General features: G+C 55.8%; 34 protein-coding genes and 2 tRNA genes (2 of these 36 running past the window's edge). 19 read left to right on the top strand and 17 right to left on the bottom strand.

The genetic code is table 11. The annotated features are described in order from the left end of the window. Positions 1 to 484 carry the final stretch of a choice-of-anchor I family protein gene (locus tag CFI10_RS16945; protein ID WP_206836757.1) on the top strand. 3398 nt of this gene lie to the left of the window's left edge, so the window shows 484 of its 3882 coding nt (coding positions 3399–3882); its start codon lies beyond the left edge, outside the window; the stop codon is at positions 482 to 484. Between the two features lie 101 nt (positions 485 to 585). Here the strand turns inward: CFI10_RS16945 and CFI10_RS16940 are convergent, their stop codons facing one another. Together CFI10_RS16940 and CFI10_RS16935 are read right to left on the bottom strand one after the other, a co-directional pair. Beyond that, a complete protein-coding gene (locus CFI10_RS16940) occupies positions 586 to 1635 on the bottom strand; it encodes a DUF4214 domain-containing protein (RefSeq protein WP_206836754.1) in 1050 nt (349 codons plus the stop codon). Next, a complete protein-coding gene (locus CFI10_RS16935; protein ID WP_206836751.1) occupies positions 1632 to 2849 on the bottom strand; it encodes a glycosyltransferase in 1218 nt (405 codons plus the stop codon). The genes CFI10_RS16940 and CFI10_RS16935 overlap by 4 nt, the downstream gene beginning before the upstream one ends. A gap of 672 nt (positions 2850 to 3521) precedes the next feature. Here CFI10_RS16935 and CFI10_RS16930 point away from each other — a divergent pair. The 15 genes from CFI10_RS16930 (at position 3522) to pnp (ending at position 39147) form a co-directional block, all read left to right on the top strand. Next, the gene (locus CFI10_RS16930) at positions 3522 to 27095 is read left to right on the top strand and encodes a hypothetical protein (protein WP_206836748.1); all 23574 of its coding nucleotides are present in this window, start codon (positions 3522 to 3524) and stop codon (positions 27093 to 27095) included. Between the two features lie 198 nt (positions 27096 to 27293). After that, entirely contained in the window at positions 27294 to 28100 is an 807-nt protein-coding gene (locus CFI10_RS16925) for a SapC family protein (protein WP_206836745.1), read from the top strand. A 47-nt stretch (positions 28101 to 28147) separates the two neighbouring features. After that, positions 28148 to 28705, top strand: coding sequence for a hypothetical protein (locus CFI10_RS16920; RefSeq protein ID WP_206836742.1), 558 nt, complete (start codon positions 28148 to 28150; stop codon positions 28703 to 28705). A 114-nt stretch (positions 28706 to 28819) separates the two neighbouring features. After that, positions 28820 to 29035 (top strand): DUF6447 family protein, encoded by a 216-nt coding sequence (locus CFI10_RS16915; protein WP_206836739.1) that lies wholly within the window; start codon positions 28820 to 28822, stop codon positions 29033 to 29035. A 62-nt stretch (positions 29036 to 29097) separates the two neighbouring features. Next, positions 29098 to 29865, top strand: coding sequence for a triose-phosphate isomerase (tpiA, locus tag CFI10_RS16910; protein WP_206836736.1), 768 nt, complete (start codon positions 29098 to 29100; stop codon positions 29863 to 29865). Positions 29866 to 29878: 13 nt separating this feature from the next. Then, positions 29879 to 30244, top strand: a complete 366-nt coding sequence (secG, locus tag CFI10_RS16905; protein WP_206842250.1) for a preprotein translocase subunit SecG — start codon at positions 29879 to 29881, stop codon at positions 30242 to 30244. A 15-nt stretch (positions 30245 to 30259) separates the two neighbouring features. Beyond that, a tRNA-Leu gene (locus CFI10_RS16900) sits at positions 30260 to 30345 on the top strand. A 46-nt stretch (positions 30346 to 30391) separates the two neighbouring features. Then, positions 30392 to 30468 (top strand) — tRNA-Met (locus CFI10_RS16895). 133 nt (positions 30469 to 30601) lie between these two features. Further along, a complete protein-coding gene (gene rimP, locus CFI10_RS16890) occupies positions 30602 to 31057 on the top strand; it encodes a ribosome maturation factor RimP (protein ID WP_206836735.1) in 456 nt (151 codons plus the stop codon). 31 nt (positions 31058 to 31088) lie between these two features. Next, positions 31089 to 32579: a transcription termination factor NusA gene (nusA, locus tag CFI10_RS16885; protein ID WP_206836732.1), complete on the top strand. Its 1491-nt coding sequence runs from the start codon at positions 31089 to 31091 to the stop codon at positions 32577 to 32579. A 27-nt stretch (positions 32580 to 32606) separates the two neighbouring features. Next, positions 32607 to 35111 carry a translation initiation factor IF-2 gene (gene infB, locus CFI10_RS16880; RefSeq protein ID WP_206836729.1) on the top strand — a complete coding sequence of 835 codons (2505 nt, stop codon included), beginning with the start codon at positions 32607 to 32609 and terminating at the stop codon, positions 35109 to 35111. 10 nt (positions 35112 to 35121) lie between these two features. Continuing rightward, positions 35122 to 35526, top strand: a complete 405-nt coding sequence (gene rbfA, locus CFI10_RS16875; RefSeq protein WP_206836725.1) for a 30S ribosome-binding factor RbfA — start codon at positions 35122 to 35124, stop codon at positions 35524 to 35526. A 3-nt stretch (positions 35527 to 35529) separates the two neighbouring features. Further along, on the top strand, positions 35530 to 36480 hold the full coding sequence (gene truB / locus CFI10_RS16870) for a tRNA pseudouridine(55) synthase TruB (RefSeq protein ID WP_206836722.1): 951 nt from the start codon (positions 35530 to 35532) through the stop codon (positions 36478 to 36480). Positions 36481 to 36590: 110 nt separating this feature from the next. Then, complete coding sequence (gene rpsO, locus CFI10_RS16865; RefSeq protein WP_091827653.1) at positions 36591 to 36860, top strand: 30S ribosomal protein S15; 270 nt, start codon at positions 36591 to 36593, stop codon at positions 36858 to 36860. Positions 36861 to 37041: 181 nt separating this feature from the next. Next, the gene (pnp, locus tag CFI10_RS16860; protein ID WP_206836719.1) at positions 37042 to 39147 is read left to right on the top strand and encodes a polyribonucleotide nucleotidyltransferase; all 2106 of its coding nucleotides are present in this window, start codon (positions 37042 to 37044) and stop codon (positions 39145 to 39147) included. A gap of 62 nt (positions 39148 to 39209) precedes the next feature. Here pnp and CFI10_RS16855 read toward each other — a convergent pair whose 3' ends face one another. From CFI10_RS16855 to rsuA, 3 genes are read right to left on the bottom strand one after another with little or no spacing between them, the layout of a single operon-like run. Next, positions 39210 to 39881: a YciC family protein gene (locus CFI10_RS16855; protein WP_206836716.1), complete on the bottom strand. Its 672-nt coding sequence runs from the start codon at positions 39879 to 39881 to the stop codon at positions 39210 to 39212. Continuing rightward, positions 39878 to 40936, bottom strand: a complete 1059-nt coding sequence (locus CFI10_RS16850; RefSeq protein WP_206836713.1) for a class I SAM-dependent methyltransferase — start codon at positions 40934 to 40936, stop codon at positions 39878 to 39880. Before CFI10_RS16850 ends, CFI10_RS16855 begins: the two co-directional genes overlap by 4 nt. A 1-nt stretch (position 40937) precedes the next feature. Continuing rightward, entirely contained in the window at positions 40938 to 41627 is a 690-nt protein-coding gene (gene rsuA, locus CFI10_RS16845; protein WP_206836710.1) for a 16S rRNA pseudouridine(516) synthase RsuA, read from the bottom strand. Between the two features lie 125 nt (positions 41628 to 41752). Here rsuA and CFI10_RS16840 point away from each other — a divergent pair, with 125 nt between their 5' ends. Further along, positions 41753 to 42589, top strand: a complete 837-nt coding sequence (locus CFI10_RS16840) for a 6-carboxytetrahydropterin synthase (RefSeq protein WP_206836708.1) — start codon at positions 41753 to 41755, stop codon at positions 42587 to 42589. 84 nt (positions 42590 to 42673) lie between these two features. Here the strand turns inward: CFI10_RS16840 and CFI10_RS16835 are convergent, their stop codons facing one another. From CFI10_RS16835 to dksA, 10 genes are all read right to left on the bottom strand, one after another. Continuing rightward, on the bottom strand, positions 42674 to 43855 hold the full coding sequence (locus CFI10_RS16835; protein WP_206836705.1) for an acetyl-CoA C-acetyltransferase: 1182 nt from the start codon (positions 43853 to 43855) through the stop codon (positions 42674 to 42676). Positions 43856 to 44082: 227 nt separating this feature from the next. Beyond that, positions 44083 to 44928: a pantoate--beta-alanine ligase gene (panC, locus tag CFI10_RS16830; RefSeq protein WP_206836702.1), complete on the bottom strand. Its 846-nt coding sequence runs from the start codon at positions 44926 to 44928 to the stop codon at positions 44083 to 44085. A gap of 1 nt (position 44929) precedes the next feature. Further along, a complete protein-coding gene (panB, locus tag CFI10_RS16825) occupies positions 44930 to 45724 on the bottom strand; it encodes a 3-methyl-2-oxobutanoate hydroxymethyltransferase (protein WP_206836699.1) in 795 nt (264 codons plus the stop codon). A gap of 36 nt (positions 45725 to 45760) precedes the next feature. Beyond that, positions 45761 to 46255 (bottom strand): 2-amino-4-hydroxy-6-hydroxymethyldihydropteridine diphosphokinase, encoded by a 495-nt coding sequence (gene folK, locus CFI10_RS16820; protein ID WP_206836695.1) that lies wholly within the window; start codon positions 46253 to 46255, stop codon positions 45761 to 45763. Then, positions 46248 to 47714 carry a polynucleotide adenylyltransferase PcnB gene (pcnB, locus tag CFI10_RS16815; RefSeq protein ID WP_206836692.1) on the bottom strand — a complete coding sequence of 489 codons (1467 nt, stop codon included), beginning with the start codon at positions 47712 to 47714 and terminating at the stop codon, positions 46248 to 46250. The genes folK and pcnB overlap by 8 nt, the downstream gene beginning before the upstream one ends. A gap of 504 nt (positions 47715 to 48218) precedes the next feature. Then, positions 48219 to 49613 carry a sigma-54-dependent transcriptional regulator gene (locus tag CFI10_RS16810; protein ID WP_206836689.1) on the bottom strand — a complete coding sequence of 465 codons (1395 nt, stop codon included), beginning with the start codon at positions 49611 to 49613 and terminating at the stop codon, positions 48219 to 48221. After that, on the bottom strand, positions 49610 to 52552 hold the full coding sequence (locus CFI10_RS16805) for a sensor histidine kinase (RefSeq protein ID WP_206836687.1): 2943 nt from the start codon (positions 52550 to 52552) through the stop codon (positions 49610 to 49612). Before CFI10_RS16805 ends, CFI10_RS16810 begins: the two co-directional genes overlap by 4 nt. Next, positions 52542 to 52715 carry a hypothetical protein gene (locus CFI10_RS16800; RefSeq protein ID WP_175527696.1) on the bottom strand — a complete coding sequence of 58 codons (174 nt, stop codon included), beginning with the start codon at positions 52713 to 52715 and terminating at the stop codon, positions 52542 to 52544. Before CFI10_RS16800 ends, CFI10_RS16805 begins: the two co-directional genes overlap by 11 nt. A 2-nt stretch (positions 52716 to 52717) precedes the next feature. Then, the gene (gluQRS, locus tag CFI10_RS16795) at positions 52718 to 53602 is read right to left on the bottom strand and encodes a tRNA glutamyl-Q(34) synthetase GluQRS (RefSeq protein WP_206836684.1); all 885 of its coding nucleotides are present in this window, start codon (positions 53600 to 53602) and stop codon (positions 52718 to 52720) included. Positions 53603 to 53657: 55 nt separating this feature from the next. Then, positions 53658 to 54089: an RNA polymerase-binding protein DksA gene (gene dksA / locus CFI10_RS16790; RefSeq protein WP_091827639.1), complete on the bottom strand. Its 432-nt coding sequence runs from the start codon at positions 54087 to 54089 to the stop codon at positions 53658 to 53660. 240 nt (positions 54090 to 54329) lie between these two features. Between dksA and CFI10_RS16785 the strand changes: the two genes are divergently transcribed. Beyond that, a complete protein-coding gene (locus CFI10_RS16785) occupies positions 54330 to 55496 on the top strand; it encodes a pyridoxal phosphate-dependent aminotransferase (RefSeq protein ID WP_206836682.1) in 1167 nt (388 codons plus the stop codon). Here the strand turns inward: CFI10_RS16785 and CFI10_RS16780 are convergent. Both CFI10_RS16780 and CFI10_RS16775 read right to left on the bottom strand, forming a co-directional pair. After that, complete coding sequence (locus tag CFI10_RS16780; protein WP_091827637.1) at positions 55483 to 55803, bottom strand: Rieske (2Fe-2S) protein; 321 nt, start codon at positions 55801 to 55803, stop codon at positions 55483 to 55485. The two genes, CFI10_RS16785 and CFI10_RS16780, sit on opposite strands and share 14 nt — an antisense overlap. A gap of 24 nt (positions 55804 to 55827) precedes the next feature. Beyond that, the gene (locus CFI10_RS16775; protein ID WP_206836680.1) at positions 55828 to 57357 is read right to left on the bottom strand and encodes a bifunctional aminoglycoside phosphotransferase/ATP-binding protein; all 1530 of its coding nucleotides are present in this window, start codon (positions 57355 to 57357) and stop codon (positions 55828 to 55830) included. Between the two features lie 46 nt (positions 57358 to 57403). Here CFI10_RS16775 and mrcB point away from each other — a divergent pair, with 46 nt between their 5' ends. Further along, positions 57404 to 57671: the beginning of a penicillin-binding protein 1B gene (gene mrcB / locus CFI10_RS16770; RefSeq protein WP_206836677.1), read on the top strand. 2066 nt of this gene lie beyond the right edge of the window; the window shows 268 of its 2334 coding nt (coding positions 1–268); its start codon is at positions 57404 to 57406; its stop codon lies off the right edge, out of view.

Raw genomic sequence — 57671 nt, 5'->3', positions numbered from 1 at the left:
TGACTCCGCCACCGGCAAACCGCAGCTGGCAGTGGCGTTTGAAGGGTCCGGTACTGCTGCGTTGATTGATCTTGATCAGCTGGGCAGCGCCGACCACCGCCTGGTATTCGGTACCGATACCGAGGTTGCGCTTGTGGAAAGTGTCTATCGCGGATTGCTGGGGCGCGAAAGTGAAGCGGCCGGTGCGGGCTACTGGGTTGAACAGATGGAGCAGGGCATGAGCGAACAGCATATGATCGCCAGTGTGATGGCCAGTGCTGAGTTCAACGCCCGTGGGCTTGGCAGCGATGCTCAATTCATTGAGGCGCTGTACACCGATCTGTTGGGGCGCGAGTATGATCAAGGCGGACTGGACTACTGGGGCAGTTTGTTGAATGGCAACGCACAGCGCCAGGATGTGGTGCTGGGCTTCTTCGTGAGTGAAGAGCATCAGCTCAACCTGCTCGGTATTATGGCAGAGGGGGTTGATTACCTGGTCGGGTAACGGTTCTGCTCCATCAGGCAGGTGGCGACCCTGGGGGCGTCACCTGCCATCTCGCTATGCAGTGGCACACAGCGGTGCCTGAGTGGTCTGTTTCAGCGCTATCAGAAGGGTTCGAACGTAATGCCATTGGCGATCAGTTCGATCACATTGGCCTGGTTTTCGGGCGACTCGGAAAACCCCACCATGACGACGTTCCAGGTAAAAACAGGGTTGTTGTTGATCTGGTCGATCCACCAGGCGTAGCCCTCCGGCTCAGGGTCGCGGCCCAGTACGTTATTATATAACTCGGTAATAAACTGGCCGTTGTCGGGCCGTCCATAGAGTGAAAAAAACTCCGGCGAAGCGATAAACAAAGAAGCGGCATCCTGAATCGTCATTCCGTTTTCAAGATGGGCAATCCAAAACCCCATACCACCTAAGTCGGGCTCACGATCAAATGCTGCCTGATACAACCGGTAGGCCTGTCCCGGGATACCTTCAAAGTCAAACGCGATCGCCAGATCATTGAAGTAGAGGCGTTCTATGTTTTCAACATAATCCATACCGTCGCGTCCGAGTACGCTGTCCTCGATGATCAGCCCCGCTTCACTGCCGACCACCGGGTTGTCGGTATAGCGCCCAAACGCCGTGCCGTCCTGGGTGATGCGGTAGTCTGACAGGTTGCCTTGATAGCGGGCAATATCGAACCCTGCACCACCATCAAGATAGTCCTGGCCATCACCTCCCTGCAGAATGTCGTCACCGGCATAACCGAGCAGGATGTCATCTTGAGCGCTGCCGATAAAGGTGTCATCTGCACTCAGTAATGTCATCCATTCAGTCAGCAAAATGTCCTGAATGGTCCGGTTGACGTCATCAAACAGAATGCGGTCATACCCGGTCAGGTTGTTGATGTAATCCAACTCAATAAAGTGATCAACCGTTCCGGCCAGAGAGAACCAGTCCTGGTTGTCGTTGGCTGTAAACTCACCGTAAAAAACATAGTAAAAATCGCGTCCGCCCTTGTTGGTCACAACGACGCGATTAGGACTGATATCCCAGGCTTTGGCCTCAAAATAGGCAGGGCGCTCATCGCTGTCACCAAACAGCAGGTAACCGTCTGCGGTGTTGAGGCGTCGCTCGTCTGTGCTGAAATTGGTCGTTATATTCATGCAGTGGGGCTCGCGATCAGTTGATTCAGGGCCACTAACAGGCGTTGTGTGCTGGCATCCATGCTATGCCGTTGCCGCCCAACAACATGTGCCTGTTCACACAGGGTTGTATACCAGGCAGCGTCATCGAAATGGCGGGCAATTAAATCACATATTTTGTTCAGCGTGTTTTGGTCAGGCAGTTTATTATAGGGCGCCTGATGCAGGGTGCTGGGCAGGCGTAACAGGTGCCCCGAGCCACCCAATAGATCAGGCAGGCCACCATTGTCAGTTGCAATAACAGGGATACCGTTCAAGAGGGCTTCGCCGACAACGCGTGCACCGCTCTCATACCAGAGGCTGGGCGTCAGCAGCAGCCGTGCTCGGCCATAGACTGGGCGCATATCACGTGTGCTCGGGGTGACAATCACGTTACTCAGCTGGCTGCGGGGCTCATTGAGTTGTGCGGTCAGTGCCTGCACAATTTGGTTCCAGTTACCTCTGGATTCGACGACTTCAAACTGAATATCGGGCCTTGATTTTTCGAGCGCCATTGCCAGGGCAGCAACCAAAAATGCGCCTTTCTCGGGGCTTGGGTTGATGAACAGAACCCGTTCCCGACTGTGGGACTTGGCTACAAACTGCTCAGGGGGAATAAAAGTTCCGACAGCTGTACACGTTAATCCCGAACGTTCTGAATACAGGTCAGCCGTAGCTTGAGTGTCAGTAATAATCAGGTCTACATCGCGGCACCAGCGTGTGCCATGGTAGTTGCCATTGACCAGGTAGGCTGCCGTGGCGATATTGCGTGATCGTGCTTCGTCAGGGATTAGAAAATCGATAGGGTGGCCGCCAAAATACCAGACAATATCGGGTTGAAAGGTATCCAGTGCCGACGTATACAGATGATGCCATTGTGCCATCTCATGGAAGGTGGTGTCCTTGCGTTGAGTGCCGCCCGTGACCAGCAGCTGGTGCTGCAAAGGGCCATCAACCAGCTTGACTGTCTTGCCCCGGTTTTTTTTCACCTCCGCCCACGCGCTTCCCAGACCGGCTACACCTTGCGGCGCATCAAACTGCGTGGTGCCCAGGATTTGAATCTCATAGCCACGGGCCTGCAGGCACAACAGCATCTGACGCGCGCTCATGGCTGCTCCGCTTGTCGTATCAAGCAGGCACGCGTGATTGGCCCATAGCAGGCGGGGTTTTTCAGCAGGCGTTTGAGGTTCGCTCATTGATCAAGTCCTTTGACACCAGGTCCGATTGAACAGTGTTTTGGGTCGTGGTATTGCCGTCAAACAAGAGTGTATCCAATGTTCTGAGGTGAGCCAAAGGGAGATTCAGTGTGTGCGACTGGAATTTCAGTCAGCACCACATTCACACAACGTTCATCAAAACCTGTTGTGATCTGGGGCAACGTTTGTTTGATACGTTGGTAGCTAAGCTGCTTGAAACGACTGTTTTTTTACTTGATTAGACCTCAAAAATTATTCAAGATGGGGTCACCTGTCGGATTAGGTAGTACCGAATAATAAAAACATTGAGGGCCCGAGCCCTGTGATCATTGTCACTTGAAGGAGCAAGTAGTTGACAGCGACACCCCTGGTGCCAGCTGCTCTTGAGTTTTTCAAGAGCCCTGGCTGTCTTGGTTTTTCAAAAAAAGAGCGGCTAACTCATCCGCTCAAGCTGCTGTGTTCGTCTTATGGGCGAATGCGGTCTTCTGCTGCTTGCGCCCTATACCCCCGGAATGAGCCCTTACATTCCGCAATCTCTAACAACACTTCCGTTATTTTCGACTGCACTGCTGCCGGCCTTTTGCGTCAGACTCGGTGTGGTTGCATTGATCATTCGTGGCCGACCCCATTGGCCAACTGGATTTCTAAATTATTCTTGAAGAGGCTTTTAAGATGGACCTGACTGCGACCGAGAAACTGGTTCACCAAATGTACATTGCTTACTACCAGCGCCCTGCAGACCCTGAAGGGTTGCATTACTGGGTAGAGCAATTGGAAAAATACAATGACTGGACAGTCGTCTCGGCTGCGTTCGGTGCCCCTGAAAACCTCGAGAATCAAGCCCTCTACGGTGATAAGTCCCGTCAGGAGGTCATTGCTGAAATCTATTACTCGGCCTTTAACCGTGCAGCAGTGCAGGAAGAGATCGACTTCTGGGCCAGTAGTGAACACAGCCTGACCAATCTGGCGTTTGCGATTGTGAACGGTGCACAGAATGATGACCTTGCGACCATCAATGCAAAACTCGCATTTTCCTCGGAGCTGGTCGATATCGTCGATCCGCAGGGCAATGGCGTGCCGGCTGAATATGCCATGCCTTTTGCTTTCGATGGTGTTGGATTGCTGAAGCAGGTCGACAAAGGCGATAACGTTGATACTCAGTTTGTTCTTGATGCAATTGCAACGGATGAAGTGCCTCTTCCTACTCCTGAAGTGTTTACTGTTCGTGAAAACTTCGATCAGTCCACCACTGACGCCATCACGACTGAGATTGATCCGATCATTACGCGGGTGACTTACTGGGGTGAAAGTGGCCAATCAGAAGGGGAGTCAGCCGGGGTCCCGGTTGCAGACCTGATTGCGTTGGTTGAATCCTACCTCGGCTTGACGGTTGTGCCGGAATCCGCCGTAGACAGCACAAACGACATTGTTGATATCACGCTGCAGCCTGTTGAGGGTGCCGCAGACACCGAAGGCGAAGAGGCAGGGGCTGAGCCGACGGGTGATGAAGTTGTAAGCTACGAGTTCGTTGTCACCTTCGCTGACGGTACTCAAAATACCAATATCGTTGACCTGCGGGCGCAGGAGTTTGAGTTTATTTCAGAGCTGCTGTTCGATGAAAACGGCGATTCACGCCTGTTTGAGGTTGAACTGAAAAGCTGGCCCCAGATTATCCTGCGTGACCAGTCAGGTGAGCCGGTATTGGATGCCAATGGAAATCCGGTTCTGATCGACCTCAAGTCCTACACCGCTGATGGCATTACCAGTGTCAGTAAAGTGCCGCTGGTACTGACAACCGTACAGAATAACGGCGGTACTGACCAGGAGGGTGTTACCTCTGCAGCGGTTGATAACCGTATTCTCGTTGACCGCCTGGAATTGCTGCATGATGCGACCATAGATGGTGGTGAAGGCAGCCGTAATACCCTCGAAATTGACGCGAAGGGCGCCTATGCCCGTCCGAATCTGGTTGAAAACGTACAGCAGGTTCAGATCCAGAACCTGCCGAATATCTATGGCGCAGACAATGCGAATGACCCGGTTCGCACCGATGCCGGCAGCGACACCCCCAGTGTGATTGATCTGACCCGTGTACTGGATATCGAGCAGCTGGTCATTACAGAGGGCTATGACAACGGCACCGATCTGGGTGACCTGTTCGTCCTGGGCGTCCGCAACGGCGCCGCTCTCAGCCTGGAGGGCAGCTTTACCGAGGCAGTGACGGTGCACTACGGTGAGGGTATATCTCCCGAAGGTCTGAATCTGCAACTGAACCTGGGCGATACCCACAACGAAAACTTTGATCTCAAGGTTTCCCACAACAGCGCAACGCTGAATGTGGAAGCACTCGGCGCCGAAAACTGGATCCACGATGCTGATCTGGGCGGCCAGCTGCGTTTTCTTAACGTCACGGGCGAAGGCTCGCTGACCATCGAGGGCAATATCGCCCAGTCCTTCATCGATACCCGTCCGGCCACCATCGATGCAACCCAGGCCGGTGGCGGTGTGGATTTGACCTTCGACGGCCAGCCTGTCGTGGTCTTTAACGGCAGTCAGGCGGGCGATGAATTCGCCGCCACCAATGCCGACCGCGTTACGATTGCCGGCGGCAATGGCGCTAACCATTTTGTCACCGACGGCTCAGCCAATGTCGTGATCACCAGCGGTGAAGGCCACGATGTGATCTCCTCCACCGGAGGTGAAGAGGTGAGCATCGAGGCGGGTGCTGGCGATAATCAGATCGATACCACTGGCTCTGCGGAAGTTGAGATCACCGCGCTGGACGGCGATAACGAAGTTGTTGCAAACGGTGTAACCGATCTGTCCCTGACACTTGGCAATGGCGATAACAGTGTCAATGCCGACAACGCTCAGGCCGTTAACATGCAGCTGGGCGATGGCTCCAACAGCGTTAGTGTACTGGGCGCACAGACTCTGGATATCACGCTTGGCGACGGTGGCAACACCCTGACTGCCAGTGGTGCGACCATCAATCTGGTCAGCGGTGCCGGTAACGATAATGTCACGCTGGCTGCGGCTGAAACCGAAGCGCTGCTGAATGTCAATCTGGGCAGTGGCAGTGACCGCCTGACCCTGGGCAACGAAAGTGCTGGTATTGTGGCACTGGACGAGTCCGCCATCAGTGGTGAAAACATCCGCCTGACGGTTGCCAACGATACTGACCTGTCGCGAGCTTCCCTTGAAGGCATCAACAATGTTGTGCTTAAAGGTGAACTCACCCTGACCGCTGATCAGGCGTCTGCACTGGGTGCCGATGCATTCAGCGTTTACCGCGAGTCATTTGGTGAAACCCAGAATCTGCACATCATCGTGACGGAAGACGTTGTGCTGAGTGAGCTGTTCGATATGAGTCAGCTCAGTGATAACGTGCGCCTGAATTTTGATCTGCGCAATGGGGCTGAGCTGACGCTGACCGCGCAGGAGCTGCATGAGCATGTCGCGTGGCAGGGTATTGATTCCAGCGATGGGCTTAACGGTAAGGTCGTCATCACAGGCGCTGGCACAGCGTTTGATCCGTTCGATGCGGGTGAAGATTACCAAGTGGTAGATGGCGGCTCCTTGACCGGCAACTTCGACGCCAGCACCGATGTTACCATTCAGTATGTGCTCGGTGGATATGACCGCCCGGCGCCGCAGCCATCAACAGCGATGCTGACCATCGACTCTGATCTGGTACCGGTTGTTACCGATATCTATGATGGTAACAACAACGGGACGTTTGAGCATCTGGCTAAAACCCTCAAAATCACCGGTGGTCAGGATATTACCTTCGAGACCGCCATCGATCTGCATGACAGTGGTTATACGGTTGACTTTGCAAGCTTCCAGCACAACGTACTTGGGATGACCCTTGCCGATTTCCAGGATGTAGTACAGATCAAGGGTAATGGTAACGAAAACCGCGATGTTCGCATCGATGTCAAAATCAGTGGCGAAAATGCTGTTGTGGGTGAAGCTGGCGAAATCGGAGGCCTGCGCTCCAGTGGTGTGCAGACTTATATCGTGACCGATATCAATGATGATGACAGCTCTTACAGTGATCACGAAGAGGCTACCTTCTATTTCAGTGACAACACTCAGGATCTGCATACGCTGGGTCTGCAGGGTAACTTCAATGCAACCCTGAACCTTATGCAGGTGCATTGGGGCGTCAAGCTTTTGTTGGAGGGTGACGGCAAGGTTCTCAACAACCTGCAGTCTGCGGGTCATCCGGCATTCTCCAACATTGGTACAGTCAATGTCGAATATGCCTACGACGCGGCCCCAGTCGTAATCGATATCAACAACCAGGGTGTTGCGACCAATCGCCCGTTGAACGTGGCTGAGCTGAACATTGCCAATGCGCGCAGCATCACGTTCAACATTGAAGATGCTGATGCAGTAATCGGATCGATCAACAATGCCACAGGCGCGGGTGAATTCCTCGACGGCAAGTCAGATGAGATTCGAGAGCTGATTTTTGTTTCCGCCAATGATGTGACCGTTAAGGGGCGCATTTCAGTCGGCGAACTGGAAACGCTGAACGCCTCTGCTGTGGACGGTGATTTCACCCTGCAGCTGAGCGGTGAAAATGATCTGTCTGGCGTGGCTGTTACCGGCCTCGACGCCATTATGCTCACCGACAGCCAGACCGAGCTGACGATCAGCAATGAGCTACTGCAACAGATCGGTGAAGCAGCAGTAACTGGTCAGGGTACTCTGAATGTCATCATTGCTGATCAGCCGTTCGACTCCAGTGCACTGGACAGCGAGCTGACCGTAAACCTGGTATCTGAAGCAGGCGAGTGGACGCTGAATGGTGCCGCGGACCTGAGTGAGGTGGATCAGTTCACTGTGGGCGAAGGCTCTGTGCTGACCATGACGGCCGATCAGGCACTGCAACTGGCTGATACACCTGTTGTTAATGGTGGTGAGGGTGCACAAATCAACATCACCGGCGCCACGCAGGTACATGTGGATGCCGGGCTTGAAAGTCTGCTGACCACCCTGGCTGCAGCCGGTCTGGAGGGCCGCCTTGGACTGGCCGAAGACCTGACGCTGACCGCAACCACACTTAATGCCGCCGCGACCGGAGGCTTTACGCTGGTGGGCGAAATTGCCGGTCTGCGTGTGGATGTGGTGATGGATGAAGCCAACGCTGAAGCGGGCGTCAATATGATCGGTACTGATCCGGTCAACGGCGTCCAGTCTGAAGGCGTGGCCGTCTTTGTCGTCACTCAGCTCGATGCCAACGCTGACGATATTCTCTATGTCTGTAACGATACCGAAGGGCTGGAAGTGCTTGGCCTGCAGGGTAACGGTGGCGATAGCCTGACGGTTGGTGGCATCAAACGTGGCGTGACCATCTTGTTGGAAGGTGATGGTGCCGCAGACTGGAGCGATGTGGAGAAAGAAGACCTCACGCCTGATTTCTCCAGCATTGGTGCGTTTAACGCCACCTACTTTACCCCGGGTGCCACGGCACAGGTTGAAATCAACAATCAGGGTGTTGAACTGGCTGGCGCGTCCGATGGCGGCGAGCGTGCCATCAAAGTGGATGGCATCACAATCAATAACGCCACCACGATCGCTATCAATGTGGCCGATGGCGACGCCATCATCAGCGGCCTGGACGGTGACAGCGTTGAAACGCTGAACCTGACCACAACTGAAGATCTGACCATCGAAGGCGTACTGCCGGAAACATTGAGCAGCATCGATGCCAGTGCAGTCACAGGTCTCTTCAGTGCAACCTTTGAAGCGATGGATGGGGCGTTCACCCTGACCACGGGCGCTGATGCCCAGGTGGCAATGGATGGTCTTGTCGCAGCGGAGGGCAGTACTATCGACGGCTCGGCGGGCTCGCTGACACTGACAGTCACCGATACTGATCTTTCCGCTGCAACCCTGAGCGGTATTGATGCTGTTACCATTACCGAAGGCAGCGAACTGACGCTGAGCGCCGACCAGGTGCTGGATGTAACCCCGACCGCGATCAATGGCAATGTCGCTGGTACCGGCAACGCCCACGAAGTGCTCAACGTGGTGGAGCTGTCTGATCAGCTCATCGACGTGAATGCACTGGGCACCGATGTGGTTCTGGGCACTGTGTCCCTGGCCTCCGGTACCTATACACTTGACCCGGCCACTGACCTGAGTGGCGCAACGGTGCTGATCCCAGCGGACGCCGAAGTGACCATGAGTGCCGACCAGTACATGGCGTTGGCCTCCATTGACGGCATCGCGCAGGGCGCGACGCTGAACATCACCGGACTGAGCCAGGCCCATATTGATGCCGGCTTTAGCCTTGCGGGTGTCGATAGCGCGATTGGCTCTGTGGCGCTGGCGGAAGATGTCCGCCTGCTGACTTCCACGGACCTGAACGGCTTCTCTGTGGTGATGAGCGATGACCAGACGCTGGGCCTGGCCACCCGTGCCCAGGCAGATGGTCTTGCAGTCAGTGGTGGCAGCAACACTACACTGGTTTACATGTTCGCCTCTGGCTGGGATGCCATTAACGATACCATCGACGGTTCCGGCTACGATGTTGATGAGCTGCATCTGCTCAGCGCACTGGTGTCGCAGCACGATGTTGAGCTGATCCAGAACCTTGCCAGCGGTGTAACCGTTGTTGTCTTCAACGACCCGAGCATGCTGGCTTTCGCGGAAGCGACCTATCGCAGTGTCGTGATCGAAACCGGCGTCACAGTCGATGACTGGATCGTATTCAACGACTATCAGGTTGACCGCGAAGTAGCGGTCCTGGATCTGACCCTGCGGGGCGATGCCGGTATTGACGGTAACCTGCGCCTGACCACTGTGGTGCCCGAAGATCCGAACGACCCTGATAATGTCAATGACAGCCTTTATAACCATCTGCAATCGTTAGTGATCACCTCCGAGGGCGATCTGCCGAACCATATCAGCGGCGATATCGACCCGACCGTATCGGTAGTGAACACGGTTGATGGCGTGACCAATACCGAAAACAACCTGCTCAACGTGATTATCAATGCCACGGCTGACTTTACCGTAGGCGGCAAGATCCGCTTCAACGCCATCGGAGATGATGTTGCAGGTACGAATGACGATGAAACCGCTGTTCTGAGCGTCAATGTGGCGGCTGGTCAGAGCGTGGTACTGAACGATCTGGATACCGATGACGAAGACGTCACCGGCCTCACCGTTAACCACACCGGCGATGGCGCGCTGACCTTCGGTCTGTCTACCGTTGCAACGGTCGATGCTGATGATCAGTTCACCATCAATGGCAGCGCTACGGGTACGACGACCATCGTCATTGATACCTTTAATGACGACCAGGGTACGGCAGGGCCTGCCTTGGACCTGTCTGATGACGTACTGAGCAATGTGGATGCCATCGTACTGGCCGATCAGTCTGAGCTGACACTGAGCCATGCGCAGGTTCAGGCAATGGGTGGCCTTGAGGCTATCACCACGGCCAATTTGGGCGAATCCGCCACGCTGAATCTGGTAGCGCTGGGTACAAACCCGTTTGATGCCAGCACCGCTACCAACGGCATCGAACTAGCAACCGTAACCATCCTGGACAACAACGCCACCGTTAAACTGGATGCCGCCACAGATCTGACCGGTGTTGGCAGTCTGGTAGTGCCGGCCGGTACTACTCTGGAGCTGACAGCCGCTCAGTTCCAGCAGCTTCAGGGTGCGGGCACCATCACCGGTGCGGGCGCAGTCCATATCACGGATGTGACCCAGGCAGACCTCGAAGGCGGCCTGGATCTTTCCATGGTATCCGCCACCAATGGCACCATCACCTTTGCTGAAGATGTGTTGTTCGGTGTGGATGACAACTTGGCAGGCTTCACGCTGGAGCTTGCCGACGGCCAGATGGTCACCCTGTCCAGCCAGGCTCAGGCCGATGGACGTGAAGTAAATGGCACAGGTGCAACCTCGACCCTGGTGTTGGGCTTCGAAGTATTGGATACAGCTACACCGGATACCAAGCTGGATTCTTCTGGTTATGGCGTAACAGACTTGTATGTCATGGACCGTCTGGTTGAGTACTACAACGGCCAGAATCTTGAAACCCTGCTGCAGGATCTCTCCTCCACTGTAGATGTCACCATCTTTGACATCACGAATGCGCCGAGCGAGATCGCACCGGGCGCCATGACGACCGATCGCACCGTGATCATTCAGGCGGGTGCAACAGTCGATACCCAGATTGTCTTCAACGACCTGGACGACGATGTAGAAGTATCCACGCTTGATCTGACCCTCAAAGGTGGCTCCACCATTGATGGCAGTCTGGATCTGTCGACGGTTACACCGGCACCGGGTACGGTGACGCTGAACTACTTCCAGACCCTGACAATCCGTTCGGAGGGCGATAGCCCCAACCGCATTGTCGACGCGATTCACGCCAACGGTTCAACCGCCGGCTACGCGGAGAACAACCTGCGTGATGTCAATATCGTCGCCAGCCAGGATCTGACCATCGGCGAAATTGAATTCAGCTCTCTGCAGGACAACCGCACCGCAGAACTAAATGTCAGCGTGGAGGGCGGTGCAACCGTCACCATCGGTGATCTGGATACCGACGATGACGATATCGATGCACTGACCGTCAACCACACGGGTGACGGTGATTTGACGGTTGGCCTGTCGACTGTTGCAACAGTCGACGCGAGCGACCTGATTACGATCAACGGTAGCGCTACCGGTGAAACCACACTGGTCATCGACACCTATGACGAGGCCACTGGCACAGCGGGCGCGCCGTTTGACCTGACCGACGATGTGCTGGTCCATGTGGATGCCATCGTGCTGACCGACGGCAGTGAACTGACGCTGACTATGGCGCAGCTCAATGGTATTGGCGGTTTGCAGAATTTGACGGTTGAGAACAGCGGCGACAATGCCTCCGTTAATATTCTGGGACTGGATAATCAGCCGTTCGATGCATCTGAAGCCACCGCCGGTATCGATATCGTCGATGTGACCATCGGTGGCAGTGGCAATGCCGTTACGCTGGCGGCTACAACTGATCTGACCGGTATCGACCGTCTGATCGTACCGGAAGGCAAGACACTGAGCCTTACAGCTGAGCAGTTCCAGCAGCTGGCCGGCAGCGGCACCATTGTTGGGCAGTCAGGCACTGGCTTCACCATCAATATCACCGGTCTGACCCAGGCTGACGTGGACTTGGCTGGCGGCTTCGATATCACCGGTATCGCTGCAGACAACATCACGCTGACACTGGCTGAGGACGTGAACCTTGATGATGCCAGCATGCTGGGTGATTTGAGCAAGCTGGAAGTCTATCTGGCGGCCAACCAGGATCTGGGGCTCGCAAACGCGGCACAGGCGGATGGTCTGAATGTAGCCGGTCCAGACGATTCAACAGTTGTGTTCATGTTTGATGATGTATCGAAAGGCTACGTCGATTATATCGATGCGTCTGGTTACAACATCGACACCTTGAAGGCGCTGAACACCTTTGTTGACGGCCGTAATATCGAACAGATCCTGCAGGATCTGGATAATGATATTATTCTGAGTCTCTACCATTCCCCGGAAGATCTTGGCTTCGTCAGTGCGACGCACCGTATTCTGGTAGTCGAGCCCGGTGTGACAGTGCCGGATTTCATTGTGGTCAATGACCTGGATGGAAGCCAGGAAGTTCGCACCCTGGCTATTACGCTGCAGGGTGGTGCCGAGATTGACGGCAACCTGCACCTGTCCACGGTTGAAGCGGATTCCGGCCTGATCGCACGTTACTTCCTGACGCTGTCGATTCTGTCTACTGGAACAGCGGCCAATACTGAAACAGGTAACACCTATAACCTGATCAATGGTGATATCACCGCACAGGCAGGCCCTGACGCGGGAACCATCGAAAACAACCTGCGTGATGTGGTGATTATCGCCGAGCAGGATATGGTAGTCAGCGGCGATATCGTCTTCAGCTCTGTGGATGCTGCCAAGTACCCAAGTGCCACACTGACGGTTACCGGCACATCGGATATCACCGTACAGCAGCTGGACCTGTCTGATGACGAACTGACCACCTTCACTATCAACCATCAGGGCACCGGCACCCTGACTGCCACTGGTGCATCTCCGGCACTGTTCGACGGTGATGCAGATGGTGCCTACAGCACAGACACCACCGGCAACCTTGAAACGCTTAATATCAAGGGTACCGGTGATATTGTCCTGGGCAATGACGAAGGTGGCTGGGGTATTACCGCCAGCGGCCTATCAACGATCAATGCAGCGACGCATACAGGTGACCTCAACCTGGGCGAAATCCGTGATATCGACTCCAGCGACTTCACCTTCACTTCTGGTACCGGTGAAACCTACCTGAAACTGGCCGGTGACGCTCTCAACGCCGGTGCCGAAGATTCAGGTTGGACCTTCGACTTCGCCAGCGCTGCCTCCGGTGCAGGGGCAGCGGCCAACAGCGTCATCGAACTCGGTGACATGACCTGGACCAGCGGCGCACTCAATATTGACTTGGGTGCCAACACTCAGCTGCTGATCAGCGCCGATACGGATCTGAGTGATCTGGAACTGGTGCTGAATGGCTCTGGTACACCGGCCGACAATCAGATTGTTGTCGCTGATGGCGTGACTCTAACGCTGACAGCAGCACAGCTAGACGCGATCGCAGATGCCGGTCTGATGATTGTGGGTGAGAATGGAGCTGACTCAACTGGTGTCGTCAACATCGTTGATCTCGGCACCGATGAATACAACCTGACCGCAGTTCAGTCCGAGCTGGTGGGTACAGCAACATTGGCTGAGAATGACGTGACGCTGGATGCGTTGACTGATCTTGGCGAATTCTCCATCACCTTGGATGCGCTGAGCGGCGACAACGATGATCTCTCTGGTCAGACTATCCGCTTCCAGACCGACGCTCAGGCGGCCCGTGAGATTATCGTCAACTCACCCGATGGTGATTCCGATAACGTCAACAGCAGCAACGTGGTCTGGCTGTTTGAAACTGCAGATTCACCCACATTGCCGATCGATACGTCGGGCTATGCCGATAACCTTGGACGCCTGTGGATCAACCCGGATCTGGCTGGTTCCGGCAGTATCGAAGATCTTTATACGACTTTGCCTGGCAGCATTGTGCGCGTTGAGTTCTCCAGCATCACCGAGCTCGATATTCTGTTGCTTTCCTCTGAAGTGCACCGTGTAGTCGAATTCGTAGCCTTCACTGACTTGAGCGCCACTGGTGTTCAGTTCAGCGACAGCGATATTGGCGAACACGTCAAAACGCTGGATCTGAACCTGGGCGGTGAAGTCGATCTCGGCAACATTGTGCTGGGTAACCAGACCGATTCGACCTATGATGCCGATGCGATTCAGTTCGAAACCCTGACGATCAACTCCCACCGTGCGCTGCACACCGACAACCCGTTGGCGAGCGAGCAGTTCATCAACGATAATGACGGCGTTGATGAGTCTGGCGAACATGAACAGCCCGCAAATCTGAACGTCATCGGTGATATCGGCGTTGATCAAAGCGGACCATTAACTGTCGAGTTCGACCTGCTGAATGTGGTGCTCGATACCGGTACTTTGTCCGCTGTTGGTGACGGCTCCGAAGGCGCGGGTGCTGATCTTCAGGTCGGTACCATCACCTTTGATTCCGAACATGCCGATTCGGTCGCGACACTAACCGTCCGGGGGGAAAACAACACGACTGTCGCCTCTCTGGATACGTCCGACCCGGAGATCATCACCCTCGTTATCGTTAACGAAGGCCCCGGTACACTGACTGCACCGGGTGCAAGCCCGGCAGCGGCGGTGGATAACGCCACCTTGGCAACGGTATCCAACACCGAAACCCTGCATATCGAAGCCACCGGTGATGTGGTTCTGGGCACCGAAGGCGATCTCACGAAGCCAGGTGTAGCCAGTGACGAGCTGAGCCTGATTGATGTGGATGGCAGCGGTAATGTGGATCTGGGTGTGATCGCACAGGTGGATGCCCAGGCGTTTACGCTGGATGCAACGGGTAACACCGGAACCGTCACTGCTTTCCTTGGCGACGACGACTCTACTTACAATTTATCGCTGGGAGCGGGCGGTGTATGGCTGTTTGATAACTCGGGTGCCGTCGGTGAGTTGAACGTCACTCTTGATGATTCAATCACATTGAATGCGGGTGAACTCACCCTCAACAATGTGACATTGAGTATATCTGGAGCGATCGACTTCACGGCTGCACCGGTTGATCTTACTCTGATCGATACCGTTATCGATGTTCCGGCCGGTAGTTCGCTGACCATCTCGGCAGCTGATGCGGATGGGCTGACCATCACCGGCGACGGTGTCGTGATCGTGCCAGATTTGGAAGTAGAACCCGGTGCAGATCTATCCGGTATTCTCACCACTGATGGTGATACCGGTTTGCTGGAAGTCACTGTTGATACGGCTACTGGTGACGTCGAGCTCACAGGTCACCTCGGCAAAGCTGAAGTGTCGGTAATCGGGGGTGGTACTTTCGATATAACAGGCGGCCAGCTCGATAGTGCAGCCTTCGATCATGATGACGATCTGCTCACTGCGAATGAAGTCGTCATGGCGACCTTTATTCTTACCGGCTCCGAAACATTGGTAATGACCGCTGATCAGGCGGATGGACGCAGTGTTACCGATAGCGGATCAGGCACCACAAATGTTGAAGATCTGGGTCAGGTAGCTGATGCGGCCGACTCTGATATTGATCTGAGCGGTATCAATACTGGTAACGTCAACATAGCTGTCGACTCAGATGTGACGCTGAATCGTAATGCTGATCTAGGTACAACAGATGCAGCACGTATCATCACCATTGGTGCTGGTGCAACACTTGAGTCAGCCGGTTCTGTTATCGATGGTCATTACATCGAAGGTGACAACGGCACTCTGCTGGTTGATGATGAAAATGATGCTACTACCGGCACCGATACGCCGATAAGTGCGAACCTGTCAAATGTTACGGCTGAGTTCATCACTTTTGTCTTCGACTCTGAAGTGACGACTTCGATCACCTTCCCGGTTCTGACGGGTGACCCGGCAGCGTTTGATCTGGATAACACCACCTACCTTCAGACCGTTACGATGACGGCCGTACAAGCCAGTGGTCAAACCATCACTGGAGCTGCTGGTGGCAGTGAAGGTCAGGTGATTGTCACTGACCTGGGTGAGGAGCAGACTATTCTTGCCGGTATCGATGCCGGTCGAATGACTGCTTACGTTCCGGAAAATGCAACTTTGGCAGCCTCTACCAACCTGGGAGACTTTGATGTCGTTTTGCAGGACACGTCAGATACAGCGGTAGCGTTGACATTGACAGCGGCTCAAGCCAATGGTCGCACCATTATCGACTCTACCGATAATGGTGAGGTTGCTGTGACTGCGCTTGAGGCCACTCCGTCTGCTGATCTCTCACAGATCGAGACCGCAATCGAATCGGCAACAGTTAACGTTGAGGGGAATGTAACCTTCACCGGTAACCTTGGCAGTAACATGGCCGTTAACGTGACTGATTCCGACACCGGAACTGCGAACTCACTGACTATTGATGCGGCAGCCAGCATGGTATCGGGGTCAACAGTGTTCAATCTCAACAGTGACGGTGTTGGCCTGATTCTGGATGCTGATGATGGACATCTGCTGACCGTCAACGACAACGCTGACGATACTTCTGTAACGGTAAACGGTATCGACGGTGATCTGTTTGACCTTAGTGATATTGCAGCCGATACCCTGACCGCTTACGTGGTCGGCGATGTCACGCTTGATCCCGAATCTGACTTCGGTGCTTTTGAAGTTGTCTTGAACACTAGTGGTACGCTCGACACACTGACTCTAACGGTAGATCAATTACTTGATACCGGGGTTGAAGACTTTTCCGGGACCGTGGATGGGTCAGGGGATCCTGATTGGCTCTATGTGACTAACTATAGAGGCGAGGATATCCAATCGCAGAATCTGGGTATAGACGTTGAAATTCGACAACTGACCGTTGTTGATGACGATGGCGATGGGGTCGTCACTGTTGATTCCAACGCAAACCTTAGCCGGGTACAGGAAATTGTTATCCCGGCGGGCGTCACCTTGAATATGACGGCGGATCAGTTCGAACAATTACAGGGTAATACCGGCGGTATTACGGTCAGTGGCGCAGGCACGCTGAATATCACCAACTTCGATAACGATAATAATGCTATCGATTTGAGTACGGTTGATGCTGTAGCAGGGGTCATCTCTCTGGATTCCAGTGCCACCTCAGTCGTGTTGAAGGACACTGCTATTCTGGATGCTGATAGCACGGCCTTCAGTTTCGTCTACACCGCCGATGGCCAGGCGCTGGTGCTCTCAAGTGAAACCCAAGCTGATGGCCGTGGTGTCAACGGCGGCACTTTCGACAACACCATTCTGGCGCTGGGCTTCACTAGTGCTGATGACGATGCCATCATCGAAGCGGGAGGTTTCAATGTTGAAAACGTCTGGCTGGTGAGCGAGTTCCTTTACAACGAATATAGCCTCTCCAACCTGCCGGCAAACATCGAAGAGATCCTGCCGAACCTGCCCGGCAACGCCGGTAATGGCGATCCGTTGGTGGTCACCCTGAAACCTGCGTCCGAACTGCTGGATGGTTTCGGTGACCCGGATGCGATCGACACTGCTGATCGTGTTGTGGTAGTCAGCGATAACCATGATGTGGATGCCTCGGTGGTGTTCAATGATCTGACGGCACGTGAGATCAGCAGCCTGACGCTGACGCTGGAAGGTGACTCCACCATCACCGGTAACCTGGCATTGCCGCAGATCAAGGATCCGCTGCAAACGCTTGAAACCACAGGCAAGTTGCCGGCACTGTTCAAGTCGCTGGTCATCAACTCCGTGGATGTCACCGGCACCGCCACCGGGCCCAACGAAATCCGTGGCAGTATCTTTGCGGATGATGGTACCGATGGCCTTGAGTCAACTGCTGAGACGTTTGAGCTGACGGTTGCCTCGATGATCGTGTTGGGTAACGATGAATCCATCGCCTTTGATGGTGCATTCATCGCGCTGGATGACGGCGATACCGAGGCCGACATTGCCGCCAAGCTCGCCGCAGCCACCTACGATAACTGGGTGGCCGAGGATATGGGCAGTGGCGTGGTGCGCTTCACCTACAAGATTCCGGGTGATTTCACCGAAAATACTTCGAATGATCTCAACTTGGTACTGCCTACGGTTGAACAGCCAGCACCTGCTACTGGTGATATCGCTAACATCAATGTAAGCAGCGGTCTGACCTCTGGTGACTTCACCCTTGAGACTTCAGATACTAACCCAAGCTTCGCCGGTGCCCATGTCGCAGAGGAAAACAACCTCTACAACATCACCATCAACGCCGAGCATGACCTGATCATCAGCGGTGAGCTGGAGCTGAGCTACGTTACCCGCTCCAACACCCTCAAGGATGAAACCGTTGAAGGCACCATCACCATCAATGGCGATGCCGATGTCACTATCGGTTCGGTCAATACCGATGATGTACATATCACCGGTGTCACGCTGAACCACACCGGCACAGGCACGGTGAATGCACCGGGTACCAGTCCGGGCGCAGCACTGGGTAACACCGAAACCCTGACCATCAATACGATGGGTGCGGTGAACCTTGGTACTGTAGGTGATGCAGACAAACCAGGCGTGGCAGGTGCAGAGCTGAGTGTTATCAATATCAACACCGATGGAACCTCTAACGGTACGGTTAACCTGGGTGTGATCGCAGATATTGACAGCACCGAAGGCTTCACCCTGACAGCGGCTGCCGGTAACGTAACGGCAACTCTGGGAGCCGATGAGCTAACCACTGGAACCTGGTCGTTCCTTGGTACCGATGACAACATCGCACTAACCATCAGTGGCACCACCTTCACGGGCGGTAATCTGGTGTTGGACAATGTAGTGTTGACGCTTGGCAGCGATGTTGACATGTCTGCGTTGACGTCAGTGTCGGGCCTTGACCAGGTCGTTATCCCGGATGGCTACACCCTCACATTGACAGCGGAACAAGCCAGTGGCGCGGTCATCAGTGGCGCAGGTACCCTGGAAATCATCGGTGATCTGCCGGCTGGCTATGACTTCAGTCAGCTGACGGTTGAAAATCAGGATTACAGTGGTGTTACGAATGGTGGTGAAGCGCTGGTACTTGACCTGTCTGCTCATACCGGTATTGATTTCACCATCATCGGTTCTGATTTCGATGACATCATCACCACAGCCGATGGTAACGACACCATTTATGGTGGTTTTGGAAACGATACTCTGGATGGCGGTGCAGGCGCTGATACCATCTACGGTGGCGAGGATAACGACACCATCGTTTACGATGAGTCTGATCTTGAAGTTGATGGTGGCAGCGGTTCCGACACCCTGACCGCCGCCGACTGGGATAACTCTCTCGACGGTACAACGGGTGTTATCATCGATCTGACTGATACCACTGATGCCTTTACTAGCTTTGAAAACGTGATTGGCAGTGCCTATAACGACTTCGTCTTTGGCGATGCCACTGTTGAGAGCATTGAGACCGGTGCTGGCTTTGACATCATCTCCATGGGCGAGTATCTGGATGCTAACGTCGTTATTAATGGCGGCGCAGGGCAAGATGTACTGGCCTTCGAGTACAACATCGGCACCAGTGCAGCAGACTTGCTCAATCAGGTATCGGGTGTTGAAACGCTTATTCTGAGTGCGGCCAATACTGGTGATGTTAATATCACGGTCGGTAACGATACGCTTGTTGCTGCAAACGAAACCCTGGTGATCAATGCCGGTTCACTCACGGGTCAACAGCGCCTGGTCTTCGATGGCCGTGCCGAAACCGACGGTGACTTCGATATCACGGGTGGTGCGGGTAACGACATCATCATTGGCGGCAATCAGCCCAACAGCGATGTGATCACCGGTGGTGCCGGTGACGACATCCTGACCGGAGCCGCCGGTAATGACACCTTCAATGTGGATCAGGGCAGTGACACCATCACGGATCTGTCTGAGTCTGACATTCTGGTAGTCAGCCCCGCTGCCAGCGCCACGGCCTACGTGACCGGTGACTGGACAGCCACCGCCGCGACCGAAAATAACGGCACCGGCCCGGTAGAGCTGATTCTGGGCCAAGTAGATCCGCTCACAGGTACTGTGACTGATGCCGACGCCTATGAAGACAGCGGCTTCACTATCGATCTGGGCAATGTCACCAACGGCACCTCAGGCTTCAACCTGACCACCAGCGGTCCGAACCTGAACTTCACCCTGATCGGCTCGGCCTTCGACGACACCCTCACGGTGGGAACTAGCGCTACTCTGGACGAGAGCGGTAGCTTCGGTGACTTCGCTGTCACTCTTGCAGAAGGTGTGCAGCTGACTCTGAGCTACGATCAGCTCACCGAAACCGGCCTGGGTAACTTCCAGGGCACCGGCCCGGCTACAACCGAAGAAACACTGGTTGTCACCGGCTACAACGGTGAAGCGTTCGACAGCACTGGGTTGGGCAGTCAGGTGCTGATCTCTGAACTGCGGTTGGCCGCAGAAGGCACGGCCTTGCAGCCCACTATCATTACCATTGACCCAACGGTCGATCTAAGCAAAGTTCAGCAGATCGTGATCCCTGAGCACGTCACGCTGAATATGACGGCTGCCCAGTATCAGTCGCTGGTAGGTCCTGCCACCAAGGTCAGCGGCTCTGGTACGCTCAACATTACTGAGATGACCAGTTACGAAAGCGATATCAATTTGGGCCTGGTAGATGCTGGTGTTACTGCAGGCTCAATTACGCTGGCCGCCACTGAAACCGATGTGTTGTTCGCCAGCAATGCCGTACTGAATACGGCTGGTGGTTCAGGCGGGTCGTTCTCTATCGACTTCTCAGCTGATGGTCAGAACGTTGCTCTGTCCGCAGAGTACCTGGCCGATGGCCGTGTGGTGAACGGCGGGACCTTCACCGACACGACGCTGACGCTTGGTTTCACCAATGCGGATGATATTACCGATAACGATGCCAATATCGATGCTGGCGGCTTCGATGTTGAAAACATCTGGATCCTCAACGAGTACCTCTACAATGAGTTCGGCCTGACCAACCAGCCAGCCAACTTCGAGGCGATTCTTGAGAGCCTGCGCGACCAGGCCAGCAACGGTGAAACCCTGGTGGTCACCGTTAAGGATGCAATCGAAGTACTGGAAGGTGGCAACGTCGATCCAGATGCATTGAACACCACCGACCGCTTCGTAGTGATCGACGAGAACGTCACCCTGGATGCCAGTGCGGCGTTTGACGATGTCACTGTCGCGGGCGAAGTCAGCACCCTGTCGCTGACGCTGGAAGGCAATTCGGTTATCACCGGTAACCTTCAGCTGCCGCAGAGTAATGACCCGCTGGCGATGTACACAGCTGACGGTAAACTGCCAGGCCTGTTCAAGGCGCTGGTGATTAACTCCGTGGACGTGACCGGTACTGCAACCGCTCCGAACGAGATTCGCGGCGATATCTTTGCCGATAACGGCACGGATGGCGTCAACAGTGAGTCCCGTGCGGAGACGTTTGCGTTGCGCATCGGGGGCTCCGGCTTTACCTCACCAATTGATGCCAACCAGTCTATTGCTTTCGATGGGGCACTGATTGCACTCTCGGCAGGCGATACCGCAGCGGACGTGGCAGCAAAATTGGCCAACGCCAGCTACGACAACTGGACAGCCACCGTCGATGGTGATGGTGATGTGATCTTTACTTTCAAGATTGCAGGTGACTATACCGGTTCAGCACCCGTTATCGTTTCAAACGATCCTGCACCGGATGCACATGAAATAAATCTCAGTGCAGACTTGACCCTGGGAGAATTCGTTTTCGAGCCTGGCAAGGCTGTAACAGGCATTCACAACGCTAACGAAAACAACCTCTACAACATCACCATCAATGCTGACCATGATCTGGTCATCAGCGGTGAGCTGGAGCTGAGCTACCTGACCCGCTCCAACGCCCTCAAGGACGAAACCGTAGCGGCCACCATCACCATCAACGGTGATGCCGATGTCACCATCGGCTCGGTCAATAGCGATGATGAACACATCAGCGGCGTGACCCTGATCCACAACGGCACCGGTACCATCACCGCGCCGGGCACCAGCCCGGGTGCAGCGCTGGGCAATACCGAAACCCTGACCATCAACACGATGGGCACTGTGGTACTCGGGACTGCCGGCGACGACGACAAGCCGGGCGTGGCGGGCGCCGATCTGAGCGTGATCAACATCAATACCGATGGCGTCTCCAACGGCACCGTCAACCTGGGTGTCATTGCGCTGATCGACAGCGATGATTTCACCCTGAATGCCGGCGCTGGTGCTGTCATTGCAACTTTGGGTGTCGATACCGGAAGCAATGGCGGAGACACACCGGATGGGCCAGTACTGATGAACGGCGGCACTTGGACGTTCAACGGTACCAACGACAACATCCAGTTGACCATCAACGATGAAGCGATCTTCACCTCCGGTACGCTGGTGCTGGATAACGTCGAGCTGACCATCGAAGGCGATGTGGACTTCTCCAACATCACTGTGGTCGGCCTGGGCAATCTGTATGACATCCCGGCAGGCCAGAGCCTGACGCTGACCGCTGCACAGGCCGATGGCCTGACCGTCACCGGCGAAGGCACCCTGAAGGTGGTAGGCGATGAGCTGGATGCGCATGACTTCAGCAACCTGCAGGTTAAGCACATCGACTTCTCGGGACTCGATACGGCTGAGTCTGGTGATGTGACGCTGAACCTGTCGGCCCATAACGGCATCGATTTTGTGGTAACCGGCTCTGATTTTGCCGATACCATTACCACTGCCGATGGCGACGACACCATTTACGGTGGCTTCGGTGACGATGTGATCGATGGCGGCGCTGGCGCCGATATCATCTACGGCGGCGAAGATGACGACACGATCATCTACGACCCGAACGATCTGGTTGTTGACGCTGACGGGCCCAATGCAATCGATGGAGAGGACTCTTTTGGAGGTTCGTCTGACACACTTGATGCAAGCGGCTTTGGTGAGGGTGTAACCTTCAACTTCGACGCCTCGATGTTCCAGAACTTCGAAAACTTCATCGGCACCGACTTTGATGATGTGGTAACCGCTGGTGTGAATGAAGCCAATGGCATCTTTACCGGTGCTGGCAATGACATCATCGAGATGGGTGTCCAGCTGACATCGGCAGATACAATCGATGGCGGGGACGGCTCTGACGAGCTGAGGTTCACCGATAACAATAGCGACACGAATGATCTGGACGGTGTAACCAACATCGAACGCATCACCCTGGGTGACGCGGTAACCAGCATTGTGACTGTCGATACCCTGGTGGCGGCCGGTGAAACACTGGTGGTCGATGGCGCCGCACTGGCGGGCGGCCACTCGCTTACGTTTGACGGCAGCGCAGAAACCAACGGCCAGTTTGAACTCATCGGTGGCGCAGGGGATGATGTGCTCACAGGTGGTGCCTTGAATGACGTACTGACCGGTAATGGCGGCAACGACACCTTTAATGTGGAATCGGGCACCGATACCATCACTGACCTGTCGGGTGCTGATGTGCTGGTGGTTGACACAGGCGCAACCGCAGAGGCCACGGTAACGGCTGACTTCACCGCTACCAACGCTACCCGGAACGACGGTACCGCTAACCTGAGCGTTGAAGATGATGTCGATGTTGACCTGAGCAACGCAACTGGCAGCAGCGGGTTCACCGTTGATGCGTCCGGCAACACCGCGGCCTCAACGCTGATCGGCTCTGCCCAGGCAGATGTCCTGACCGGCGGCGAAGGTGACGACATCCTGACCGGTAATAACGGTAATGACACCTTCAATATCACCGCCGGCACCGACACGGTGACTGACCTGTCAGATTCGGATGTGTTGGTGGTGTCTGAAGATGCCACCGTCAACGCTACGGTGACTGATGATTATGTCGCCACAGCAGAGACTCAAAACGACGGCACCGCCAACCTGTTGGTTGACGATGGTGTCTATGTAGACCTGTCGGCTGTCACCAATGGCAGTGAAGGTTTCCGTATCGGCGCCATTGGTAGTTTAGCCTCAGTGCTCGTCGGCTCTGCGTTTGACGACACATTCAGCTACGACGTCGGCGATGGCGTTGGCGCCGGAACCGGTGCCAAAATTGCTAGTGACACCGTTGATGGCGGCGACGGTACCGATACCCTTGTTGCATGGAGTGGCATCAACGGAGGTAACATTACCCTTGTTGATTCCGACTTCACTAATGTCAGCAATATGGAAGTGCTGGAGCTGTCAGCCGGTGGCACAGCGAACGTGACCCTTAACACAAATGCCAGTACAGCCTTCGCAGACGGCATTGACGTTTCTAATCAGATAGTAGATGGGGCTCTTGTCGTAAACGGCACTGGCGCCTCGGTGGCCATTACGGCCACAGGCGGTAATGCCGACGATTCCCTGACTGGTGGCAGTGCCGCTGACACCCTCACGGGTGGTGCCGGTAACGACCAGATCGATGGCGGTGAAGGTGCCGATACCATCAACGCAGGCGAGGGTGACGATACCGTTCACTACGATGCCGACGACCTGAGTGTCGACGGGGGTGACGGTATTGATACGCTGACGGCGATTAATGCCGTCAGCGCGGTCACCATTGACCTGTCGGATACCACCGATGCTTTCGTCAACTTCGAGAACCTCGTAGGCAGCTCTTATGGCGATACCCTGACGGGTGATGCCGGTGCCAACGATATCTGGGGTGAAGATGGTGACGACCTGATCGACGGCGGAGCCGGTGCTGATATTATTGATGCCGGCTACGGCGATGACACTGTCATCTACGACGCGGCGGATGTGTGGGTGGATGGCGGTGCGGACGAAAACGATGGCGATCCAGATACCGGAGATACCATCGATGCCCGCGCTGAAACGGCTGATCTGTATATTGACCTGGATGATGACGAAGTTTACAAAAACTTCGAGAACATCCTCGGCGGTGCCGGTAACGATACCCTGCTGGGATCTTCTGGGTCGCACACTATCCTTGATGGTGGTGCCGGTGATGACATTTTGACCGGTCGCGGCTCAGCTGATTACAGCGTGTTCTATGTGGGTGAGGGGCACGATACGATCACGGACTTGCAGGATAACGATGAGCTTTACGTTTCGGGCAATGCCAGTGTTACCGCCAGTGTGGTTGCCGACTTCGACGGGGATTGGACAGAGCATTACAGCACGGGTGTCGTCACACTGAATGTTGCCTACACTAACGCAACCATTGATATGACTGACTCAGAAGGGGCCGGGTTCACCATTAACGCAGGTGTTGGAACCGATACACTTACCGGTTCTGCGGCCGACGATATCTTCAACTTCGGCACTAACCTGACAGGCACTGATACCGTTAATGGTGGTGTTGGCAGCGACGAGCTGACCTTCACTGACAACAACGGTACTGCCGATGACCTTCATGGTGTCACTAACGTTGAACGTGTCACCCTGGGTGATGCCACCACCGTTATTACCACGGTTGACGGTCTGGTTGCCGCAGATGAGTCGTTGACACTCGATGCCACTGCACTGACCTCTGGCAACAGCCTTACCTTCAATGGATCGGCTGAAGTGGATGGCGATTTCGTTATCCTCGGCGGTGCCGGTGACGACGACATCACAGCCGGTCAGGGTGATGATCGGATTGCGGCAGGTGACGGCGATGACACTATCCGGATGTCGACTAACCTCACCTCTGTGGATGTGATCGATGGGGGAGATGGTTCTGACACCCTTTGGTTTACCCATTCCGGTCAGCCAGGCGATGACAATGTGTTGGATGGCATCACCAATGTCGAAACCATCATTATTGAAAATACTCCGCCCGCACCTAACAACAGGGCATATATCAAGACAGTTGATTCACTGGTAGCTGCAGGTGAAACTGTGACGATAGATGCCTCCAGGCTGGAGACAGATCGTGACCTCGATTTCTGGGGTGATTTGGAATCAGATGGTTATCTGAATGTCATCGGCAGCCAAGCCGGCGACTACATCAGAGGTGGGATGTTGGCTGATACCATCAATGGTGGTGATGGCGATGATGAATTGTTTGGTATGGGAGGGGACGACACCCTTACCGGTGGTCTTGGCAACGATACCTTCGAGGTAACCGCCGGCAATGACGTGATCACGGATCTGGAAACCGGAGATATCCTCAAGGTCTCCAGCGATGGTAACGCCACGGCGAATGACATTGCTGGGTTTGTGGCTACCAATTCTACCAGCAACACCAGTACCGGGGTTGTCACCCTGAATGCGGCTGTTGGTGGCGTGACCATCAACATGGACCAGGCGGTTGGCAGCCGCGGTTATACCATCAACGGCAACACCGGGAATGACATTCTGACCGGCTCTGACTGGGCGGATATCATCAATGGTGGCGAGGGTGATGACCAAATCGATGGCGGCCTGGGCAACGACCTGATCAATGCCGGTGCCGGTAATGACACCGTGGTGTACAGCAACACAGACACCACGGTGAATGGTGTGGATGGCGGTGATGGTATCGATACCATCGATGCGTCCGCGTCAGGTACTGGTGTTTCTATCGATCTGAGCTCAACCACCGATGCCTACATCAACTTTGAAAACATCATCGGTAGCGACTACAACGATGCCTTGTTGCGTGGTGATGCCGGCAACAACATCATTACAGGTGGTGCTGGTGATGATGATCTTGATGGTGGCGCTGGTAATGACCGCTTGATTGGTGGTACTGGCAAGGATGACCTTTGGGGTGGCCTGGGTGCTGATACCTTCGTATTCGCAGCCGGCGATAGTGGCCAGACCGTTGCAACCGCTGATGTGATCTATGATTTCAACGCGGGCGCAGGTGATCTGATTGAGTTGGTGGATGCTGGTGCGATGGTCAATTATGTCATCGTTGACGGCGAGGGTGCCAATGACGACGTCGCATTCGCGGCTAGCGCGACAGGGGCCTTCACTGGAGGTGGTAATCTTGACGTGTACGTTGAGTATGATGCCAATAACGGTGGAGACGCCTGGATGGCGGTTGATATGGATGGCAGCGGAACGTTCGATACAAATGACCTGTTCATTGTCTTGATCGGCGTTGATACCCAAGCTGAGTTGGGCCTGAACGGAAGCTTTATCACCACCAGTGGTGTTATCTGATTAACCTGAATGGTTGATCGGGTTGCTCGGGTCCTTATGAGCCCGGGCTCCGAGTGAAACTTAAAACCCCCGCGGTTCGCCCCGGGGGTTTTTGCTTATTTGCTTACATGATGGGGTTACATGAAGTTTGTTAGCCTTGTCAGTAGGTTACAATGTGGGCCGGTTGATCCGTGTTTATTAATTCTCAGGTACTTGATGATGTCTCGATTTATCCCCCTGAACCCGAAGGAGCATGTGACCCACGGCTGGAAACGCTTTGATTCAATGGCGTTTGCCGAACATGATGTGTGTGCACCGATTGTGCTGGCCGAGCTGAAAATGCTGTTGCCCCATTACCCCCTTGCGTTTATTCGCAATGGTGAGCAGCGTTTTACTGCTGTTGCATTGCAAGGCGTGTATGCAAAACAAAACCTGATGATCAGCCCTCAGGGAAAATGGCTGGTACCCTATATTCCGAGTGTTTACCGCGGTTATCCATTCGCGTTGCAGCAGGTAGATCAGGCGGGGGAAGCCCGTTTTGTACTGTGTTTTGACAGCGAGAGCGGCTTATACCGGGAAATGCCTGATGCGGGATCGGGTAACGAGCGTTTCTTTGATGATGACGCGCAGCTCACGACTGCGACACGGGGTGTGTTGGACTTTTTGATGCAACGCCAACGGAGTCAGGCACACACACAAATTGCCACTGATCTTTTGGCCGAGTTGGGTTTGCTAAAGCCATTGAGTTGGCCTTTTGCCTCGCCAGATAAGGCGCGTACACCGGTGACGGGGCTGTATCGTGTGAATGAACAGGCCTTGAGTGAATTGAAAGACGATGATCTGGCTCGGTTGGCACGCAGTGATGCCCTTATGTTGGGGCACGCACAGTTGCTGTCCATGCCCCGTTTTGATGTGCTGCCCAGGCTGTATCGACTGCACTATCCGCTTGCAGCCGAACCGGCGGGCCTTGATCAAATCGAACAGTTGTTTGGTGACAAGGATGATACCCTGAAGTTCAATTTCTGACAGGCTGGACCCAACTGCCGTCAGAATACTGTAAAGAAGGATATGTAATGGAGTTAACGGAAGTGGCTGAGCAGCGTGTTCCCGCATTGGGCAGGCTCACAACGGTCTATCATCCATTGGAAGACAGAGTGCGCATCAGTGGTCAAGTATCATCCGATGACGTGGTTGTCATCTGGGTGACACGGCGGCTAATGGACCGAATGGTGCCTGCCCTTGTTGAATGGCTTGAGCAACAGGATGCCGATGTGCCTCGCGCTGATTTGTTACAGAGCGTCAAGCAGACGCGTGCTATCAACGAGTTGACGGAGCAAACCCGGCAAGAGGGCAGTACGCCTGTATCCGCTGAAAATGCCGGTACTACCTGGCTTGCCGCAAGCGTTGATGTTCAGCGCAGGCCTGAACAGCTGGTGCTGATTTTCAAGGCTGCGCCTGATGCCGGTGGACAACAGGCGGCATTGCCCCTCCGGGCCTTGGCGCTCCGGCAGTGGCTGAACATACTGCTTCAGGCATATTCAAAAGCGGAGTGGTCGACAGCCGTGTGGCCAGAGTGGATGCGTGAACAATTGCCGGAATTGGCCTCACCGGCACGGGGTGCTATTCACTGACGCATTCTGATGCTCTGGCTCGGGTGGCCTTGGGCTCAGTTCTTGGTACACTATGTGGCTTGGCTTTTTCGTCAGGCCTTGTATGGACGAACCATTATTCGATAAGGAACGAATATGACAGATAAAACTAAAGTTACCATTGATGGTGTTGAGTATATCTACGAAGAATTGACAGAAGCGGCACGTAATCAGATCACTAATCTGCGTGCTACAGAAGCGGAACTGAACCGGCAACAGGCTCTGCTGGGCATGCTTCAGGCTGCCAGGATTAAGTATGTTGAGCTCCTGAAAGCTGAACTTCCTCAGACTGTCACTGAAAACGAGGCCTAAAACAGCTTGCCAGTACGAATGTGCTGGGCTAACATATGCGCCTCTTTCGTGAGGGGATATCAATGCGAAGCGCGCTGGTAATCGGAAACTGGAAGATGAACGGTGAGACTGCGGCCAACCATGCACTGGTTGACTCGCTTATCGAGTCGTTTAAAGTCAGTCCGGTCGGTAGTGTTGAGGCTGGTATCTGTCCGCCTGCAGTGTATCTGCACTCGGTTGGTCTTCAGCTGGAAGGCTCAGTGGTCTCGCTTGGTGCTCAGAATCTGAGTGAGTATGATGCCGGTGCCTATACGGGAGAGGTCTCTGCTGCCATGTTGCGTGATGTTGGCTGCAGTATGGTGATTGTGGGTCACTCGGAACGTCGTTCGCTGTATCATGAAAATGATGAGCAGGTGGCGGCGAAGACGCTGGCTGCATTGCGAGCAGGCCTGAAACCTATTCTCTGCGTAGGTGAAACTTTGGAGCAGCGTGAGTCTGGTGAGGCCCTTGATGTGGTTACCGGTCAGTTGTGTACTGCGGTATCCGGTCTTGAAGCAGACGAGTTTGAGCGTCTTGTGGTGGCGTATGAGCCGGTATGGGCCATCGGTACCGGCAAAACGGCTTCGCCCGAGCAGGCTCAGGAAGTGCATGCCCATATTCGGGCAGTATTGGCCAAGGTGGCGGGTGTTGCCGGTCAAAATGTTCAAGTGCTTTACGGTGGCAGTGTCAATGCTGATAACGCCGCAGAGTTGTTCGCCAAGCCTGATATAGATGGCGGCCTCATAGGGGGCGCTTCATTGAAGGCCAAAGACTTTATCGCGATCTGCCGTGCCGCGGCAGTCGCCGGCTGATACGGTATAGATGATGGAAAGTCTGGTTCTGATCGTTCATGTATTGCTGGCTGCTGCAATTATTGCACTGGTGCTGCTTCAGCAGGGTAAGGGTGCAGAAGCGGGTGCTGCCTTCGGTGGTGGTGCATCCCAGACCGTGTTTGGCAGTCAGGGGTCAAAAAGTTTTCTTGGGCGATTGACTGCATTGCTTGCTGCAGGTATCTTCGCCTCCAGTTTTGCACTGGCTGTTTACGCCAAGCAGCGTGCGGAAAGTGTTAATGACGCGGGCATCCCGTCTGCAGAGCTGATTGAGTCAGCAGCAGAATCCCAGCGTGATCTGCCTGAGCTGGATGCAGCGGAGGGCAAGGCAGCGGAATCTGACATTCCGGTTGCTGAGTAAGATTAAACGGTTAAAGCCGAAGTGGTGAAATTGGTAGACACGCCATCTTGAGGGGGTGGTGAGCTATGCTCGTGCCGGTTCGAGTCCGGCCTTCGGCACCATTTGTAAGATAGGCAGGTGTTGTGTATAATATTCACCTGTTTCTGATGCGGGGTGGAGCAGTCTGGTAGCTCGTCGGGCTCATAACCCGAAGGTCGTTGGTTCAAATCCAGCCCCCGCTACCATTTTCTTTACGTTTAAGCCCCTTTTCAGGGGCTTTTTCGTAGGTGAGCAAAAGGGCACCAGGTGCCGCGTCAGAAATGGGTCCTCAGAGACCCATTTTTTGTTTCAGGTACATGCAGAACGAGGTCGTCCTCTGTGTCAGCCAGATTGAAAACTTTGCAGGAATTGATTGAGCCGGTCGTGACTGCTCTGGGGCTTGAGCTCTGGGGACTGGATTTTCACTCCGCCGGTCGTAACAGTACGTTGCGGATCTATATTGATGGTCTAAATGGGGTCAGCGTGGATGACTGTGCCCGCGTCAGCCATCAGGTAAGCGGTATTCTGGATGTGGAAGATCCCATCCCTGAACAATACATGCTGGAGGTGTCGTCACCTGGCATGGATCGTCCCTTGTATACGCTGGAACAATTCCAGGCGTATGCCGGGCATCAGGTGCAACTGCGGTTGCGGGTGCCCTTTGAGGGGCGCAGAAAATTCAAGGGCCTGCTGAATGGCGTCGAAGGTGACGAAGTTCTGCTGGTTGTCGATGACGAAGAGTATCTGTTGCCGATCGACTATATCGATCGTGCCAATGTGATTCCCCAGTTTTAACACCGGTTTAAAGGTTTGGCGAGGCAGTCGTATGAATAAAGAGATTCTACAGGTTGCAGAAGCTGTTTCTAATGAAAAGGATGTGCCCAAGGCCGTCATTTTTGAAGCGATAGAAGTGGCTCTGGCCACGGCTACAAAGAAACGCTATGACGAAGACGCGGATATCCGTGTAGTAATTGATCGTGCAACCGGCGGTTACGAAACCTGGCGCCGCTGGCTGGTGGTCAGCAATGATGAAGTGCCTGCACTGGGTACTGAGCTGACTTTGGAAGAAGCGCTGGAGATCGACCCAAACCTCAAGCCCGGTGATATTTGGGAAGAGCAGGTTGAATCAGTTGCCTTTGGTCGCATCGCGGCACAGACTGCGAAGCAGGTTATCGTGCAGAAAGTGCGTGAAGCCGAGCGTGCCAAAGTGGTTGAACAGTACCAGGATCGCAAGGGTGAACTGGTAGCCGGTACTGTGAAGAAAGTCACCCGCGATAATATCATTGTGGACTTGGGCAACAACGCTGAAGCGCTGCTGCCGCGTGAGAATCTGATCCCGCGTGAAAGTTTCCGCATGGGAGATCGTGTCCGTGCGGTGCTGCAGGAAGTCCGCAGCGAAGGCCGTGGTCCGCAGTTGGTACTCAGCCGCACCTCCAATGCCATGCTGATCGAACTGTTCAGCATCGAAGTGCCGGAAGTTGCGGAAGATGTCATCGAAATCCGTGCGGCAGCCCGTGATCCGGGTGCCCGTGCCAAGATTGCGGTCAAGACCAATGACGGTCGCATTGACCCGGTCGGTGCCTGTGTCGGCATGCGCGGCTCTCGTGTTCAGGCTGTGTCCAATGAGCTGGGTGGCGAGCGTGTCGATATCATCCTGTGGGATGATAATCCGGCCCAACTGGTCATCAACGCAATGGCCCCTGCTGAGGTGGCGTCCATCGTGATGGACGAAGAAAGTCACTCCATGGATGTGGCAGTGGCTGAAGAAGCACTGGCCATGGCTATCGGTCGCAGCGGACAGAATGTGCGTCTGGCGAGTGAACTCACCGGCTGGACATTGAATGTCATGTCCGAAGATGAAGCGGCCGAGAAGCAGCAAACTGAAGTGGGTGCTGTGTTGGATATGTTCATCAAGCACCTGGAAATTGATGAAGAGCTGGCCGAAATACTGGTGGCTGAAGGCTTTACCTCTATTGAGGAGGTGGCCTATGTCCCGGAAGAAGAGATGCTCGAAATCGAAGAATTTGACGAAGTGCTGGTTGAAGCGCTTCGTAGCCGAGCCAAGGATGCCCTGATCAATCTGGCGATCGCCAGTGAAGAGCAGCTTGGTGATGCGGAACCGGCAGAAGACCTGCTGAACATGGATGGCATGGAACGTACGCTGGCATTCCAGCTGGCATCCCGGGGCATTGTCACCATGGAAGATCTCGCCGAACAGGCGGTGGAAGATCTGCTGGACGTGGAAGGTCTGACTGAAGCAAAGGCAGCCGAGCTGATCATGACAGCCCGTGCCCCCTGGTTTGCGCAAGAGCAGTAAACGCCAGCGGAAGAGGAGAACACATATATGGCAGAAGTAACTGTGAAGCAACTTGCCGATGTGGTTGGTGTATCCGCTGAGCGTCTGTTGACGCAAATGCAGGAAGCCGGCATCGGTACAAAGAAAATTGAATCGAGTGTGACCGAAGAGGAGCGTCTGAAACTCCTGAGTCATCTCAAGCGCAGCCATGGCGAGAACGTGGATGCGGCTGAGCCCAGCAAAATCACGCTCAAACGCAAGACCAAATCTGAGCTGAAGGTTTCCGGTGCTGCGGGTAAGCGCAAGACTGTCAGCGTAGAAGTGCGCAAAAAACGTACTTATGTCAAGCGTTCCTCATTGGAAGAGGACAACGCTCAGCCAGCGATTGTTGAAGAGGTGAAGGTTGCCGTAGAGCCAGTTGCGGAAGCGACTCCTGTTGTTGCTTCTCAGCCAGATGTGGCGCCTGTGTCTGTTAAGACTGATGCCGAAGCGCCACCTGCTGAAGAACAGGCAGCACCGTCAGCTGAAGTGACGGCGAAGGCCAAACCGGCCGCCACCGCTGCACCTGAGCCCGAAGTGCTGGCTGAGCCTGTCACTGAAAACCCGCGCCGCAAAGACAAGGAAAAGTCTCGTCGCAGTGATGATGACGACCGTCCTCGTCGTGGCAAGGGTGGTAAAACCGCTCGTCAGGACGATACTCGCGGTCGTCGCGGCAAGGCTGGCAAACGTGCACCTGCAGGTCGAGGCCGCAGTGGTGGCCCGAACCAGCATGGCTTCGAAAAGCCGACTGCACCGGTGGTGCATGAGGTAAATATCCCTGAGAGCATCACCGTGGCCGAACTGGCCAAGAAGATGTCGATCAAGGCCGCTGAGGTCATCAAGGTAATGTTCAAGATGGGCGCCATGGCGACCATCAATCAGGTACTGGATCAGGACACCGCCGTACTGGTGGTGGAAGAGATGGGCCACAAGGCCATTCCGATGCAGGAAAATGCCATTGAAGACGCGCTGATCGAGAGCGTTCAGGCGGCTCAGGGTGAAAAGGTTGGCCGTGCACCGGTGGTAACTGTCATGGGTCACGTTGACCACGGCAAGACCTCACTGCTTGACTACATCCGTCGCACCAAGGTGGCAACCGGTGAAGCGGGTGGCATTACCCAGCATATCGGTGCCTACCACGTTGAAACCGACAATGGCATGGTGACCTTCCTGGATACTCCGGGGCATGCGGCGTTTACCGCCATGCGTGCACGCGGTGCTCAGCTGACCGACATTGTAGTGCTGGTTGTTGCCGCAGATGACGGCGTGATGCCGCAGACTGAAGAAGCGATCCAGCACGCGAAAGCCGCCGGTGTACCTTTGGTGGTGGCTGTCAACAAAATCGACAAGGAAGATGCCGATCTGGACCGCGTGAAGAACGAGCTGGCTCAGCGTGACGTACTGCCTGAAGAGTGGGGTGGCGACGTGCAGTTTGCGCATGTTTCCGCCAAGAGCGGCGAAGGCATCGATGGACTGCTGGATGCGATCCTGCTGCAGGCCGAGCTGCTTGAACTGACAGCCGTGAAAGATGCACCGGGTCAGGGTGTTGTGGTTGAATCGCGCGTCGACAAGGGCCGTGGTTCCGTGTCCACCCTGCTGGTACAGAACGGTACCCTGCGCAAGGGCGACATCGTGCTGGCTGGCCTGCATTACGGTCGTGTACGTGCGATGCTGGACGAAAACGGCAAGCCGATCGATGAAGCCGGTCCCGCGATTCCGGTCGAGATCCTTGGCCTTGACGGTACCCCGGATGCCGGTGACGAGTTCACCGTGGTGTCCAGCGAGAAGAAAGCCCGCGAAGTGGCGCTCTTCCGTCAGGGCAAGTACCGCGAAGTGAAGCTCGCCCGTCAGCAGAAAGCCAAGCTGGAAAACCTGTTCGAGAACATGCAGGCCGGCGATGTGAAGTCACTGAACATCGTCCTCAAGGCGGATGTGCGTGGCTCTCTGGAAGCGATCATCCAGTCACTGGAAGACCTGTCCACCGACGAAGTGAAGGTGAACATTGTTTCCAGCGGTGTTGGCGGCATTGCCGAGACCGACGCCAACCTGGCACTGGCCTCTTCGGCGATCCTGATCGGCTTCAACGTCCGTGCCGACAACCAGGCCAAGGCCGTGGTTGAACGCGAAGAGCTTGAGCTGCGCTACTACAGCGTTATTTACGACATCATTGATGACGTAAAACAGGCGATGACCGGTCTGCTGTCACCGGAATACCGTGAAGAGATCGTCGGTATTGCTCAGGTGCGTGATGTGTTCCGTTCACCGAAGCTGGGCGCCATCGCCGGTTGTATGGTGACCGAGGGTACGGTTTACCGTAACAAGCGTATCCGTGTACTGCGCGACAACGTGGTGATCTATGAGGGCGAGCTGGAATCTCTGCGTCGCTTCAAGGATGCCGTGGCCGAAGTACGTCAGGGTATGGAATGTGGTATCGGGGTGAAGAACTACAACGACGTGAAGGTCGGTGACCAGATCGAAGTGTTCGACACCATTGAAGTACAGCGTACGCTGTAAGCGGAGCATCATGGCACGCGATTTCAAACGTACCGACCGGGTAGGGGACCAGATCCAGCGTGATCTGGCCACCCTGATCCAGCGCGAGATAAAGGATCCGCGGCTGGGTATGGTGACCATCAGCCACGTCAAGGTGAGCAAGGATCTCGGCTATGCCGATATCTACTTCACCGTGCTGGCGATTGGTGATCAGACTGAAGCCGAGGTGATCAAGAGTTCACGTACGGTGCTCAATAACGCCGCTGGATTCCTGCGCACGGAGCTGTCTCGCGGAATCAAGTTGCGGGTCATGCCGCAGCTGCGATTCCATTTTGACGAAACCGTTGAGCGGGGGCGCCACCTGCATGGCCTGATTGAAAAGGCCTGGCAGCAGGAGAGCAACCGCCCGGATAACGAAGACGATAACGGGAACTGAAGCATGGCCCGTAAACCAAAAGGCCGCTCAATCAGCGGCCTTTTTCTGTTGGATAAGCCTCAGGGGCTATCTTCCAATGCTGCCCTGCAAAGGGTCAAAAGAATCTATGGTGCCGCCAAGGCCGGCCACACCGGGGCGCTGGATCCTCTGGCGACCGGCCTGCTGCCGATCTGTCTGGGCGAAGCAACCAAGTTTTCCCAGTACCTGCTGGATTCGGACAAGCGTTATCTGACCACTGCAAAACTGGGGCAGCGTACCGATACCTGTGATGCTGAGGGTGAGGTAACCGAAGAAAAGCCGGTTCCTGCAAGCCTCAGCCGAGAGCAGATTGAAGCGTTGCTGGTCGAGCATTTCAGTGGCGAGATAGAACAGGTTCCGCCGGTGTATTCGGCTCTCAAACTTAACGGCCAGCCGTTGTACAAGCTGGCACGTCAGGGTGTCGAGGTTGAAGTTAAACCCCGCCGTGTACGGATTCACGAGATCAGGCTGCTGGCGTTGCGCGCGGATGAGGTGGATTTGGAGGTATTCTGTTCCAAGGGCACCTATATCCGCAGCATCGTTGAGGATCTGGGCTTGCTGCTGGGCTGTGGTGCCCATGTCAGTGTGTTGCGCAGGCTGCAGACCGGCCCTTTCCATGCCGACCAGATGATGACGCTGGAGCAGCTGCAAAACCTGGCACAACCTCAGGCAGAGGAGGCTCAAAACAGCATACAACAGCGGCTGGATGCGCTATTATTACCGGCTTGGGCGCCGGTGTCCGATTTGCCACGGATTCAGCTGGAAGCGGCTGAAGCCGAAAGACTGCAGATGGGGCAAAGGCTGCGTGTTGACGATCGATTGCCGGATGCGGATGAGTTTCTGGTATTCAATCGTGTAACCGACGAATTTCTCGGTATCGCCGAACGCGATGCCAAAGGGGCGCTGAAGGGCAAACGCCTTGTCAGCACCGCTTGAACCGATTTGGCTGAAGCCAAACTGACGCTGTACTGAAAATATGCTCGGTGCAGCGCGTCTATCAATCCGCAGTGCAGGTCACTGTGTGCATATTAACGAGGAGATATACAATGGCTCTTTCTAACGAGAAAAAAGCGGAAATCGTTGCTGAATTCGGTCGTGGCGCTGGTGATACCGGTTCTACCGAAGTACAGGTTGCGCTGCTGACTGCGAACATCGAAGGCCTGCAGGGTCACTTCAAGTCGCACAAGCAGGATCACCACTCTCGCCGTGGTCTGATCCGCATGGTAAACCAGCGTCGTAAGCTGCTGGACTACCTGAAAGGCAAAGACGCTGACCGCTATCTGGCGCTGATCGGCCGTCTTGGGCTGCGTCGCTAAGCAGTTCCATCCTGAGGCCATACAGTGTATGGCCTCAGTTTTATCTACAGCCCGTTAAAGCGACACAATCATCCAGCCTGTACTCACTTGACGACTGCTACAGTCGGCAACTGAGTACTGGCTTGAAAAGAGGGTTGGTTGGTCCGCTGACGGGAATACACAAACCCGAGGAGTTTCTATCGTGCAAGCGATCAGTAAATCATTTCAGTTCGGCAAACATACCATCACCATCGAAACCGGCAAGGTAGCCCGTCAGGCCACCGGTGCCGTCATGGTTACCATGGACGGCGTTCAGGTACTCTGTACCGTAGTCGGCTCCAAAGAGATGCGTGAAGGTCAGGACTTCTTCCCGCTGTCGGTTCATTACCAGGAAAAATACTACGCTGTAGGCCGTATACCGGGTGGCTTCTTCAAGCGTGAAGCGCGTCCTTCCGAGAAGGAAACGCTGACCTCGCGCCTGATCGACCGTCCGATCCGTCCGCTGTTCCCGAAAGGCTTCATGAACGAAGTTCAGGTGGTCTGTACCGTGATGTCGGCTGATAAGGTCAACGATCCGGATATCGCGGCCATGATCGGTACCTCTGCGGCACTGGCAATCTCCGGCCTGCCGTTCATGGGTCCGATCGGCGGAGCACGTGTAGGCTTTACTGAAGCTGACGGTTACATCCTGAATCCGACCTATGCGGAGCTTGCAACCTCTGAGCTGGACATGGTTGTAGCCGGTACTGCCGATGCAGTACTGATGGTTGAGTCTGAAGCCAAAGAGCTGACCGAAGACGAAATGCTTGGCGCCGTACTGTTTGCACACCAGGAAATGCAGGTGGTGATCAACGCCATCAATGAACTGGTAGCTGAAGCCGGGAAGCCGAAGTGGGACTGGCAGCCCGCGGCCAAGAACGAAGCCCTGATCGCTCAAGTGCGTGAGCTGGTTGGTGCCGGTATTGCATCTGCCTATCAGGTTGCTGACAAAATGCAGCGTCAGTCCAGCCTGGCTGAACTGCGTGCGCAGGCGGTTGAAGCACTGTCTGGCAGTGAAGAGGGTCAGCCCTCCGGCAAAGAAGTGTCCGCGATTTTCAGCTCGCTGGAAAAAGAGATCGTGCGTAACCGCATTATCGATGGCGAGCCGCGTATCGATGGCCGTGATACCAAAACCGTACGTCCGATCAATGTCGAAATCGACCTGCTCAAGGGTGTGCACGGTTCCGCCCTGTTTACCCGCGGTGAAACTCAGGCGATCGCGACCTGTACCCTGGGCACCAGCCGTGATCAGCAGATCATCGATGCGCTGGAAGGTGAGCGCAAGGATCCGTTCATGCTGCACTACAACTTCCCTCCGTACTCCGTGGGTGAAGCGGGCCGCATGATGGGCGCAGGCCGCCGCGAAATTGGTCATGGTCGTCTGGCTCGTCGTGGTGTTGCGGCTGTGTTGCCGACACAGGAAGAGTTCCCGTACACCATCCGTATCGTATCCGAAATTACCGAGTCCAACGGCTCCAGCTCAATGGCATCCGTTTGTGGCGCCTCTCTGGCGATGATGGACGCGGGTGTACCGCTGAAAGCGCCTGTGGCCGGTATTGCCATGGGTTTGGTGAAGGAAAATGATCGCTTTGCCGTTCTGACCGATATTCTGGGTGACGAAGACCACCTCGGTGATATGGACTTCAAGGTAGCCGGTACCGAAGCGGGTGTTACAGCCCTGCAGATGGATATCAAGATCACCGGTATCACTGAAGAGATTATGGAGATCGCGCTGGAGCAGGCACACGAAGCGCGCAAGCACATCCTGAAAGAGATGGCGCTGGTTATTGGCTATGCACGTCCTGAACTGCCGGATAACGCGCCGGCCATGCAGCTGCTGAAGATCAACCCGGAGAAAATCCGTGACCTGATCGGTAAGGGTGGTGCCACCATTCGCGGCCTGACCGAAGAAACCGGCGCTATGATCGATATCGAAGATGACGGTACTGTCCGCATCTACGCTGATGATAAGGCCAAGGGCAAAGCGGCTCTGGATCGCGTCATGGCGATCACGGCTGAAGCTGAAGTGGGCAAGATCTACGAAGGCAAGGTGGTGCGGATCGAAGAGTTCGGTGCATTCGTTAACATCCTCCCGGGCAAGGATGGTCTGGTCCATATCTCCCAAATCGCCAAGGAGCGTGTTCAAGCCGTGACTGACTACATCAAGATGGATGACGTGGTGAAGGTCAAGGTGCTGGATGTGGATATGCGTGGTCGCATCAAGCTGTCCATGAAAGACCTGATCGAAGACGAGTCTGTTTCCAGCTAAACAGCGTTGTATCGACTTTGAAAAGCCCCTGCCGATTTGCGTCGGCAGGGGCTTTTTTATGGTCAGAGCGGTTTGTGTTCCTCTTTCATCACACAGTAGATGCGATAGGCGTAGATGCTCGACATAACGCCCAGAAACTGAGCCAGCAGTGACAGCGCCAGCATCAGTATGCGAGTCTCACTCAGCATCTGCCCGATCATCACTTCAGCCAGCATCAATACACCGAAAATCAGTGCCAGTCCCTGCAGAAGTGGCCAGAAAAATTCACTGCTGCTGGCCCAGCTGGCGCGAAGGGATTCCATTGGCCCCTTGCCTTCCATCACGCAGTAGAACTCGGCAAAGGCCAGCCTGATGCCAATGTAGATCCCGGGTACAATGAGTAACAAAAGACCGGTCGAAACCGCCAGGGCTGTCAGAATATACGTCAGCAGCAGGCGTCCCCAGCAGGTCAGGCTGAGGCTGATCGCCTGGCTGGTGGACAGTGTTTGCCCCTGCAGCACCGACTGCATATACAGCAGAGTGGCCCCCCAATAGATTGGCATCAGGGCCAGATCCAGTGCCGAGCTGATGAAGACGCTGCTGGTAGTGCGCGCAGCCTCGGCGGACTCCCCTCCTTGCAGCAGCTGATACTGTACCACCGTGATTAGCAACAGGAAGGGGATCTGAATCAGTGCCAGTCGGCTAAGATGAGTACGGAAAAAGAACAGGCTCTGGCGAAGATAATCGAAGGTCATGAGTGTCCCTGAACAGTTAAATTAATCGGTTTGCGCAATCGAACCAGTTTGAAGCTGCCATTATCGGCCCACAGGCTGATGTCGGCAAAGCGACCAACCGCCTTGCGCTCAAGCGGGATGTGCTGATTGACGACAAAACAGGCGCTGCCCTGTGATGTCAGCAGGCGCTGTGCGGCTGCCAGGAAACGGTCGGTTAGGTCACCATCGACACTGAAACCGCTGTGGAAGGGTGGGTTGCACAGCAGGGTATCAAACTGTTGCCGGATGTTGTCCCCCGCATTGCTGGCCAGTACCTCGCCACTGATTCCGGCACGCCGAAGATTGTGTTGGCAGGCCAGCAGGGCGGCGGCATTATTGTCAGTGCACACCAGCCGAGTTTCAGGACCTGCTGCATTGAGCGCAAGGTAGCCGAAGCCGCAGCCCAGATCCAGCACTGAACCGGACAGTGGCAGAGGTGTTTCCAGCATGGCCGGTAACTGCTCGATCAGGAAAGCGCTGCCACGGTCGATTTTGTTCCAGCCAAACAGGCCAGGTTTGGCCCAGTATTCAAGTCGCTGATCCGAACAGGCCGAGCGCAGTTCGGCATAACTCTGACTGTCGGGGCACTCACCCCCTTCGCCACTGCGCACTATGCGAGCACACCAGCCGTTGCCCCCGAGTTTGCTCTCAGTGCGGCTGCCTCCAAGGCACGTCTCGGCCTTGCGCACGTAGGTACGAATACCCTCGGCCTTGTCACCCAGCAGAATCAGTTCACCGTTTGGTTTGAGCAGGCGTTTTGCCGCGCCGATCAGATGGTGTACCACAGCCTTTTCCTTGGAGACCCGGTACAGGATCGTGTTGAAGCAGGCACTTGGCAGTGTTTCGAGTTCAAAGTCATTGAACCGGGCATTCCAGCCCTGCTGTTGGAGCTGCTCAATCACATCGAAACGGTTGCCAACTACCTCTACTGACGGGTTCGGACGGCAGCGTGGCAGCGGGTTTTCATCCACCAGCCAGAGGGCTTGAGCGCTCAGACGGCTGAGTTGCTGTTCCAGTTCGCGGGCAATGGGATCCATATCAGACACTGGTGATCTCGGCAGGGGTCAGTTCACGGTATTCACCGGGTTCGAGCATTTCATCGAGGATGATATCGCCGATCTGCTCGCGATGCAGGGCATCAACTCGATTGCCGACGGCGGCAAACATGCGCTTGACCTGATGGTAGCGTCCTTCATGCAGGCAAACACGGGCCTCACGCTCTGACAGCAGTTCAAGCTCAGCCGGTTTGGTGCGTCGGTGCTCCCCGTTCAGCATGATGCCATCGGCAAAGATGCGGACGGTATCGGGCGTGATCGGGTCCGAGGTGATTACGTGATAGATCTTGCCGGTGTGGCGGTTGGGCGATGTGACACGGTGAGCCCACTGGCCGTCATCGGTCAGCAGTACCAATCCGGTGGTATCCACATCGAGTCGGCCGCAGATGTGCAGGCGCTCGACACGCGGCATCTCAAGCAGCGCCGTTACGGTCGGGTGGGTCGGATCGTCGTTTGAGCATACGACCCCCTCGGGCTTGTACAGCATGATATAACGGGTGCTGGGCGGGTCCAGGGGCATTCCCTGCAGACATACGTCATCGGTGTCACTGATCTTGCGCCCAGCGTCACGCTCATGCTCCCCGTTGACGGTCACTTCGTCCGCATGCAGCATGCGCTTGACCTCTTTGCGGGAAAAGTCGGTTACGCTGGCTATGTATTTGTCGAGTCGCATGGTCAACCTGCAAAGTGCTCAAAGGGTACTAGTATATAGTAGCGGGCAAGATCACCGACAGGGGCTCATGAAAGCTGTCGGTGAATCCGCTAGAATAGCGCTCCCAAACTTGTTGCGAGGCCACCGTGAAGCTCTTCGTCGATAATCTGACCCATGTGGATTTTTCCTACCTTCATCCCAAGCGCGGTTTGGTGGGCGAATCTTGGGCGGTGCAGCTGGTACTGGATGGCAGTCTTGACCCTCAGGGAATGATCTGTGATTTCGGTGTGGTCAAGCGCCGGGTCAAGCAGTGGCTGGATGCACATCTTGATCATATGCTGGCTGTGCCGGCCCAATTGCCGGGCTTGCAGCTTGAGCAGCTGGGCGGCATGACCGAGGTGCGTTGGCATTATCCTGAGGGTGGTCTTTTTCGCTGCCGTTCGCCCGAGCAGGCCATTGCTGTACTGCCCTGTACTGAAATTGACGAGCTCAGTGTTGCCCACTGGTGTCGAGATCAGTTGCGTCAGCTGTTTCCAGAGCAGGTGCAGGGGGTTGAGCTTGCCTTCACGACCGAGTCAATCGATGGGCGCTACTATCACTACAGTCACGGCCTGCAGCAGCATGACGGCAACTGCCAGCGGATCGCTCATGGCCACCGCTCGCGCATCATGATCTACCGTAACGGTCATCGCGATGAGGTGTTGGAAGGGCGCTGGGCCGAGTGCTTCCGTGATATCTATATAGGTACCCGTAGCCACCTGAAAAACCAGTCGGCCGGTGCGCACCATTATGCCTATACGGCGCCTCAGGGCGCGTTCGAGCTGGAGCTGCCGGCGCGCTGCTGCTATTTGATTGATACCGAAAGTACCGTCGAGCAAATTGCGGCACATCTGGTCGAGCAGGTCAAAATTGACCACCCGCAGGATGAAGTGGTTGTGCGTGCATTTGAGGGCATCGGCAAAGGTGCAATTGCTACGGCGTGATGGCCCTGGCGGTATTCATACCAGGTGTGTTACCGAAACAAAACAGCCGCCCTCGGGCGGCTGTTTGCGTTGAGGTGGTGCGAATCAGTCGCGCTCGATCGCCAGTGCTGTACCCATGCCACCACCGATACACAGAGTTGCGAGACCTTTCTTGGCATCACGCTTGATCATTTCGTGCACCAGTGACACCAAAATGCGGCAGCCGGACGCGCCAATCGGATGGCCCAGCGCAATTGCACCGCCGTTCACGTTGACGATGTCGGTGTTCCAGCCCAGGTCCTTGTTGACGGACATAGCCTGAGCCGCGAAGGCTTCGTTGGCTTCAACCAGTTCCAGGTCGTTGATGCCCCAGCCCGCCTTTTCCAGCGCCTTGGTGGTGGCGCAGATCGGGCCTGTGCCCATGATGGCAGGATCAACACCGGCAGAGGCATACGCCTTGATCCGGGCCAGAACCGGCAGCCCCAGTGCTTCCGCCTTTTCGGCTGAACACAGAATCACGGCAGCCGCACCATCATTAATGGTGGAACTGTTACCGGCGGTAACGGTGCCGTCTTTCTTGAAGGCCGGGCGCAGCTTGGCCAGAGCCTCCGGGGTGCAGCCAAAGCGGGGCTGTTCATCGGTGTCGAATACTACGGGATCGCCCTTGCGTTGCGGAATGCTGACCGGAATGATTTCGTCCTTGAAGCGGCCAGAGGTGACGGCTGCTTCAGCCTTGTTCTGAGAGGCAGAAGCGAAAGCGTCCTGATCTTCACGGCTGAAACCGTATTTTTCGACAATGTTCTCGGTGGTGATGCCCATGTGGTAGTTATTGAACGCATCCCACAGGCCATCGGTAATCATGGAGTCGATCATCTTCCAGTCGCCCATGCGTGCACCATTACGTGAGTTGGGCAGTAGGTGGGGGGACTGGGACATGTTTTCCTGACCGCCGGCGATGATCACGTCAGCATCACCGCAGCGGATCGCCTGGGTCGCCAGTTGCAGGGCCTTGAGGCCGGAGCCGCACACCTTGTTGATAGTCATGGCGGGCACTTCCTGAGGGATGCCTGCGTGGATCAGAGCCTGACGAGCCGGGTTCTGGCCACAGCCGGCCGTGAGTACCTGGCCCAGAATCACTTCGTCTACCTCTGCCGGGTTCAGTCCGGTTTTCTGCAGCAGGCCCTTGAGTACTTCAGCGCCCAAAGTAGCCGCGGTCAGTGAGGAGAGGGAGCCGTTGAAAGTACCCACCGCTGTACGGCCAGCGGCAACGATAACAACATCACGCATAATGGAAGTGCCTCTTTGGTTTATATCATTATTGATCCCGGGCTCAGGGTAACGCACGCCGGTGAAAGGGATATTTCAGTCGGCATCAGCTCGGGCAGGCGTACGGGTATCCATACCGCCATGAGGTCCTTCGAGTCTGCGCGAAGGGCTCAGGCGGTGTCAAGTAGACCAAGGCAAAACTGTGTGCGCCGCACAACGGGAGTACAAGGCCCCCCTGTACGGCGGTGTCAGATCTCGAGGTTGTCGATCAGACGGGCAGGACCGAGTCGAGCGGCGGCCAGAATGACCAGAGGGCGAACATCTCCGGCTTCAGGCGGCTGGAGTGAATCCCGGCAGAGGATACGGTAGTAGTCATGCTGGAAACCGCCTGCTTCAAGCTGCTGTTGCGCCTGCTGTTCCAGTGCGATGAAATCCGTGGCGCCGTTACGTACGGCATCGGCGGTCTGTTGCAGGGTTTGTTGCAGCAGGGGGGCAATGGCCAGTTCGTCCGCACTGAGGTAGCCGTTGCGTGAACTGAGCGCCAGTCCACTGCCGGCTCGCTCAGTCGGAACACCCACAATATCAACGGGGATGCAGAGGTCACGTACCATCTTGCGGATCACGGCAACCTGTTGATAATCCTTGAGTCCGAACACAGCCAGATCCGGCTGGACAATGTTGAACAGCTTGCATACCACGGTGGTTACACCACGGAAGTGTCCCGGCCGGCTGGCGCCGCAGTGCAGATCGGACAAGCCCGGGACCTCAACCAGTGTCTGGTTGTCCTGGCCTTCCGGGTAGACCTCGCTGACACCGGGTGCAAACAGCAGGTCACAACCCGCTGCCATCAGCTTCTCCTGATCGGAGGCCAGAGTGCGAGGGTAGCTGTCGAGATCTTCGTTGGCACCGAACTGCAGCGGGTTGACGAAGATACTGGCCACCACGGTATCGGCTTGCCGGCGTGCTGTTTCCACCAGTTTGATGTGGCCTTGATGCAGATTGCCCATGGTGGGCACCAGCGCAATTTTCTGGCCGGACAGTCGTGTCGGTTTCAGGGCTGTGCGCAGATCCGCAATGGTGTGGATGGTTTTCATATTACTCGAACCCGTGTTCCGGTCCGGGGAAGGTACCGGCCCTGACCTGATCGCCATACAAACGGAAAGCCTGTTCAATGCTGTCGGCTTCTGTCATGAAGTCCTTGACGAACTTGGGACGGCGTCCAGGTGTAATGCCAAGCATGTCATGCATCACCAGTACCTGGGCATCCGTGTGATGGCCTGCACCGATACCGATAACCGGAATTTCCACGTTGCGGGTAATTTCTTCGGCCAGCAGTGTGGGGACACACTCCAGCAGCAGCATGCTGGCGCCAGCATCTTCAAGCTTCTTCGCATCTTCAATCATTTTCAGGGCGGACTGTCGGTCACGTCCCTGCACACGATAACCGCCAAGCTTGTTGACGGCCTGTGGTGTCAAGCCAAGGTGCGGGCACACGGGCACGCCGCGCTCGGCCAGCATGCGCACGCTGTCACACAGCCATTCGCCGCCTTCCAGCTTGACGATGTGCGCGCCTGCCTGCATCAGCTTGGCCGAGTTGTCCATAGCCTGCTCCGGTGTGGAATAGCTCATGAACGGCAGGTCCGACATGATCATGGCACCCTGATTACCACGCGCAACGCTTGCGGTGTGGTAAGCCATCTCATCGACGGTAACCGGCAGGGTGCTGCTCTGCCCCTGCAGTACCATACCGAGTGAGTCACCGACCAGAATCATCTCGATACCGGCGCTGCTCACCAGATGGGCAAAGGTCGCATCATAAGCGGTCAGTACGGCAAACTTTTCACCGGCCTGTTTGCGGGCGGTCAGGGTATGCAGCGTAATGTTGGACATAGCAATCTCTTCATCATTGTCTGAGCTTGTGCGCGATTATAACGATATCTTTTCCAGCGTGCCCAGAGGGCAGTGCTGAAGAAGCGTATTCAGCGGGCGACCATCGGGCAGGATCAGTTCCGGTTCCAGTTCAGCCAGAGGCCAGAGAACAAAATTGCGCTCAGTCATGTAGGCATGGGGAACGGTCAGGCGCGGCGTCGATATCACCTGGTCACCATACAGCAGCAGGTCCAGGTCAAGGGTGCGAGGTCCCCAGTGGATCTTGCGCACGCGCTGGTGCATTTGCTCGATTGCCTGTAGCGCATCGAGCAGGGCTTCGGGCTCCAGACGGGTATCCAAAGCAGCAACCGCGTTGATGTAATCGGGCTGGCCGGGGGGGCCGACAGGATCGGAACGGTAGAGCGACGAGCGTGCAGCCAGCGTAGTGTCAGGCAGTAGCCTCAGCTCTTGCAGCGCGGTGCTGACCTGCGCCAGCGGGTCCTCAAGGTTACTGCCCAGGCCAATCCAGGCGCGTAACTGAGCCTTACTCATTGCTGGGACGACTGTCCTGCGCCGGACGGTTGCGCGGGCGACGACGACGTTTGCGGCGAGGCTTGTCATCCTGATCCGCGGGGACCATGTCACGTCGCGTCATCGGGTTGGAGGACTGGTAGTCGGTCCACCACTGGCTCAGGCCCTGCAGCGGCTCACCACTGTTCTCACGCAGTACCAGAAGATCGTATGCAGCTCTGAAGCGAGGATGCTCCATAAGCTGATCGGCTTTCTTGCCCTGTCGACGCGGCAGGCGCAGCTGCAGTTCCCAGATTTCACGCACAGGAGTTGAGAATCGGCGTGGAATGGCAGTTGAGCGGACCTGCTCGGCCAGAACCTGATTGGCGGCCTCATGCAGCAGCGGGATCGGTGGCAGATCTGAGCTCTGCTCCAGCTGTTTGATTCTCAGCTGCAATGGATACCAGAGTAAGGCCGCAAACAGAAAGGCCGGGGTGACGCTCTTGCCTTGAGACAGACGTCGATCCGTGTTGCACAGGGCGTTGATCAGCAGGGTTTCCACCGGATACTCGTCATGCTCCAGCGCCGCATCGGTTTGCGGGAAAAGGAAGGCAAACAGGCCGAAGCGTTGCAGCTGTCGGTAGGACGCCTCGCCGTGTCCACTCTGCAGCAGTTTGAGTACTTCATCAAACAGGCGTGCGGGGGATACATTGCCAAGCAGCGCTGCCAGTTCTCGAATCGGCGCTGCGGTACCGGGTTCCACTTCAAAACCGAGTTTGGCTGCAAAACGTGCAGCCCTGAGCATGCGCACCGGGTCTTCACGGTAGCGTTCACGTGCATCACCGATCATGCGCAGCTGGCGCTGTTTGAGGTCGGGATAGCCATTGGCAAAATCGAGTACGGTATGGTCACGCACATCGTAGTAAAGTGCATTGATGGTGAAGTCGCGGCGCAGGGCATCTTCTTCGATGGTGCCGTATACGTTGTCGCGCAGGATCATGCCGGTGGCAGCCGTGCGGGCCTGGTCCTGAGTTGTCTCTTCCTGATCATGCGATGCCCTGAAGGTGGCGACCTCAATCACCTCGCGACCGAAACGGACATGCAGCAGCTTGAAGCGGCGCCCAATCAGGCGACCACGTCGAAACAGCTCTTCGGCTTCTTCGGGGTGAGCTGATGTGGCGATGTCAAAATCCTTGGGAGTATGTCCCAGCAGCAGGTCGCGAATGCATCCGCCGACAAGGTAGCCCTCGAAGCCGGCATCCTGCAGCCGGTAGACAACCTTCATCGCATTGTCGTCCAGGTGACGACGAGGAATCTGGTGCTCGGACTCGTTGACGATGCGTCGCTGTCCCAATGGAAGCAGCTGTTCGGCAACGGGTGCCGATGGCAAGTTCTCCTGTGGGGCTGTGGTACTGGGTGTGCGGCGACGACTGAACATGACAAAGGCGATCAGGGCTGCTGCAGCAAATGCGAGCAGAATGATGAGCAGAGTATTAGACATCGTTTACTGGGGGTCCCTGTAATGGCTGATCACGGATGGGGCATCATAACACCTGCTAAAGCTTAGTATAAGGCTCGGAGCGGGCATGGTTGCGTGGTGGGGCAAAGCGTGAGGCGTGAATCAGGAGGGTGGGGGGTGTCGGTCGTAAAGTGACACCATGAAGCTTAGCTTGTTGTTGTTCTTCCTAAGAGCACTGATTGGGGAGCGCTGCAGTGCCACTCTATCGACCGACTAAGCCTCATTTTTATTTTTATTCGAGGCAGGTCACTCATCCGCAGGGCCATTTTTATTTTTATTGCCGGCACTGTTTCAGGGTGTACGTTGTTGTTGTTCTGCTTGTAATAAAGCAGGACGCGTGCCAAAAATCATAACCCTTTGTTTTATATTATTAAGTCTATATTGAACCCGATCATTCTTTCGTTTCTGGAAACAGAGTGTTACCGAATGTCACGGTTTGTGGGCGGTGTTGGGTAGTAAGGTAACACTTTTGAGTGTTACCGATTGTTACCCCTTGGGTTTGCGGGGGATACCCAGTTTCTGGCGTCGTTCCCACAGGCTTTTGCGGCTGATTCCGAGCGTTTTGGCCAGTTCGGTTTCACTCATCTGGTCCTGGTTTTCAAGGACGAAGCGCTGGAAGTAGTCATCCAGGGACAGGTCTGTGCGGGCGCCGGAGGAAGCGTCGCTGTCAACAGGTGGCGGTCTGTGCCGTTGGGCGTACTGGCTTTCGATGTCGGCCAGGCTTTGCTGTTCCAGCTCAAGGCCCAGAAGATCAGGAGTGATCTGCCGACCATCGGCCAGAATGACGGCGCGCTCAATCGCATTTTCCAGCTCTCGCACATTGCCGGGCCAGTGATAGCTGCGCAGAAGCTCCAGTGCTTCGGGGCTGAAGTTGAGAGACTCACACCGCATCTTTTCGGCCTGCTTGGACAGGAAGGCTTCCGCCAGTTCCAAAATGTCGTCTTCTCGTGCCCTCAGCGGAGGCATGCGCAGCTCCATCACATACAGGCGGTAATACAGATCTTCACGGAACTGGCCGGAACGAGCGCGGGTCTTAAGGTCACGATGTGTAGCAGCGATCAGACGCACATCCACCTTGAGCGGTTGTACTGCCCCAACCCGGCGAATTTCACCCTCCTGCAGGAAACGCAGCAGACGAGCCTGAGCTTCCAGAGGCAGTTCACCGATTTCGTCCAGAAACAGGGTGCCGCCATCGGCGGCTTCAATCAGGCCACTGCGGCCGCTGGTTGCACCGGTGAAGGCGCCTTTCTCATGCCCGAACAGTTCGGACTCGATCAGCGTCTCCGGTATGGCGGCGCAGTTGACGCACACCATGGGTCGGTTGGCCCTGTTGCTTTGTTCGTGAATGGCGCGGGCGGCCAGCTCCTTACCGGTACCGGACTCGCCAAGGATCAATACGGTAGCATCGGTGCGTGCGACCTTGCCGATGCGGCGGTAGAGTTCCTGCATTGACTTGCAGGAACCGATAATGCGCGTCTGTTCGGGCGCCTTACCGCTGGTGCTGCCGCTGACTTCACTGTCTGATGCAGTACGGGGCTGTGACAGTGTGGCCGCTACGGTTTTCAGCATTTCGTCGTGATCGAACGGCTTGGCAATATAGTCGACGGCGCCAAGCTTCATGGCATCCACCGCGGAGCGCAGGCTGGCATAGCTGGTCATGATCAATACCGGCACCGATCCGGCCAGTCCGATGAGGTCGGTACCCGGCGCACCGGGCAATCTCAAATCGGTGATGATCAGGTCAAAGCTTTCCAGACTGAAGTCGCCACAGGCTTCGGCCACCGAGCCTGCATCACTGACTTCATATCCGTTTTTTTCCAGCAGGCGCCTGAGCGCTGAGCGGATGATACTTTCATCCTCGACAATCAGAATTCGACTCATCCGGACAAACCTTCTCCATGAGCAGCCGGCGACGCAAGGGTATTTTCCTCGTTCAGCCGGGGTAAGGTGATTACGACCTGAGTGCCTTTGTTCTGGTTTTTGTTGGCCGGGCTAAGAATCTCGATATTACCATAATGCTGCACAATGATGTTGTAGACCAAAGGCAGGCCCAGACCGGTTCCGCGTCCGGGTTCCTTGGTGGTGAAAAATGGCTCGAACAGGCGATTGAGGTGCTCCGGGGCGATGCCAGTGCCCTCATCGGTAATACGAATGCAGATGCTGGTTTCGCTTCCCTGTGCCTCGATTTCAATCAGCCCCTGCGGTGGCGAGGCATCACTGGCGTTGTTAAGCAGGTTCACGAACACCTGCAGCAGCAGTTGCAGGTCGCCGCGGATCTGCAGGGACGGATCAACCTGATTGACAAAATGCTGCTGTCGACTGTGGCTGTCGAGGGTGACCAGATGGATCGCTTCATCAATGCAGTGGCGCAAATCGAGCGACTCGAAATGCTCCGGGCCTTCCTGGCGGCCGGTGTGGGCAAAACGCACCAGCGATTGAACGATGCGGTTAATGCGACGGGTCTGATCAACAATCTGATCGCCGGTTTCCAGCACCTCGGGCAGATCCGTTTCCAGCTTCAGATTTTGGGCCAGACAGGCGATGCCGGTCACCGGGTTGCCGATCTCATGAGCGACGCCGGCCGCAAAGCGACCGATGGAGGCCAGGCGTTCGCTGTGGGCCAACTTGCGGGCCATCATCAGATGCTCTGTTTCCTCTTCAATCAGCAGGACCTTGCCTTGCGCAGGCGTGTCATCCAGACGTGCCTTGTGCAAGCTGAACCAGCGATGCTCGCCGTGCAGCTCAATCATTTGAGCTTCCTGGTGAAGGGTATCGTTGTCTGCAAATTCCTTCAGCAGGCGGCTCCATGGCAGAGGCAAGTGTGCCAGTGGATTGCCGAGCGTCTGTTCGGCAATCAGCCCTGTGTACTGCTCCAGCTCGGCATTCCAGAACAGGATGCGGTGGTCTGCATCCAGTGTGCAGACCCCGATAGGCAAGCGCTGCAAGGTGGCGCGATGGTAGCGTCTGAGCTGGTCCAGCTCGGCTGCAAGGCCCGACAGGCGTTGGTCGTAGGTTTCAAGTTGCTGCTCCAGCAGATGGACCTCGCGAGCCTTGAAACCGGCGCTGCGATCAGTTTCCAATGGTTGCAGCAGTGCTGTTGCCTCCACAGGTCCCAGCAGGGCGGAAAGGTTCTGTTCCAGCTGGGTCCGCAGGCGCAGGCTGTCCAAAGGTCTCAGCTGGCCTGGGCTCAGCTGCAGTGTGAACATGGCACGCTGGACTTCCCGCTGTGCAGGCTGTTCCCCCAGTCTGGGTGTCAGGCGGGCGACAAACTCCGCTTCACTGGCGGTAGCCAGGCCCAAGCCCAGAGGACGAGGCATGACGTTGAGCGCACAGGCTTCGGCGGCCTGTCTCTCGCCCTCGCGGCCGGGAAAAAGCAGAGAGCCGAGTACCAGCAGCGCCGTGTTAAGCAGTACCGATAATAGAGCGACCTTGTACCACTGACTCAAGGCTCCGGCATCCAGCGGAGCGCCATCCAGCATCATCGGCAGCAGCATGCCCAGTGCCCAGAGGCCTATCCCCCCTGTCAGGCCGAGAAGAAAACCGGTGCGACTGGCGTTGGGCCAGTACAGGGTTGCGAGTATTCCCGGCAGAAACTGAAGAAAGGCGATAAATGCCAGCAGTCCAAGCTGGTTCAGTGAAAACTGCTGACCGATATGGCGGAAAAACAGATAGCTGCCCAGCATTACCGCCATAATGATCAGTCGTCGCAACCACAGCAACCAGGCGTAGAAGCGGACATTGTCCGGTACCCGTACCAGGGGCAGTACGACATGGTTCTGCAGCATCGATGCAAGCGCCACGGTTGCCACTATGATGATGCCACTGGCGGCCGAGAGTCCGCCGATGAAGGCCAGCAGGCTGAACCATGGCAGCTGCAGGTTCTGCCCCAGCTGCAGTAGCAGGTATTCGGGATTTGTGATCGCATTGTGCTTTATGCCGGCCCAGAGAATGGGGGGCACGGTAATGGCCAGCAGCAGCAGAAAGAGGGGGATGCCCCAGCTGGCGCGATACAGGCTTTCGGTCGGCAGGTTTTCCGTGAACGCGATATGGAACATGTGTGGCATGACAAAGGCACAGGCAAAAAACGCCAGCAGCAGAATTTGCCAGTGACTGGTGTCCGGCGGCTGTTGCAGTCGCTGCAGCGCCTCCGGGTTACGCTGCAGCCAGTCCCCGAGCCCATCGACACCACCCAGCAAGGCCCAGAATGCATAGGCTGCAATCAGCAGCAGGGCAATCAATTTGAACAGAGATTCAAGCGCGATGGCGAATACCAGCCCGCGATGGCTGCTGCGTAGAGAGGCATGTCGAGCACCAAACAGCAGGGTGAAGAGGGTGAGAATGATGCAGAAGCCGGCTGCCGCCCTATTGGAAGAGATGCGATCATTCAGCATGGGCAGCGAGTCGGCCAGTGCCTGAATCTGGATCGAGATCAGCGGCAGGCTGATAAACAGCATTAATAAAGTAGTCAGCGTTCCTACACCGCCACTGCGAAAACGGAAGGCAAACAGATCCGGCAGCGAGCTGAGCTGGTGTCGCCGAGTAATTCTCAGCAATGGAATCAGCACCAATGGGGCAAGGAGAAAACTGATGGAGGCCCCCATGTAAGAGATCAAATAGACATAGCCGGAATGATACGCAACGCCAAAGATGCCATAGAAGGTCCAGGCGCTGGCAAACACACCAAGTGCCAACACATGCACCAATGGGTGTCGGGTGATGCGTTCAGGCAGTAACCCCTTGTCGGTGAGCCAGGCGGCGCCGAACAATGCGAGAAGATAGCCACAGCCGAGCAGGGCCAGCAGACTGAGATCAAAGTTCATGGTGACGGTGGCGCCATTCGGCGGTCGCTGCCAGCAGGATCAGCAGCGCCCAGATCAGAAAAGGCATCAGCCAGTGGCCGCTGTGGAATAGCCACAGCTCGACCAGTCCCGGCAGCAGCAGAGTGGCCAGCAACAGAAGCAGCAGTAGGCGATGCAGATACATATTCAGGTCTCGGGTTCACACAGGCTCAGTGTGCCGGGAACTGCAGTGATGTTCCAGTGCGTGATGGCCCACGAGAGTAACTCATCCCGACTGGCTGTTGCCAGGTCGGCGGGTGGCTTCTGGCCGAGAAGTGACAGCGCGCGCAGCAGCAGTTGTTGGCGTTGGCCAGGGTCGATCGCCGGTGCCAGGTTCTGTTTGCTCAGCTTCTGCCCGGCCGGGTTTGTGATCACGGGTATATGCGCGTACTGGGGTGTCGAATAGCCAAGCAGGGTTTGCAGCGCGATCTGGTGCGGTGTTTCGTCGATCAGATCGCTTCCTCGCACAATGTCGGTTACACCTGCGGCCGCGTCATCAACGACGACGGCCAGCTGATAGGCAAACAGCCCATCACGGCGAAACACGACAAAATCCCCGCGATCATTCTGCCAGTCGTACGTTCTGAAACCCTGGATGCGGTCATGAAACTGTTGCTCTGCCTGTGGGTGAATCACCCGAACGGCGCAGCTGGCAGAGGCGGATGGCGGATGACGCCGGCAGTGGCCATCATACAAGCCCGTCACGCCTCTGGCTCTGAGCTGCTTGCGACTGCAGCTGCAGCGATAGGCAGTGCCTTGGTCCAGTAACTGCTCCAGTGCGTCCTGATAGCACTTCAGCCGAGTGCTTTGGTATATCACAGGGCCATCCCAGTGCAGGCCGAAGGCGTCAAGGGTGTGCAGAATCGAATCGGCCGCGCCGGGCTGTTCGCGTGGCGGGTCAAGATCTTCTATCCGCAGCAGCCACTCGCCATTGCGCGAACGCATATCGAGATAGCTTGCCAGTGCGGCAAGCAGAGAGCCGAAATGGAGTGGGCCGGTCGGTGACGGGGCAAAACGTCCGATGCAACTCAAGGTGAGGGCTCGATGTCAGGCGGGAGTCGGGGGCCAGAGGCCCCGACGCGCAGGCTCAGCGTCCGAGCTGCTTTTCCTTGATTTCAGCCAGCGTCTTGCAATCGATGCATAGAGTGGCCGTCGGGCGTGCTTCAAGACGGCGGATGCCGATCTCGACACCGCAGGCCTCGCAGTAGCCGTAGTCATCGGAGTCGATGCTTTCAAGCGCTTCGTCGATTTTGCGAATCAGTTTGCGCTCGCGGTCACGGGTGCGCAGTTCAAGGCTGAATTCCTCTTCCTGACTGGCGCGGTCGCTTGGGTCAGCAAAGTTGGAGGCTTCTTCCTTGAGATGCGTGATGGTGCTGTCGACTTCCTCCATCAGCTCGCGTTTCCAGCCAAGAAGAATCTTGCGGAAATGCTCTTTCTGCGCTTCGTTCATGTATTCTTCGCCGTTATCCAGCGGGTAAGGTTCGAAGTGCATGAACTTGGTATCTGTTGTTTTAGGCATGGGCGCAGCCTCACGTCATTGGGGGCTCAGACCATGGAAAGCCCGATTGCTCCGGCCTGGCGCCCTGATATGGGAACACTATGGTGCTTTAAAAGCCGGTGAAAGTACCAGAACCCCAGTCTTTAGGCTAGACCTGTTTGGCCTTTTTGCCATCGCGATTGATTTCACCCGCTGCAACAGAGGCTTGCAACAGGTGTTGTCGGATATACTGAGGCGCTTATCTGGATCGGAGGAGTGAAGATGATATCGGACTGGACTGCACGGGCACGCGAGATTGATTCGTTCAAGGTGATGGATCTGCTCAAGCGTGCGGCCGAGCTGGATGCCGAGGGCAGGGATGTGGTGCATATGGAGGCCGGGGAGCCCGACTTTCCCACAGCAGAGCCAATCATGCAGGCTGCACGTCGAGCCATGGATGCAGGGCATACGCGTTATACCCCGGCAGGTGGCATCATGCCGCTGCGTGAGGCTATCGCGGATTTTTACCAGCGGCGCTATGGCGTCAACATCAGTCCGCGCCAGGTGTTGGTTACGGCCGGTGCTTCTGGAGCTCTTTTGCTGGCGTTCTCGTTGTTGGCGGCGCCTGGCAGTCGTTTCATGCTGGCGGATCCGGGCTACCCCTGCAATCGTCAGTTTCTGCGCCTGCTGGAAGCACGTGGGCAGTTGGTGCCGGTGGGACCGGAGCTGAACTATCAGTTGAATGCGGATCTGGTGGAGCAACACTGGGCCGACGATACGGCAGGGGTGTTGCTGGCGTCCCCATCAAACCCTACCGGGTCGGTTGTGCCAACGGATCATCTGCGCGCCATTGCGGATCAGGTGCGCCAGTGTGGCGGCTCGCTGATCGTGGATGAGATCTATCATGGTCTCACCTATGGCTTTGATGCGGACACTGTGTTGGGGGTGGCACCGGATGCGCTGGTGCTGAACAGCTTCTCCAAGTATTTCGGCATGACCGGCTGGCGCCTCGGTTGGCTGGTGGCGCCGGAGGAGGCCGTGGCCGAGATGGAAAAAATAGCACAAAACCTGTTCATCTCGCCGGCAACGCTGTCACAGTATGCCGCGCTGGCCGCATTTGAGCCGGCCACGATCGAGATACTGGAACAGCGCCGACAGGCGTTTGCGTTACGTCGTGATCGGCTTGTGGCTGGGTTAAGGGAGCTGGGCTTTGGTATTCCTCGCATGCCGGAAGGTGCTTTCTATGTCTATGCCGATGCTTCTCACCTGACCGATGACAGCTTTGCCTTCTGCTGGTCGCTTCTGGAGGAGGATCATGTCGCGGTGACACCAGGGGCCGATTTTGGTCATAACCGGTCTGAGCGATATATCCGCTTCTCCTATACCACGGGACTGGATAGGATCGAACTGGCGCTGGAGCGCCTGCAGCAGCGGATCAGTCGCGCGTAAGCCACACCTCGCCATCGCGAACTTCGACGGGCAACGCTTCCAGTTGCTCGCCGGGGCAGGGGCCCGCGATACAGATGCCGTCATCAATTCCGAACAGAGCACCGTGGGTGGCACACTGGATGAACTGTTTCTCGTAGTCGAGGAACTGGTTCGGTTGCCACTCCAATCGGATACCACGATGCGGACAGCTGTTGCGCCAGGCAACAACACTCTCACCGCGTCGGATCAGCAACAGAGCGGTGCCATCCTCAAGATCAAACCCCCGCGGGCTGTTGAGCTGTAATTCATCGAGTGTGCACAGTTTCAAGGGATAGCAGCCTTTCGGTTGGTGTCAGTCAGTGATCAGGCGTTGCGCGCGCAGCTGCGCCATTAGCTGTTCGATCGCTTCATCATCGCGGGTGTCCACCGGCAATGTAATCAGCTGCTCTTCGCTGGTCAGGGGTTGCTGTATTTTCATCTGTTCGCGCATGACGCTGACATCGGCATCGGAAGGGTCGCGGCCTTCCGCTTCACGTCGTTTCAGACGCGCCTCAATCAGGTTGAGTTCGCAGTGGCAGCTGATAATTCTCACCGGGATGTCGAGGTTCTTTGCAAGCTCGACGTAGGCATTGCGGGTGCGCTGTCGAATGAACGTGGCATCAACCACCACGGAGTATCCGGCCTTCAATGCCTGAGCCGTTGTGTCATGCAGATACTGAAAGGTCCGCGTGTTTATTTCGGCCCCATACAGCGCCAGTGAATGGCCTTGCAGGGATAGCTCACGGTAGATGCGTTTGCGTTCGACGTCAGACCGAATGCGTATGACGCCGACCGCTTCTGCAAGGCGTTCGCTCAAATAGCTTTTGCCGCTGCCGCTGACCCCGTGCATCAGGAATACGGTAGGGCTGCGCTCTCGACAGTAGTGGGCTGTCAATTGCAGATAGTGGCGGCAGGTTTCAAGGTCGGGCTCCAGCCCAAGCATTGCAACCTTCGCGCGCACCATGGAGCGGTAGGCCTTGAAAAAATTCAGCAGTGGCAGGCTGGAGTAGTCGCCGGTCAGCTCCAGGTAACGGTTAAGACAGCGGTTGGCCCAACGGAATTGCTGGTTGGCCTCCAAATCCATCAACAGAAACGCCAGATCGGAGATCGTGTCTATCCAGCGAAACTCCAGATTGAACTCGATACAGTCAAACAGACGCAGCTGATCGTGAAACAGGTTTATGTTGGCCAAGTGCAGGTCGCCGTGGCATTCGCGGACGTGCCCCTCGCGTTTGCGCTGCCTGAGCCTGTCTTCCAGTGCACGGAACTGCTGTGCGATCTGTGCAGACAGACGCTGCAGCAGGCTCCAGTCGTCGGTATCGAGATGATCAGGCGGGATATGACGGAAGTTGTCAGCCACGACCTCCCACAGTGTATCAGGCTCACCCCAGGGGCTGTCCTGAGCCACGATCGGGATTTTTTGGTGGAATTCTGCAATCTGCTCGGCCAAAAGGTCGATCCAGTGGCTTTCAAACAGCTGTCGCTGCAGCAGGCGGTCAAGCCGAAGTTCAGGATCGAACTGATACATTCGGACCGCGTATTCGATAATCCCCTCGCTGGCTCCCAGCTTGGGTTCTGTGCAAGAGCCTCCAATTGGAACCACATCGATGTAGATATCCGGTGCAAGGCGCTGGTTTAGACGCAGTTCCTCTTCACAGCAGTGGCGTCGCTGCTCAAGCGTGGTGAAGTCAAGAAAGCCGAAGTTGACCGGCTTCTTGATTTTGTAGGCAAACTCGCCTGTGAGCAGTAGCCAGGAGATGTGTGTTTCAATCACTCGGATCGGGCCGGTCGGGTGAGGATAATGCCCGGGCTCGCTCAGTGACTGTATCAGTTTGGGTAACATGAGACTCCTGCTGTTGTCAGCGATGGCATAAGATTATACTGACGCGATGACTAAAAAGAGAACCACCACCGCAAAACGATCTGCCTCCCGTCAGGCAAAACGACCCTCTCGTCTGCGCCGCCTGTTGGGATGGCTGCTCAAACTGGGTGTGGTTTTGTCGGTTATCGCCGGCGTTGGCCTGATCTATCTGGATGCCCAGGTGCGCAGCAAGTTTGAAGGCAAACGCTGGGCACTGCCGGCAAAAGTATATGCACGACCGCTGGAGCTGTACCCCGGACAGAAACTGGCCATGGATGAGCTCAAACAGGAACTCA

It is taken from the genome of Marinobacterium iners, from assembly GCF_017310015.1.
GTDB lineage: Bacteria > Pseudomonadota > Gammaproteobacteria > Pseudomonadales > Balneatricaceae > Marinobacterium > Marinobacterium iners.
This window is presented reverse-complemented; position numbering and strand designations above follow the sequence as displayed.

What these genes read in the sequence shown, in the direction of transcription:
- truB (WP_206836722.1), top strand. Translation starts at nt 35,530, where the DNA reads ATGGCCCGTAAACCAAAAGGCCGCTCAATCAGCGGCCTTTTTCTGTTG.
- rbfA (WP_206836725.1), top strand. Translation starts at nt 35,122, where the DNA reads ATGGCACGCGATTTCAAACGTACCGACCGGGTAGGGGACCAGATCCAG.
- rsuA (WP_206836710.1), bottom strand. Translation starts at nt 41,627, where the DNA reads ATGCGACTCGACAAATACATAGCCAGCGTAACCGACTTTTCCCGCAAA.
- CFI10_RS16850 (WP_206836713.1), bottom strand. Translation starts at nt 40,936, where the DNA reads ATGGATCCCATTGCCCGCGAACTGGAACAGCAACTCAGCCGTCTGAGC.
- folK (WP_206836695.1), bottom strand. Translation starts at nt 46,255, where the DNA reads ATGAGTAAGGCTCAGTTACGCGCCTGGATTGGCCTGGGCAGTAACCTT.
- nusA (WP_206836732.1), top strand. Translation starts at nt 31,089, where the DNA reads ATGAATAAAGAGATTCTACAGGTTGCAGAAGCTGTTTCTAATGAAAAG.
- secG (WP_206842250.1), top strand. Translation starts at nt 29,879, where the DNA reads ATGGAAAGTCTGGTTCTGATCGTTCATGTATTGCTGGCTGCTGCAATT.
- CFI10_RS16835 (WP_206836705.1), bottom strand. Translation starts at nt 43,855, where the DNA reads ATGCGTGATGTTGTTATCGTTGCCGCTGGCCGTACAGCGGTGGGTACT.
- rpsO (WP_091827653.1), top strand. Translation starts at nt 36,591, where the DNA reads ATGGCTCTTTCTAACGAGAAAAAAGCGGAAATCGTTGCTGAATTCGGT.
- CFI10_RS16915 (WP_206836739.1), top strand. Translation starts at nt 28,820, where the DNA reads ATGACAGATAAAACTAAAGTTACCATTGATGGTGTTGAGTATATCTAC.
- CFI10_RS16855 (WP_206836716.1), bottom strand. Translation starts at nt 39,881, where the DNA reads ATGACCTTCGATTATCTTCGCCAGAGCCTGTTCTTTTTCCGTACTCAT.
- CFI10_RS16920 (WP_206836742.1), top strand. Translation starts at nt 28,148, where the DNA reads ATGGAGTTAACGGAAGTGGCTGAGCAGCGTGTTCCCGCATTGGGCAGG.
- CFI10_RS16805 (WP_206836687.1), bottom strand. Translation starts at nt 52,552, where the DNA reads ATGAACTTTGATCTCAGTCTGCTGGCCCTGCTCGGCTGTGGCTATCTT.
- panB (WP_206836699.1), bottom strand. Translation starts at nt 45,724, where the DNA reads ATGTCCAACATTACGCTGCATACCCTGACCGCCCGCAAACAGGCCGGT.
- tpiA (WP_206836736.1), top strand. Translation starts at nt 29,098, where the DNA reads ATGCGAAGCGCGCTGGTAATCGGAAACTGGAAGATGAACGGTGAGACT.
- CFI10_RS16810 (WP_206836689.1), bottom strand. Translation starts at nt 49,613, where the DNA reads ATGAGTCGAATTCTGATTGTCGAGGATGAAAGTATCATCCGCTCAGCG.
- infB (WP_206836729.1), top strand. Translation starts at nt 32,607, where the DNA reads ATGGCAGAAGTAACTGTGAAGCAACTTGCCGATGTGGTTGGTGTATCC.
- CFI10_RS16925 (WP_206836745.1), top strand. Translation starts at nt 27,294, where the DNA reads ATGTCTCGATTTATCCCCCTGAACCCGAAGGAGCATGTGACCCACGGC.
- dksA (WP_091827639.1), bottom strand. Translation starts at nt 54,089, where the DNA reads ATGCCTAAAACAACAGATACCAAGTTCATGCACTTCGAACCTTACCCG.
- CFI10_RS16930 (WP_206836748.1), top strand. Translation starts at nt 3,522, where the DNA reads ATGGACCTGACTGCGACCGAGAAACTGGTTCACCAAATGTACATTGCT.
- CFI10_RS16785 (WP_206836682.1), top strand. Translation starts at nt 54,330, where the DNA reads ATGATATCGGACTGGACTGCACGGGCACGCGAGATTGATTCGTTCAAG.
- CFI10_RS16940 (WP_206836754.1), bottom strand. Translation starts at nt 1,635, where the DNA reads ATGAATATAACGACCAATTTCAGCACAGACGAGCGACGCCTCAACACC.
- CFI10_RS16800 (WP_175527696.1), bottom strand. Translation starts at nt 52,715, where the DNA reads ATGTATCTGCATCGCCTACTGCTGCTTCTGTTGCTGGCCACTCTGCTG.
- CFI10_RS16935 (WP_206836751.1), bottom strand. Translation starts at nt 2,849, where the DNA reads ATGAGCGAACCTCAAACGCCTGCTGAAAAACCCCGCCTGCTATGGGCC.
- pcnB (WP_206836692.1), bottom strand. Translation starts at nt 47,714, where the DNA reads ATGTCTAATACTCTGCTCATCATTCTGCTCGCATTTGCTGCAGCAGCC.
- panC (WP_206836702.1), bottom strand. Translation starts at nt 44,928, where the DNA reads ATGAAAACCATCCACACCATTGCGGATCTGCGCACAGCCCTGAAACCG.
- CFI10_RS16775 (WP_206836680.1), bottom strand. Translation starts at nt 57,357, where the DNA reads ATGTTACCCAAACTGATACAGTCACTGAGCGAGCCCGGGCATTATCCT.